General features: G+C 68.3%; 52 protein-coding genes (1 of these 52 running past the window's edge). 25 read left to right on the top strand and 27 right to left on the bottom strand.

Going from position 1 to position 56,410, the window contains the following annotated elements:
- The 3 genes in view from K0H49_RS29470 to K0H49_RS29460 are tightly spaced (at most 25 nt apart) and all read right to left on the bottom strand, a layout consistent with a single transcriptional unit that may run on beyond the window.
- Positions 1–305, bottom strand: the beginning of a protein-coding gene (locus K0H49_RS29470; protein WP_219220434.1) for an aspartate/glutamate racemase family protein. 424 nt of this gene lie to the left of the window's left edge; 305 of the gene's 729 nt are visible here — the first part of the coding sequence; the start codon lies at positions 303–305; its stop codon lies beyond the left edge, outside the window.
- A 25-nt stretch (positions 306–330) separates the two neighbouring features.
- The gene (locus tag K0H49_RS29465) at positions 331–1,236 is read right to left on the bottom strand and encodes a transporter substrate-binding domain-containing protein (protein ID WP_219220299.1); all 906 of its coding nucleotides are present in this window, start codon (positions 1,234–1,236) and stop codon (positions 331–333) included.
- Between the two features lie 23 nt (positions 1,237–1,259).
- Complete coding sequence (locus K0H49_RS29460) at positions 1,260–2,048, bottom strand: aldolase (RefSeq protein WP_219220431.1); 789 nt, start codon at positions 2,046–2,048, stop codon at positions 1,260–1,262.
- 164 nt (positions 2,049–2,212) lie between these two features.
- Here K0H49_RS29460 and K0H49_RS29455 point away from each other — a divergent pair, with 164 nt between their 5' ends.
- On the top strand, positions 2,213–3,109 hold the full coding sequence (locus tag K0H49_RS29455) for a LysR family transcriptional regulator (RefSeq protein WP_219220298.1): 897 nt from the start codon (positions 2,213–2,215) through the stop codon (positions 3,107–3,109).
- Between the two features lie 107 nt (positions 3,110–3,216).
- On the opposite strand, the gene K0H49_RS29450 is transcribed toward K0H49_RS29455, so the two are convergent.
- From K0H49_RS29450 to K0H49_RS29440, 3 genes are all read right to left on the bottom strand, one after another.
- Positions 3,217–3,600 (bottom strand): copper-binding protein, encoded by a 384-nt coding sequence (locus K0H49_RS29450; protein WP_257625279.1) that lies wholly within the window; start codon positions 3,598–3,600, stop codon positions 3,217–3,219.
- Between the two features lie 186 nt (positions 3,601–3,786).
- Positions 3,787–5,883 carry a copper-transporting P-type ATPase gene (locus K0H49_RS29445; RefSeq protein WP_307886099.1) on the bottom strand — a complete coding sequence of 699 codons (2,097 nt, stop codon included), beginning with the start codon at positions 5,881–5,883 and terminating at the stop codon, positions 3,787–3,789.
- A 258-nt stretch (positions 5,884–6,141) separates the two neighbouring features.
- Entirely contained in the window at positions 6,142–6,396 is a 255-nt protein-coding gene (locus K0H49_RS29440; protein ID WP_219220294.1) for a heavy-metal-associated domain-containing protein, read from the bottom strand.
- 623 nt (positions 6,397–7,019) lie between these two features.
- On the opposite strand from K0H49_RS29440, the gene K0H49_RS29435 reads away from it, so the two are divergent.
- A complete protein-coding gene (locus tag K0H49_RS29435; protein WP_219220292.1) occupies positions 7,020–8,183 on the top strand; it encodes a DUF4268 domain-containing protein in 1,164 nt (387 codons plus the stop codon).
- A gap of 323 nt (positions 8,184–8,506) precedes the next feature.
- Here K0H49_RS29435 and K0H49_RS29430 read toward each other — a convergent pair whose 3' ends face one another.
- The 10 genes from K0H49_RS29430 to K0H49_RS29385 all read right to left on the bottom strand — a co-directional run bounded on the left by K0H49_RS29430 (position 8,507) and on the right by K0H49_RS29385 (position 22,630).
- On the bottom strand, positions 8,507–9,223 hold the full coding sequence (locus K0H49_RS29430; protein ID WP_219220290.1) for an MgtC/SapB family protein: 717 nt from the start codon (positions 9,221–9,223) through the stop codon (positions 8,507–8,509).
- A 28-nt stretch (positions 9,224–9,251) separates the two neighbouring features.
- The gene (gene mgtA / locus K0H49_RS29425) at positions 9,252–12,014 is read right to left on the bottom strand and encodes a magnesium-translocating P-type ATPase (protein ID WP_219220288.1); all 2,763 of its coding nucleotides are present in this window, start codon (positions 12,012–12,014) and stop codon (positions 9,252–9,254) included.
- Between the two features lie 153 nt (positions 12,015–12,167).
- Positions 12,168–13,643, bottom strand: a complete 1,476-nt coding sequence (locus K0H49_RS29420) for an efflux transporter outer membrane subunit (protein ID WP_219220427.1) — start codon at positions 13,641–13,643, stop codon at positions 12,168–12,170.
- Positions 13,644–13,648: 5 nt separating this feature from the next.
- Positions 13,649–16,783, bottom strand: a complete 3,135-nt coding sequence (locus K0H49_RS29415) for an efflux RND transporter permease subunit (protein WP_219220286.1) — start codon at positions 16,781–16,783, stop codon at positions 13,649–13,651.
- On the bottom strand, positions 16,776–17,924 hold the full coding sequence (locus tag K0H49_RS29410) for an efflux RND transporter periplasmic adaptor subunit (protein ID WP_219220284.1): 1,149 nt from the start codon (positions 17,922–17,924) through the stop codon (positions 16,776–16,778). The genes K0H49_RS29415 and K0H49_RS29410 overlap by 8 nt, the downstream gene beginning before the upstream one ends.
- Before the next feature lie 50 nt (positions 17,925–17,974).
- Positions 17,975–18,310, bottom strand: coding sequence for a hypothetical protein (locus K0H49_RS29405; RefSeq protein WP_219220282.1), 336 nt, complete (start codon positions 18,308–18,310; stop codon positions 17,975–17,977).
- A 509-nt stretch (positions 18,311–18,819) separates the two neighbouring features.
- Positions 18,820–19,545, bottom strand: a complete 726-nt coding sequence (locus tag K0H49_RS29400) for a haloacid dehalogenase type II (protein WP_219220280.1) — start codon at positions 19,543–19,545, stop codon at positions 18,820–18,822.
- A gap of 8 nt (positions 19,546–19,553) precedes the next feature.
- Positions 19,554–20,189 (bottom strand): bifunctional 4-hydroxy-2-oxoglutarate aldolase/2-dehydro-3-deoxy-phosphogluconate aldolase, encoded by a 636-nt coding sequence (eda, locus tag K0H49_RS29395; RefSeq protein ID WP_219220278.1) that lies wholly within the window; start codon positions 20,187–20,189, stop codon positions 19,554–19,556.
- Between the two features lie 45 nt (positions 20,190–20,234).
- Positions 20,235–22,073 carry a phosphogluconate dehydratase gene (gene edd / locus K0H49_RS29390; protein WP_219220276.1) on the bottom strand — a complete coding sequence of 613 codons (1,839 nt, stop codon included), beginning with the start codon at positions 22,071–22,073 and terminating at the stop codon, positions 20,235–20,237.
- 35 nt (positions 22,074–22,108) lie between these two features.
- A complete protein-coding gene (locus K0H49_RS29385; RefSeq protein WP_219220274.1) occupies positions 22,109–22,630 on the bottom strand; it encodes a gluconokinase in 522 nt (173 codons plus the stop codon).
- Positions 22,631–22,860: 230 nt separating this feature from the next.
- On the opposite strand from K0H49_RS29385, the gene K0H49_RS29380 reads away from it, so the two are divergent.
- Positions 22,861–23,889 (top strand): LacI family DNA-binding transcriptional regulator, encoded by a 1,029-nt coding sequence (locus tag K0H49_RS29380; protein WP_219220272.1) that lies wholly within the window; start codon positions 22,861–22,863, stop codon positions 23,887–23,889.
- A 62-nt stretch (positions 23,890–23,951) separates the two neighbouring features.
- On the opposite strand, the gene K0H49_RS29375 is transcribed toward K0H49_RS29380, so the two are convergent.
- Positions 23,952–24,533, bottom strand: coding sequence for an OmpA family protein (locus tag K0H49_RS29375; RefSeq protein ID WP_219220271.1), 582 nt, complete (start codon positions 24,531–24,533; stop codon positions 23,952–23,954).
- A gap of 42 nt (positions 24,534–24,575) precedes the next feature.
- On the opposite strand from K0H49_RS29375, the gene K0H49_RS29370 reads away from it, so the two are divergent.
- Both K0H49_RS29370 and K0H49_RS29365 read left to right on the top strand, forming a co-directional pair.
- Entirely contained in the window at positions 24,576–25,358 is a 783-nt protein-coding gene (locus K0H49_RS29370; RefSeq protein WP_374122441.1) for a gamma-glutamylcyclotransferase, read from the top strand.
- Positions 25,355–25,888 carry a superoxide dismutase family protein gene (locus tag K0H49_RS29365; RefSeq protein WP_219220267.1) on the top strand — a complete coding sequence of 178 codons (534 nt, stop codon included), beginning with the start codon at positions 25,355–25,357 and terminating at the stop codon, positions 25,886–25,888. Before K0H49_RS29370 ends, K0H49_RS29365 begins: the two co-directional genes overlap by 4 nt.
- Here K0H49_RS29365 and K0H49_RS29360 read toward each other — a convergent pair.
- The gene (locus K0H49_RS29360; RefSeq protein WP_219220265.1) at positions 25,872–26,438 is read right to left on the bottom strand and encodes a nucleotidyltransferase family protein; all 567 of its coding nucleotides are present in this window, start codon (positions 26,436–26,438) and stop codon (positions 25,872–25,874) included. The genes K0H49_RS29365 and K0H49_RS29360 overlap by 17 nt on opposite strands.
- A gap of 33 nt (positions 26,439–26,471) precedes the next feature.
- Here K0H49_RS29360 and pdxH point away from each other — a divergent pair, with 33 nt between their 5' ends.
- The 11 genes from pdxH (at position 26,472) to K0H49_RS29305 (ending at position 39,793) form a co-directional block, all read left to right on the top strand.
- Positions 26,472–27,125, top strand: coding sequence for a pyridoxamine 5'-phosphate oxidase (gene pdxH / locus K0H49_RS29355; RefSeq protein ID WP_219220264.1), 654 nt, complete (start codon positions 26,472–26,474; stop codon positions 27,123–27,125).
- A 103-nt stretch (positions 27,126–27,228) separates the two neighbouring features.
- Positions 27,229–28,080 (top strand): archaetidylserine decarboxylase, encoded by an 852-nt coding sequence (gene asd / locus K0H49_RS29350; RefSeq protein WP_219220262.1) that lies wholly within the window; start codon positions 27,229–27,231, stop codon positions 28,078–28,080.
- Between the two features lie 132 nt (positions 28,081–28,212).
- A complete protein-coding gene (locus K0H49_RS29345; protein WP_219220260.1) occupies positions 28,213–28,581 on the top strand; it encodes a winged helix-turn-helix transcriptional regulator in 369 nt (122 codons plus the stop codon).
- 98 nt (positions 28,582–28,679) lie between these two features.
- Positions 28,680–29,036: an FKBP-type peptidyl-prolyl cis-trans isomerase gene (locus tag K0H49_RS29340; protein WP_219220259.1), complete on the top strand. Its 357-nt coding sequence runs from the start codon at positions 28,680–28,682 to the stop codon at positions 29,034–29,036.
- Positions 29,037–29,350: 314 nt separating this feature from the next.
- A complete protein-coding gene (grpE, locus tag K0H49_RS29335) occupies positions 29,351–29,902 on the top strand; it encodes a nucleotide exchange factor GrpE (RefSeq protein WP_257625278.1) in 552 nt (183 codons plus the stop codon).
- Between the two features lie 106 nt (positions 29,903–30,008).
- The gene (gene dnaK / locus K0H49_RS29330; protein ID WP_219220256.1) at positions 30,009–31,943 is read left to right on the top strand and encodes a molecular chaperone DnaK; all 1,935 of its coding nucleotides are present in this window, start codon (positions 30,009–30,011) and stop codon (positions 31,941–31,943) included.
- Between the two features lie 97 nt (positions 31,944–32,040).
- Positions 32,041–33,180: a molecular chaperone DnaJ gene (gene dnaJ / locus K0H49_RS29325; RefSeq protein ID WP_219220254.1), complete on the top strand. Its 1,140-nt coding sequence runs from the start codon at positions 32,041–32,043 to the stop codon at positions 33,178–33,180.
- 338 nt (positions 33,181–33,518) lie between these two features.
- Positions 33,519–35,441 carry a PrkA family serine protein kinase gene (locus K0H49_RS29320; protein WP_219220252.1) on the top strand — a complete coding sequence of 641 codons (1,923 nt, stop codon included), beginning with the start codon at positions 33,519–33,521 and terminating at the stop codon, positions 35,439–35,441.
- Between the two features lie 43 nt (positions 35,442–35,484).
- Entirely contained in the window at positions 35,485–36,777 is a 1,293-nt protein-coding gene (locus K0H49_RS29315; RefSeq protein ID WP_257625277.1) for a YeaH/YhbH family protein, read from the top strand.
- Positions 36,774–38,306 carry a SpoVR family protein gene (locus K0H49_RS29310; protein ID WP_219220250.1) on the top strand — a complete coding sequence of 511 codons (1,533 nt, stop codon included), beginning with the start codon at positions 36,774–36,776 and terminating at the stop codon, positions 38,304–38,306. The genes K0H49_RS29315 and K0H49_RS29310 overlap by 4 nt, the downstream gene beginning before the upstream one ends.
- A 17-nt stretch (positions 38,307–38,323) precedes the next feature.
- Positions 38,324–39,793, top strand: a complete 1,470-nt coding sequence (locus K0H49_RS29305; RefSeq protein WP_219220247.1) for a HipA domain-containing protein — start codon at positions 38,324–38,326, stop codon at positions 39,791–39,793.
- On the opposite strand, the gene K0H49_RS29300 is transcribed toward K0H49_RS29305, so the two are convergent.
- On the bottom strand, positions 39,790–40,422 hold the full coding sequence (locus tag K0H49_RS29300; protein ID WP_219220246.1) for a DNA-3-methyladenine glycosylase I: 633 nt from the start codon (positions 40,420–40,422) through the stop codon (positions 39,790–39,792). The genes K0H49_RS29305 and K0H49_RS29300 overlap by 4 nt on opposite strands.
- Positions 40,419–40,862: a type II 3-dehydroquinate dehydratase gene (gene aroQ, locus K0H49_RS29295; protein ID WP_219220244.1), complete on the bottom strand. Its 444-nt coding sequence runs from the start codon at positions 40,860–40,862 to the stop codon at positions 40,419–40,421. Before aroQ ends, K0H49_RS29300 begins: the two co-directional genes overlap by 4 nt.
- 92 nt (positions 40,863–40,954) lie before the next feature.
- Between aroQ and frmR the strand changes: the two genes are divergently transcribed.
- From frmR to K0H49_RS29265, 6 genes are all read left to right on the top strand, one after another.
- On the top strand, positions 40,955–41,230 hold the full coding sequence (frmR, locus tag K0H49_RS29290; protein ID WP_219220242.1) for a formaldehyde-responsive transcriptional repressor FrmR: 276 nt from the start codon (positions 40,955–40,957) through the stop codon (positions 41,228–41,230).
- Positions 41,231–41,267: 37 nt separating this feature from the next.
- Positions 41,268–42,377, top strand: a complete 1,110-nt coding sequence (locus tag K0H49_RS29285) for an S-(hydroxymethyl)glutathione dehydrogenase/class III alcohol dehydrogenase (protein ID WP_219220240.1) — start codon at positions 41,268–41,270, stop codon at positions 42,375–42,377.
- A gap of 10 nt (positions 42,378–42,387) precedes the next feature.
- Positions 42,388–43,245: an S-formylglutathione hydrolase gene (gene fghA / locus K0H49_RS29280; protein WP_219220238.1), complete on the top strand. Its 858-nt coding sequence runs from the start codon at positions 42,388–42,390 to the stop codon at positions 43,243–43,245.
- 5 nt (positions 43,246–43,250) lie between these two features.
- Entirely contained in the window at positions 43,251–43,634 is a 384-nt protein-coding gene (locus tag K0H49_RS29275; protein WP_219220237.1) for a TfoX/Sxy family protein, read from the top strand.
- The gene (locus K0H49_RS29270) at positions 43,631–44,263 is read left to right on the top strand and encodes a 3'-5' exonuclease (protein ID WP_219220235.1); all 633 of its coding nucleotides are present in this window, start codon (positions 43,631–43,633) and stop codon (positions 44,261–44,263) included. Before K0H49_RS29275 ends, K0H49_RS29270 begins: the two co-directional genes overlap by 4 nt.
- A gap of 78 nt (positions 44,264–44,341) precedes the next feature.
- On the top strand, positions 44,342–45,163 hold the full coding sequence (locus tag K0H49_RS29265; protein ID WP_219220233.1) for a plasmid replication/partition related protein: 822 nt from the start codon (positions 44,342–44,344) through the stop codon (positions 45,161–45,163).
- Positions 45,164–45,170: 7 nt separating this feature from the next.
- On the opposite strand, the gene K0H49_RS29260 is transcribed toward K0H49_RS29265, so the two are convergent.
- The 7 genes from K0H49_RS29260 to K0H49_RS29230 all read right to left on the bottom strand — a co-directional run bounded on the left by K0H49_RS29260 (position 45,171) and on the right by K0H49_RS29230 (position 52,572).
- Positions 45,171–45,593 (bottom strand): hotdog fold thioesterase, encoded by a 423-nt coding sequence (locus K0H49_RS29260; protein WP_219220231.1) that lies wholly within the window; start codon positions 45,591–45,593, stop codon positions 45,171–45,173.
- A gap of 71 nt (positions 45,594–45,664) precedes the next feature.
- Positions 45,665–46,108, bottom strand: a complete 444-nt coding sequence (locus tag K0H49_RS29255) for a MaoC family dehydratase (RefSeq protein WP_219220229.1) — start codon at positions 46,106–46,108, stop codon at positions 45,665–45,667.
- Complete coding sequence (locus tag K0H49_RS29250) at positions 46,105–46,899, bottom strand: enoyl-CoA hydratase/isomerase family protein (protein WP_219220422.1); 795 nt, start codon at positions 46,897–46,899, stop codon at positions 46,105–46,107. The genes K0H49_RS29255 and K0H49_RS29250 overlap by 4 nt, the downstream gene beginning before the upstream one ends.
- Before the next feature lie 50 nt (positions 46,900–46,949).
- Positions 46,950–48,224 carry a benzoyl-CoA 2,3-epoxidase subunit BoxA gene (boxA, locus tag K0H49_RS29245; RefSeq protein ID WP_219220227.1) on the bottom strand — a complete coding sequence of 425 codons (1,275 nt, stop codon included), beginning with the start codon at positions 48,222–48,224 and terminating at the stop codon, positions 46,950–46,952.
- 133 nt (positions 48,225–48,357) lie between these two features.
- On the bottom strand, positions 48,358–49,785 hold the full coding sequence (boxB, locus tag K0H49_RS29240; protein ID WP_219220224.1) for a benzoyl-CoA 2,3-epoxidase subunit BoxB: 1,428 nt from the start codon (positions 49,783–49,785) through the stop codon (positions 48,358–48,360).
- Between the two features lie 31 nt (positions 49,786–49,816).
- Complete coding sequence (gene boxC / locus K0H49_RS29235; RefSeq protein WP_219220223.1) at positions 49,817–51,499, bottom strand: 2,3-epoxybenzoyl-CoA dihydrolase; 1,683 nt, start codon at positions 51,497–51,499, stop codon at positions 49,817–49,819.
- A 140-nt stretch (positions 51,500–51,639) separates the two neighbouring features.
- Entirely contained in the window at positions 51,640–52,572 is a 933-nt protein-coding gene (locus K0H49_RS29230; protein WP_219220220.1) for a helix-turn-helix transcriptional regulator, read from the bottom strand.
- A gap of 180 nt (positions 52,573–52,752) precedes the next feature.
- Here K0H49_RS29230 and K0H49_RS29225 point away from each other — a divergent pair, with 180 nt between their 5' ends.
- The 3 genes from K0H49_RS29225 to K0H49_RS29215 form a co-directional block, all read left to right on the top strand.
- The gene (locus tag K0H49_RS29225) at positions 52,753–53,220 is read left to right on the top strand and encodes a 4-hydroxylaminobenzoate lyase (RefSeq protein WP_219220218.1); all 468 of its coding nucleotides are present in this window, start codon (positions 52,753–52,755) and stop codon (positions 53,218–53,220) included.
- A gap of 12 nt (positions 53,221–53,232) precedes the next feature.
- The gene (locus K0H49_RS29220) at positions 53,233–54,783 is read left to right on the top strand and encodes a 3,4-dehydroadipyl-CoA semialdehyde dehydrogenase (RefSeq protein ID WP_219220216.1); all 1,551 of its coding nucleotides are present in this window, start codon (positions 53,233–53,235) and stop codon (positions 54,781–54,783) included.
- Positions 54,784–54,839: 56 nt separating this feature from the next.
- On the top strand, positions 54,840–56,410 hold a 1,571-nt coding region (locus K0H49_RS29215; RefSeq protein WP_219220420.1), incomplete at its 3' end, for a benzoate-CoA ligase family protein.

Below are 56,410 nucleotides of genomic sequence, written 5' to 3'. Positions count from 1 at the left end.
TGCAACTGCGGATGCCAGGCATGCGCCGTGTTGCAGGCGATCGCCACGCTCACGACCTCGTGCCGCGCCAGCCCTTCGATGCCGCGCAGCATGCCTGCCAGCGGCGACGGGCCGTCGTCGAGCAGCGCTTCGGTGCGGTCCGGCACCGGCAGCTGCACCAGCCAGTGCTCCGGAAAGGCCTGGTCGAACACCGCGCTGCCGCCGGCCTGCAGCTCGCGCTTGCAGGCCGCGACGAAGAGGCGGATGAAGTCGGCGCCGGCGGCCGGCCCCATGCCGCCCAGGATGCCGACCTTGCGACTGCGCATCTGCGTGGAGGACACCTCGGCCGTCTCAGTAGTCCGCCGGATTGGGCGAATCCGTCGGCTTGGCGATCACCTTCAGCAGCGCCTCGCTCATCGGGAAGTTCAGGTTCACGCCGCGCGGCGGGATGGGCGACTGGAACCACTTGGCGTACAGCGCCTTGATCTCGCCGCTGGCATAGAGCTTCTCGATGGTCTTGTCGGCCACGGCCTTGAACGCCGGCTCGCCGCGCGGCAGCATGATCGCGTAGGGGTCACGGCTGAGCGTGTCGGTGCTCAGCGAGTAGTCGGCCGGATTGAGCGTGAAGGCGATCTGCCCAACCAGGTTGATGTCGTCCTCGAAGAAGGCCTCGGCCCGGCCCGAAGTGAAGGTCAGCATGCTGTCGGAGAAATCCTTGGCCTGGATCAGGTTCAGGTCGAGGTTCTCGGCCCGGTCGATGCGGCGGATGCGCGGCACGGTGTTCGAGCCCGTGGTCGCCACGATGGTCTTGCCCTTCAGATCCTTGAGCGTGTGCAGGTTGCTGGCCTTCAGCGCGACGAACTTGGCGCCCACCACGAAATAGGTGGTGCTGAAGCTGACCTGCGACTGCCGCTCGGGATTGTTGACCGTGGTGCCGCATTCCAGATCGATGGTGCCGTTCTGCATCAGCGGGATGCGGTTTTGCGAAGTCACCGGCTGACGGCGGATTTCCAGGTTCGGCCGGTCGACGATCTTCTTGATCTCATCGACGATCTTTCCGCAGATTTCCTGGCCATAGCCGATGGGCTCGCCCTTGCTGCCGAGATAGGAGAACGGCACCGACGATTCACGGTACGCGACCGTGATGAAATTGCGGTCCTGGATGGTTTTCAGGCGCCCCGTCAATTCGGCGGACTGCGCGCCCACGGAGGAAAGTGCCAATGCCGCCATGGCAATCGGAAGAATAGCGAATTTCATTTTCAGTCCAGGAAGCAACGGGTTCAAAGTGAATAATCGGGATCTGTCTTCTGCAGGCGCCGCTTGACGCTTTCCAGATGCTGAATGGCGCTCTCGCTGCCGCCGGAGCGCATCTGCGCATAGGTGGCCGCGGCCAGTTCGGGTGAAACCGGACGGAGCTTGCGGCCCGTCGATTCGGCCAGCACCTGGACCTGGCAGGCACGCTCCAGGTAGTACATGTCGTTCCATGCGTTCGCGATCGTCTCGCCCACCACCATCACGCCGTGGTTGCGCATGAACACCACGTCGGCATCGCCGATGGCACGGGCGATCCGGTCGCCCTCGCGTTCATCGAGCGCCAGGCCATTGAAGTCGTCCACCGCCGTGCGCCCGTAGAACTTCAGCGAAGTCTGGCCGGCCCACTGCAGCGGCTGCCCCTCGACCATGGCCAGGGAGGTCGCGTAGGGCATGTGCGTGTGGAAGGCGACCCGGGCGCGCGGCAGGTTCTTGTGGACGCGGGCGTGGATGTAGTAGGCGGTGATTTCCGGCGGCCGATCGCCCTGGACCACGTTGCCTTCGAAATCACAAATGATAAGATCCGAGGCCCGGATTTCATCGAATGCCAGGCCAAATGGATTGACGAGGAAATAGTCATCGAATCCCGGCACCACGGCCGAGAAATGATTGCAGATGCCTTCCTCCATTCCCAATCGGGCAGCCATCCGGAAACAGGCCGCCAATTCGATCCGGGCCAGCCTGACATCGGCGCCATCGAATATCCTGGGGTCTATCTTCTTCAGGGAATCCTGATTTCCTGCCAGCGAATGCGCCATATGCTCTTCTTCAATGCCAATTCTGAGGTGGAGATGACGAATTCGAACTGCGCCATCGAGAAGCGCAACTCGAACGTCTTTCATGAATCGAAGTCTGCGGGCAGGCGCAGGGAGCGTCAAATTAGAAATCGACTGAGTGCGATAAGCTTTTCTTATGGGGCCCCATGAAGCTCAAGCACATTGAAGTATTCAATGCCATCATGCTGTCCGGCAGCGTGAGCGCGGCGGCCCGGATATTGAACGTCACGCAACCCGCGGTCACGCAGACGCTCAAGCATGCCGAGCAGCAGCTGGGCTATGCGCTGTTCTTCCGGGAAAAGAACGGGCTGCGGCCCACGCCCGAGGCGCGGCATCTCTACCCGCGGTCGAAGAAGATCTTCGAGCAGGTCGATGAACTTCGGCGCCTGGCGCAGTCGCTGAAGACCGACGGGGCCTCGCAGTTCAGGGTGGGCATCGTGCCCTCGCTGTCCACCAAGTGCCTGTCGCTGGCGCTGAGCCTGTTCAAGGCCAGGCACCCGGAGGTCGCGGTGTCGATCAAGGTCCTGCATTCGGACGACATCCTGCGCGCGGTCGCGCTGCAGGAATGCGACCTGGGCATCGCCTATGGCGAGTTCGACTTTCCTTCGGTGGACGCAGAGGTCGTGGGCGTCGGGCACCTGGTCTGGGTCCAGAAGAAGGACGCGGGCACGACAGACGCGGACACATCGGACATCGCCATCGCCGACATCGCGGCCACCGACTTCATCGGCATCGACAAGGACGACCCGGTGGGCAAGGTGCTGCTGGGCCACCTGAGCGAAAGTGCGGTCTTCACGCAGACCCGGCTCTCGGCGCAGACCTACCAGTCAGCACTGCTGCTGACGCTCGACGGCTTCGGCCCCTGCATCGTCGACTCCTTCACCGCGCAGTTCGCGGACCCCGAGGCACTGGTGTTCAGGGACGTGTCACCGCGCATCCCCGTGGCCGTGTCGGCCATCTCGACGGCCGAGGGGCGGCAGCTCCAGGGCTTCGACGATTTCCTCGTCGCGTTCAGGACCTCGCTGGGGCAGGCAGAAAGCTGACAGGCGCGGCAAGTCGGGCTTGACCGGCCGCATGCGGTTTCACTTGGCCGGTATCGGAACGCAGCGATTCGGCGTAGCCGTCGGCGAGCTTGAGCGTCTTGGCCAGATCAGTCGCATGGCTGGAAACGTGCGCATGCGTCCACCATATGGATCGCCGTCACGACGTTCTCGCCCTCGACATGGCGAGAGCTGAACTTGACCGATGCGCCGTCGGGAATGTTGGCCAGCAGCGATGGGTCGATCACCCTGAAGGTCTGCGTCGTGAAGGGCAGCTTCGAACGCGGCATCAATTTCAGCCGCACATAGAACTTGCCGCCCGCCTCCTCGCGAAATGACGCGACGCGTGCACGCGTCAGCACGGTGGCGGCCGGCGCGCCGGAGGCTGCAGGCGCATCGGCGGCTTGTGCGGCGGCACGCCCCGTCGCCACGACGAAGAGGACGGCGACGGCGGTCAACGCGCTCGCCACGGCGGTGTGCGATCTGCTCCACATGGGCATCTCCTGATCGGTGTCTCGGATGCCGCTGCCTCCCCGTCCACAGCGGGCACGGATGGTGTCGGTTCTTCTTGCGCCGCATCCTGCCACAACCACGCCCGGAGCCCAGCCTTCGCGTCCAGCGCTGCCCTGCGCACCGCCTTCGTCCCGCCCCTGCCAGGAAGCGGCCGGCAAGCGCCGCGGTCAGTCCGTCAACTTGCTCGCACGCAGGCGCAGGGAGTTCACGATGACGCTCACCGACGAGAGCGCCATGGCGGCCGCGGCCACGACGGGCGACAGCAGGATGCCGAAGAAGGGATAGAGCACGCCGGCGGCGATGGGGATGCCGAGCGCGTTGTAGCCGAAGGCGAACCAGAGGTTCAGCCGGATGTTGCGCATCGTGGCCTGCGACAGCTGTCGCGCCCGGACGATGCCCATGAGGTCGCCATGCAGCAGCGTGACGCCCGCGCTTTCCATCGCCACATCGGTGCCGGTGCCCATGGCGATGCCGACGTCGGCGGCCGCGAGACCTGGCGCGTCGTTCACGCCGTCGCCTGCCATCGCGACGGTGCGGCCTTCGGCCTTGAAACGTTGCACCACGGCGGCCTTGTCCTCCGGCAGCACTTCGGCGATGACTTCGTCGATGCCCAGTTCACGGCCGACCGCCTGGGCCGTCGTCCTGCCATCGCCGGTCAGCATCACCACGCGGATGTTCTCCTTGCGCAGCGCGGCAATGGCCTGCGCGGTGCTGGCCTTGACCGGGTCCGCGATGCCGACGAAGCCCGCGAAGCGTCCGTCGATGCCGATGAAGATGACCGTGGCGGCCTTCGCGCTGACCTGTTCCGCCTCGGCGGCCATCGCGCCCACCTCGATGCCCTGCTCGGCCAGGAACTTCCCGCTGCCGCAAACAACCCGCGCACCGTCCACCACACCCAGCACGCCCTTGCCCACGGGTGAGTCGAAATCGGAGACCGGCAGCAGCGCGAGCTTGCGCTCCTGTGCATCCGCGACGATGGCCGCGGCCAGCGGGTGCTCGCTCGCGCGCTCGACGCTGGCGAGCTTCTGCAGCATCGGGTCGAGCTCGAAGCCCGCCACCGGCCGCACCGTGACCACCCTGGGGCGGCCTTCGGTCAAGGTGCCCGTCTTGTCCACCACCAGGGTGTCGACCTTCTCCATCTGCTCCAGCGCCTGCGCGTCGCGGATGAGCACCCCGCTCTGGGCGCCCCGCCCGACGCCCACCATGATGGACATCGGCGTCGCGAGGCCCAGCGCGCAGGGGCAGGCGATGATCAGCACCGCGACCGCGGAGATGAGGGCATGGGAGAAGGCCGGACTCGGCCCCCACACCAGCCACGCGACGAAGGTCAGTGCCGCCACACCGATCACCACCGGCACGAACCAGCCCGCCACCTGGTCGGCCATGCGCTGGATCGGCGCCCGGCTGCGCTGCGCGGCAGCGACCATGTGGACGATCTGCGACAGCAGCGTGTCGGCCCCCACCTTCTCCGCCCGCATGACGAAGCCACCCGTCTGGTTCATGGTCCCGGCCGTGAGCTTCGCGCCCGGCGCCTTGACCACCGGCATGGGCTCGCCCGTCACCATCGACTCGTCGACCGTCCCCTTCCCTTCGGTCAATTCGCCGTCCACCGGCACCTTCTCGCCGGGACGCACCCGCAGCCGCTCGCCGACCTGGATGGTTTCCAGCGCCACGCGCTCGTCGGTGCCGTCGGCCCGCACGCGGACGGCTTCCTTGGGCGCCAGGTCCAGCAGGGCCCGGATGGCACCCGAGGTCTTCTCCCGGGCCCGCAGTTCGAGCACCTGGCCCAGCAGCACCAGCACGGTGATGACCGCCGAGGCCTCGAAGTAGATCGGCACGGCGCCGTCCGGCGTCCGGAAAGCCGCGGGAAACAGCTGCGGCGCCACGGTGCCGACGATGCTGTAGAGCCAGGCGACACCGGTGCCCAGCGCGATGAGACTGAACATGTTCAGGCTGCGGTGCCTGAGCGACGCCAGGGCACGCACGAAGAAGGGCCAGCCCGCCCAGAGCACCACCGGCGTGGCGAGAACGAGCTGGCTCCAGTTCGACGCCTGCTGCCCGACCAGATGATGGATGTCGACGAGGTGCCCACCCATCTCGAGCACGAAGACCGGCAGCGTCAGCACCAGGCCGATCCAGAATCGTCGCGACATGTCGCGCAGCTCGGGGCTGCTGCCGGTGTCCGCCGTGGCCATGACCGGTTCGAGCGCCATGCCGCACAGCGGGCAACTGCCCGGGCCCGGCTGGCGGATCTGCGGATGCATGGGGCAGGTGTACTCGCCCGGCACTGCGGGGGAATGCCCCGGCGCCAGCGTCTCGGCGGCCTGACCGTCGCGGCCATGCTGGGCATGCGCAGCATGATCGCCATGCGCATGCGCGCCATGACCGTGTGCGCTGTGATCGTGTGGCGCGTGTTCGCCGGAATCGCGTGCGTGCTGCTTGTCCATGTCCGCCTTTCGCTGGAGTCGAAGGGCACCGGTCCCTGCCGATGCATTGAAGTTGCCGGCCGCTGCCGCCAGCCACTAACCGCCGCAGCAAGCCCCGCCGCTTCGGGCCGGGGCATCCTCCGCGCCCCAATCCACCGGCTGCGGGTCATAGCCCGCGGCGCGCACCGCCTCGATCAAGGCCGGCGCGTCGGCCACCGCGGAATCGATGTGCAGAAGGCGCGCGGCCAGATCGATCTTCACTGTCGCGCCCACGTCGATGGCGGCGATCGCCTGGCGCAGCGCGGAGGCGCAGTGGCCGCAGGTCATGTCCTTGACTTCGATGCTGATCATGTCGAGCTCCGGTTTCAATGTCGATGCCGGAAGTCTCAACCTTGACAGGATGAGAGAGTCAAGCCATGCAGCCGAACACCCTTCGGCGATGGATGGGTATCTGGGCTTGGCGCGGGCGCGCGATCCCGGCGGCTTCAGGGGCGAGAGCGCAGAGCGCGTGCGCGCGGCGCGCTCTGGTCCCGGTCAGTTATTCCTCGCCATCGGATTCTGAGACTGCCGCCTCGGTGACGTGCTGCCGTGGCAGGCCTTGCAAGGTTGGCGAAGTCTGATCCAGGCGGCCTGAGCATCGCCCACCGGCCAGGGCCGAAGCGTAAGGAAGTCTGAGACAACGAGCGCCGAAGGTGCTCCGCATTTTGTCGGCCTCTCTTTCGAGAGTTCGGTGCACTCGATCTGATCAGGTTCGACCCTCCGCTTTGGGGCGAGGCGGCCAGTCGTGGGAATTGACCGAGATGCAGCATTTGGAGCCGATCGTAGTCATCAAGCGCATTCTTGGTGCCCGCCATAAAGCCGACATTCGGGTCGGTCATCGGCGCCAACCTGAACAGCGGCTAGGGAATATCTGCCGGCAAATTGAAGCTCGCTGACGCTAGACTTCTCGGCAATCGTTGCAACGACAGGCTCCCATGTACCGCATTAACTCAACGTCCAACCGCATCGTCAAACTCAAAGAGGTCAGCTTCTCCGACCTGGGTTTCACCGAGCGGCACCACCTGCAAGAGTGGTTGGCCAATCAACCAGATGCGCTTGGCGAGGAGTTGCTGATCATCCAGAAAGAGTTTGACGGATTTGACGACACGCGAGAGCGCCTTGACCTTCTGGCCATCGATAAAAGCGGGAATCTGGTCATCATCGAGAACAAGCTCGACGACTCGGGACGTGACGTCGTCTGGCAGGCGCTGAAGTACGCCTCCTACTGTTCTACCTTGTCCAAATCCCAGATCGCGGAGATCTTCCAGAAACACCTGGACAAGTCGGGGCCGGGGCGCGATGCAAAAGCGCTCATCTGCGAATTCTTGGACCAAGAGGAGTTCGCCGAGGTGGTGCTCAATCCTGGCAATGACCAGCGGCTCATCATGGTGGCCGCGCAGTTTCGCAAGGAGGTGACTTCGACAGTCTTGTGGTTGCTCAAGCACCGGGTCTTCGTGAAGTGCTTTCGCGCCACGCCTTTCAAGGACGGCGTAGACCTGTTCTTGACAGTCGAACAGGTCATCCCGTTACCTGAAGCCGAAGAGCTCATGATTGGAATCTCTGAGAAAGAGACCGAAGAGCTTTCCTCCGAACGGGGTCAAGCCACCAGGCACCAGCTGCGCACAGACTTCTGGCACGCGACCCTTGAGGCGTTGACCAAGGCGAACATCGAGCTCTACAGCAACGTGAGCCCAAGTCGAGACCATTGGCTAAATGCAGGGTCTGGCATGGGGGGAGTTCACTACTCGATGATTTTCAATCGGGACGAGGCTCGTGTTGACTTCGCCCTGAGTACGCGCTCCAAGGAGGCGAACAAGGCACTTTTTGACTATCTGTATACCCGCCGCGAGCATGTGGAGGCCGCCTTCGGTAGCGAGTTGATCTGGCGGCGTATGGACGACAAGAAGGTCTCTCTCATCGAATGTGCGGCGCCCTTCGAGGGCCACAACCGGGAGACCTGGCAGGCGATGATTGACTGGCTGGTTGCTCACGTGCGCAAGATGGAGAAGACCTTCGAGAAGGAGGTCCCGGCACTCAGGACCGTCGCACGCACCCGCTTCTCGAAGGACGTTACTGCCGAAGAGAGCGTCTCCACCTGACTCGTCAAGGCTCTTTCTGGGATGTGGGGCGCATGGCCTATCGCTCCCGCGCGAAGCACGTACAAATCGACATATACCGAGAAGCACGAAAGTACGCTGCCTCCTTATATCGGTAGCGCGTAGATCTAGAGTCCGATCAACACAACTGCCGCTCTTGGCGGCGATAGCAGCCACCGAACGGGGGCTTGCAGCGGCAACACAGATTACCCGGCAGACCCGGTCGTCTCAGACTTCAATGCTGCGTCTCAGATTTTTTGCGCTGTCTCAGGCACTAGCAATGACAGTGAACATTTAGTCATCAGGTCACCAGGGCCTCGTGGCCCTCAGCCCTCCGCCCCCGCATTCCAAAACGCCTGCTGCACCCCCGGCAGACTTTCGAGCTGCGCCATCACGCGGTCGAGTTCCTCGGCCTGCACGGCCGTGGCGTAGAGCGTGGCCTCGATCTCCGCATCCACCTGGCCGAAGGGGTGCTGGTCGACGTCGCGCACCGGATAGCTGGCGGCCTCCAGCAACTCGAGCAGTTTCTCCCGCACCTCCGCCTGCACGCCGCGCGAGCAGATCACGTAGGCGACGTAGGTCGCTTCGCTGAACTCCTCCTGCACCGGGTTGCGGTTGATGCGGTTGACCACCGGCCGCAGCAAGGTGTTGCTGGCCAGCACGAACAGCGCGGCCAACAGGGCCTCGCCGATCAGGTCGGCGCCGGCGCAGGCGCCGACTGCGGCCGAGCCCCACAGGGTGGCGGCGGTGTTCAGGCCGGTGATGTTGGCGCCCTCCTTCATGATGGCGCCGGCGCCCAGGAAGCCGATGCCCGAGACCACGTAGGCCACCACGTGCACCGCGCCCTCGTGCCCGCCCAGCCGGTTCGCCATGTCCACGAACACCGCCGCGCCCACCGCCACCAGCGTGTTGGTGCGCAGGCCCGCGGTGCGCTGGCGCACCTGGCGCTCGAAACCGATCAGGCCGCCCAGCGCGAAGGCCGTCGAGAGGCTCACGAAGGTGTCGAGCATCGAGCTCAGGTTCAGGTTCTGCAGCGCTTGCATGGGGTGCGGGTCCTTCGCGTGAGGCGTCTCATTGCCAGCCGAAGCGCCGAATATAGAAGCGCTTCATGACGGTGGCGAGCACGCAGTAGCCCAACAGGATCGCGGCCAACCACGGGAAGTAGGCCAGCGGCAGCGGCTGCAGCCCGAAGTAGCCGGCGAGCGGGCTCATGGGCAGCGCGATGCCCGCGGCCATGATCGCCAGCGTCATGGCCATCAGCGCCGGCGCCGCGCGGCTCTCGATGAAGGGCAGCTTGGGCGTGCGGATCATGTGCACCACCAGGGTCTGCGTGAGCAGGCCCACCACGAACCAGCCGGTCTGGAACAGGGTCTGCTGCGCGGGCGTCTTCGCATCGAAGAAGTGCCACATCACACCGAAGGTCACCAGGTCGAAGACCGAGCTGATCGGCCCAAAGAAGACCATGAAGCGGCCGATGTCCGCGGGGTTCCAGCGCAGCGGCTTCTTCACCAGCTCCGGGTCGACGTTGTCGAAGGGAATGCCGGTCTGCGAGATGTCGTAGAGCAGGTTCTGCACCAGCAGCTGCAGCGGCAGCATCGGCAGGAAGGGCAGCCAGGCGCTGGCCACCAGTACCGAGAACACGTTACCGAAGTTCGAGCTGGCGGTCATGCGGATGTACTTGAGCATGTTGCAGAAGGTGTTGCGGCCTTCGATCACGCCCTGCTCCAGCACCATCAGGCTCTTCTCCAGCAGGATGATGTCGGCTGCCTCCTTGGCGATGTCCACCGCGCTGTCGACGCTGATGCCGATGTCGGCCGCCCGCAGCGCCGGCGCGTCGTTGATGCCGTCGCCCATGAAGCCGACCACGTGACCGTTGGCGCGCAGCGCGCGCACGATGCGCTCCTTGTGCAGCGGCGTGAGCCGGGCGAACACCTGGTGCGCTTCCACCGCCTGCGCCAGCGCCGCATCGCTCATGCGCTCGACCTGCGGGCCCAGCAGCACGGTGCCCACCGCCAGCCCCACCTGCTCGCACACACGGGCCGTGACCAGTTCGTTGTCGCCCGTCAGCACCTTGGCCTGCACGCCGTGCTCGGCCAGCATGCGCAGGGCCGGCGCGGCGGAGTCCTTGGGCGGATCGAGGAAGGCGATGTAGCCCACCAGCGTCAGCTCGGCCTCGTCGGCCACCGAATAGGCGACCTGCGTGGCCGGCAGCTCCTTCATCGCCACCGCGACCACGCGCAGGCCGTCGGCGTTGAGCTGCTGCGTGATCCGGCGCACGTGCGTCAGCAGGCGCGCGTCCATCGGCAGGTCCTCATGGCCCGCGCGGGTGGCGTTGCGCACCCGCGTGCAGACCGCCAGCATCTCCTCGACCGCGCCCTTGCAGATCAGTTCGTGATGGTCCTCGCGCTCCGACACCACCACCGACATGCGGCGGCGCTCGAAGTCGAAGGGCACCTCGTCGACCTTGCGGTAGTCCTCGGCCAGCTTGAGCTCGGTCTGCAGCTCGACATGCTCGAGCACCGCGCGGTCGAGCAGGTTCTTGAGCCCGGTCTGGTAGTGGCTGTTGAGGTAGGCGAACTTGAGCACCTCCTGCGACGCATGGCCGAAGGGGTCGGTGTGGCGCTCGAGCGCGATCTTGTCCTGCGTCAAGGTGCCGGTCTTGTCGGTGCACAGCACGTCCATCGCGCCGAAGTTCTGGATCGCGTCGAGCCGCTTGACGATCACCTTCTTGCGCGACAGCAGCACCGCGCCCTTGGCCAGCGTCGAGGTCACGACCATCGCCAGCATCTCGGGCACCAGCCCGACCGCGACCGCGAGCGCGAACAGGAAGGCCTCCATCCAATCGCCCTTGGTGAAGCCGTTGATCACCAGCACCAGCGGCACCATCACCAGCGCGAAGCGGATCAGCAGCCAGACCACGCTGTTGACGCCGGCCTCGAAGGCGGTCGGCGCGCGGTCGCTGCGGGTCACGCGCGTGGCCAGCGTGCCGAAGTAGGTGCCGTTGCCGGTCGCGACCACCAGCGCCGTGGCCGAGCCCGAGACCACGTTGGTGCCCATGAACACCAGGTTGCGCGCCTCGAGCACCGAGACGAAGCCGTTGCCGTCCTCGGCGAACTTCTCCACCGGCAGCGATTCGCCGGTCATCGCGGCCTGGGCCACGAACAGGTCCTTGGCGGTCATCAGCCGGCAGTCGGCCGGGATCATGTCGCCGGCCGACAGCACGATGTGGTCGCCGGGCACCAGGTCGCGGATGGGCACCTCCATCTGGCCGGCCGCGCGCCGGCCCTGCGGGCCGAAGCCGGACGGCCTGTCGCCGGCCCCGCGCCGGATCACGGTCGCGGTGTTGCTGACCATCGCCTTGAGCCGCGCCGACGCGCGGTTGGAGCGCCCTTCCTGCACGAAGCGGATCAGCGTGCTCAGCACCACCATCGTGCCGATCACCACCGTCGCCTTCATGTCGCCGGTGGCGTCGGACACCACCGCCAGCGCGGTCAGCAGCAGGTTGAACGGGTTCTTGTAGCAGAGCCACAGATGCCGCCACGGCGACAGCGCCTTCTCGTGCGCGACCTCGTTGGCACCGAAACGCTCGAGGCGTTCGGCCGCTTCGGCTGCGCTCAGCCCGTCCTCGTGCGAGCCGGCGCGCACCAGCACGCCGGGCAGGTCGTCGCTCGCGGCCCGGAGCATGTCGCGCGAGACCTGCTCCGGCACGCCCTGGGCGGCGCCGCGCCCGCCCACCGTGTGCGGCAGCGCCGCGCGGTTGAACAGCGCCGAGATGTGCCGCCGCTCGAGCACGCCGCCGAACCAGTTGCGGAAGACTTTTCCAATGATTTTCATGCCATGACTCCCTGGGCCTCCGCCGCGAAGGCGGGCCCGTGATGGCGCCGGGCGATAAAGGCGGCGCCGTGGTGCGATCGCAGGCCGACATCGGGGATGCCTGCCCGCGAGGGAAACAGCGCGAGGACCACCGGCCTCACGCCGCGCGTTGCGTCAGTGCGGCGTGTCCGCCGCGGCCACGTTCCACCAGCCGCCGCCCAGCGACTGGAACAGCGCCACCGCATCGGTGAAGCGGCTGGCCTGGGCCTGGATCAGCGTGCTCGCGGCCTGCTGATGGGTCTGCTGTGCCAGGATCAGCTCGGCCGCGCCGCCGGCGCCGAGCTCGCGCTGCCGCCGTGCGTAGCCCAGGCTCTTGCGCGATGCGGCTTCCGCGGCTGCGGCGGCGCGCAGGGTCTGCGCGTCGCTGACGATGGCCTGCAGCGTGTCGGCGGTGTTCTGGAACGCCGTCAGCACGGTGCTTCGGTACTGCGCCGCCGCCTGTTCGTAGCTGGCCTCGGCCGCGCGCTGCTGGTGCAGCAGCGTGCCGCCGTGGAAGATCGGCTGAGCCAGCCCGCCGCCGATGAACCAGAAGCCGGTGCCGCTGCCCAGCAGCTGCGACAAGGCCAGCGCCGAGCTGCCCACGTTGGCCGTGAGCGTGAGGCTGGGCAGCCGCGCCGCAGTGGCCACGCCGACCTGGGCACTGGCCGCGTGCAGCTGGGCCTGCGCCGCGCGGATGTCCGGGCGCTGCTCGACCAGGCGCGACGGCAGGCTCAGCGGCAGTTCCTGCGGCAGCACCAGCGAAGCCAGCTCGAAGCGCGGCGCCACGTCCTCGCTGGGCAGGCGTCCGCCCAGCACGGCCAGCAGGTGCCGCTGCTGCGCGAGCTGCTTCTCCAGCCCCGGCAGCACCGCCTCGGCCTGCGCCAGCGCCGACTCCTGCGCCGCCACCTCGATGCCGCCGAGCTGGCCGGCCGCATGCTGGCGGCGCGTGATGTCGAGCAGCTGCGTCGACAGCGCGATCAGGTCGCGCGTGGCCTGGCACTGCGCGCGCAGCGACGCCTCCTGGATCGCGGCATTGACGATGTTGGTCGTCAGCGTGATGTAGACGGCCTCGCGCTGGAAGCGCTGCACGTCGGCCTGCGCCGTCAGCGCCTCGACCTGCCGCCGGTTTGCGCCAAACACGTCGGGCACATAGCTGATGTTCAGCTGCGCGCTGTGCAGCGTGTAGAGCGAGGCGCCCGACTCGGCCGGGCTGGCCAGCGGGTTGGCCACGCGCTGGCGCGTCGGCGTGAACTGCAGGTCGAGCTTGGGCAGCGCCTCGCCGCGCTGCCCGGCCACGCCTTCCTGCGCCGCGCGCAGGGCCGCCTGCGCGGCCTGCAGGTCCGGGTTGGCGCGCAGGGCCGAGGCCACCAGCGCGTCGAGCGCGTCCGAGCCGAACACGCGCCACCATTGCGCGGGCACGTCCTGGCCTTCGACGAAACGCTGGGCCTCGCCCGCGATGCCCGGTGCGGAGGTCGTCTGCGCGGGCAGCGGCTCGGCGGTGTAGCCACGGGTCGCAGGCGCCTCGGGCTTCTGGAAATCCGGTCTGACGGCGCAGCCGCCGACAGCCAGCAGCAACGCGAGGGCCGCGGTGCCGGTGATTCGCTTCTTCATCGTCATCAGACTTCTCCCTGGGCCAGTTCGGGCATCCCGTCGATGCCGTCTTCGGCGCGGCTGTCGGCCGGTTGCCGGCGGGCCGCGCGCGCTTCGATCAGGTGGTAAAGCGCCGGCAGCAGCAGCAGCGTCAACGCCGTGGCCGTGATCAGGCCACCCACCACCACCGTGGCCAGCGGTCGCTGCACGTCGCTGCCCAGGCCCGTGGCCAGCATCGCCGGCGTGAGGCCGAAGGCGGCCACGGTGGCGGTCATCAGCACGGGCCGCATGCGGCTGGCCGCGCCTTCGAGCACCGCCTCGCGCAGCGGCTTGCCCTCCTCGCTGCGCAGCCGGTTGATCTGCGCGATCATCAGCACGCCGTTGAGTACCGCCACGCCGAACAGCGCGATGAAGCCGACCGCACTGGAGACGCTGAGCGTCATCCCGCGCAGGTGCAGCGCGGCCAGGCCACCCAGCATCGCCAGCGGCACCGCGGCCAGCACCAGCAGCGGCTGGCGCAGGTTGCGGAACTCGCCGAACAGCAGCATGAACATCAGGCCCAGCGTCATCGGCAGGATCACCAGCAGCCGCGCCTCGGCGCGCTGCAGGTTCTCGAACTGCCCGCCCCAGGCCAGCTGGATGCGCTGGGCGTCGAAGTGCACCTGCTGGTCGACCAGCGGCTGCGCCTCGGCCAGGAAGCTCGACAGGTCGCGGCCGCGCACGTTGAGCTTGACCACGATGTGGCGCCGCGCCATCTCGCGCACGATCACGCTCTCGCCCGAGACCGTGCTGATGTGGGCCACTTCCGACAGCGGCACCTTGGCGCCGTTGGGCGTGGTGAGCATCAGGTTGCCGATCGCGTCGGGACTCGAGCGCGCGGCCGTCGGGAAGCGCACCGTCATGTCGTAGCTCTTCTCGCCCACGTAGAGCCGGCCCACGGGCGAGCCGCCGATGCCGGTGGAGATCAGGTCGGCCACGTCGGCGGCGTTGAGGCCGTAGCGCGCGGCCGCAGCGCGGTCGAGCTCGATCTTGAGGTTGGGCAGCGGCGGCTCCACGTCGAGCGCCACGTCGGCCGCGCCGGGCACGCCCTCCAGCGTGTGGGCCACCTGCTGCGCGACGCCGCGCACCTCGGCCAGGTCGTTGCCGAAGACCTTGACCGTGAGGTCGCTGTGCGCGCCCGACAGCTTGTCCTGCACGCCATCGATCATGGGCTGCATGAAGCCGACGGTCACGCCGGGCATCTGCGCGTAGCGCTCGCCCAGCTTGGCGATCAGCGCCTGCTTGTTCATGCCCGACTTCCACTCCTTGTAGGGATGCAGGCCGACGCTGGACTCGATGTGCGAAGGTGTGAAGTAGTCGGTGCCGTCGTCGTTGCGCCCGGTCTGGGTCACCATGTAGCTGACCTCGGGGAATTCCAGCGTCGCGCGGCGCAGTTCGCTGGCCATCTCCGAGGCCTTGTCCAGCGTGATGCCCGGCGGCAGCGTCACCTGCAGCCACAACGATCCCTCGTCGAGGTACGGCAGGAAGTCGCGCCCGATGGTGCCGCCCAGCACGCCGAGCCCGGCCACGGCCGCCAGGCACACGAGCAGCACCCAGCGGGTCTTGCCGACCGCGCGCTCGAGGAAGCGGCGGTAGGCCCGGCCCAGCGCCTCGAGCGGCCGGTTGTGGAAGATGCGCCGCGGCTTGCGGAAGGCCAGCCAGGCCAGGCCCGGGATCAGCGTCAGCGAGACCACCAGCGCACCGCACAGCGCCGCGCCGACCGCATAGGCCATGGGCGAGAACAGCTTGTATTCGATGCGCTGGAAGGCGAACAGCGGCAGGTAGGCCGCGATGATCACGCCCATGCCGAAGAACAGCGGGCGCGCCACCTTGAGCGTGGCGGTGATCGCATCGCGCGCCGTGAGCATGCGGCCCTCCTCCTCCTCGCGCCGGCGCAGGATGCCCTCGACCAGCACCACCGCGCCGTCGACCAGGATGCCGAAGTCGATCGCGCCCAGCGACAGCAGGTTGGCCGGCACCTTGAAGTGGTGCATGAAGATGAAGGCCATCAGCAGCGACAGCGGGATGGTCAGCGCCACGATCACCGCCGCGCGCGGACTGCCCAGGAACAGCAGCAGCACCACGCTCACCAGCACCATGCCCTCGGTCAGCGTCCCGCCCACGGTGTGCAGCGTGGCCTCGATCAGCGAGGTGCGGTCCAGGTAGGCCACCACCTTGACGTCCTTGGGCAGCAGGCTCTCGTTGAGCTCGCGCACCGCCTCGTGCACGCCGGCCAGCGCCACCGACGGGTTGAAGTCCTTGAGCAGCAGCGTGATGCCTTCGATGGTGTCGAGGTTGTCGTCCTTGCCCAGGATGCCGCGGCGCTCGACGTTGCCGTAGACCAGCTTGCCCAGGTCCTTGACCAGCACCGGCACGCCGTTCTTCGACTTGACCACCACGTTGCCCATGTCGTCGAGCGAACGCAGCAGGCCCACGCCGCGCACCACGTAGCTCTGTTCGCCGCGGTCGACCACGCTGCCGCCGCCGTTGGCGTTGTTGGCGGTCAGCGCATCCTTCACCTGCTGCAGCGTGAGGCCGTACTCGGTCAGCCGCTCGGGTTCGAGCTCGAGCGTGAACTGCGTCGTGAGGCCGCCGAAGTTGGTGACGTCGACCACCCCGGGCACCTTCTTCAGGCGCGGGATCACGGTCCAGAACTGCAGCTCCGACAGCTCGCGCAGGCTGCGCGTTTTCGACTCCAGCGTGTAGCGGTAGATCTCGCCCGTGGGCGAGGTGTAGGCGTCCAGCCCCGGCGTGGCGCCGTAGGGCAGCGTGACGCTGTTCATGCGTTCCTGCAGCCGCTGGCGGGCGAAGTAGCCATCGGTGCCGTCCTCGAACACGACGGTGATCAGCGACAGCGCGAACAGGCTGCGCGAGCGCAGCACGTGCATGCCCGGCGTGCCCAGCAGCGCGCGTTCCAGCGGGATGGTGATCTGCTGCTCGACCTCCTCGGCGCCCAGGCCCGGCACCTGCGTCACGATCTGCGAGGTGACGTCGGCGATGTCGGGAAAGGCCTCGACCGGCAGCTGCTTCCAGCTCCAGACGCCGTAGAGCGCCACGAAGACGAACAGCAGCCAGACGATGCCGCGGCGCTGGAAGCAGGTAGTGACGATGCGCTCAATCATTGAGCAGCACTCCGTCCTTGACCACGACGCGCTCGCCGGCCGAAAGGCCCGCCAGCACTTCGACGCCGTTGCCCGGCACGCTGGCGCCGACGCTGACCACGCGCGACTCGAAATGGAAGGGCGTCTTCTCGACGAACACCCGCGTGTAGAGGCCGCTCTGCAGCACGGCCGAGGCCGGCACCACCAGGGTCGGGCGGCTCACGCCCGCGAAGCTCACGCGCGCGAACATGCCGGGCTTGATGCGGCCGTCGCGGTTGTCGATGGCAACCCGGACCTTGACCGTGCGGGTCTCGGTGTCGAGCAGGTCGCCCACGTACTTCACCTGGCCCTCGACCGGCTGGTCGGCATAGGCGTTGAGCGTGATGCGCGCCTTCTGGCCCGGGAACACCTGCGCCATCTCCTTCTCCGGCACGCTGGCCGAGAGCCAGACCGTCGACAGGTCGGCCACCGTCATGATCGGCGCCGTGATGTCGTTCCAGTAGCCGCCCTGCGCACCGGCCATGTCGACCACGCGGCCGGCGATGGGCGAACGCAGCACGTATTCGCGGTGCGAGCTGGCATCGGCGACCACGCCCAGCTGGGCCAGCCGGCCGGCGCTGGCGCGCGCATCGTTCTCGGCCGCGGCCAGCGCGAGCTGCGCGGCCTCGTAGTCCTTGCGCGCCGAGATGTCGCCGTCGAACAGCGCCTTCTGCCGCTCGAACTCGCGCCGGGCCTGCAGCAGGGCCGACTGGGCCTTGGCATGCTCGTTGTAGACCGTTCCGAGGTCCGACGAGTCGAGGGTGAACAGCGCGTCGCCGGCCTTGACCGCGTCGCCCAGCGTGCGGTGCAGCTTGACGATGCGCCCGGCCAGGGGCGGTGTCACCTTCACCAGCTTCTCGGGCAGCGCCTCGATCACGCCCGGCGCGTCGATGCCCTGGGCCAGCGCCTGCTGCCGGACGGCATCGACCTGCAGGCTGTGGCGCAGCGGCGAGGCCTCGGGCACGATCAGCAGGTGGCCTTCATGCTGCAGGCCGTGCGCCGGCGCCGCATGGCTTTCGGCCGCGGCGGCACCGGGCAGCAGTTTCTTGACATCGCAGGCCGTGAGCAGCGTGCTGCCGGCGCAGACGATGGCGACGGCGATCACGAGACGGGCTTTTTTCATCGGATTTCTCCTGGGGGATCGGGGACGGGTGAAGGGGGTCGGGCCGCAGCTCAGGCCTGCAGCCGGCCGACCAGAAGGGCGAATGGCGACAGGCGCGGCATGACCGCCGGCGCATGCGCGGTGTCGTGCACGATGCCGCCGGCGGCCGCGAGCCGGGCCCGCGCATCGCGCGGCAGGTGCCGCAGCACGCCGGCGCGTTCGGTGACGGAGAGCATGGACAGCGCATCGGCGATGACGCGCGTCGAGAGGTCGGCCAGCGCCAGCGCACAGGCCTGCTGGCCATGGACGGCAAGCAGCTCGCACAGCACGGCGCTGCGGTGCGAGGCGATGGCGGCACGCAGCGCGCGCTGCAGTGCGTCGTGGAAACGAGGGGTACGAAACAGCATGAGGATCTCCTTCGGCCACGCGGCCGCGGAGGCGTCCTCACGCGTTCAGGTGCGTGCGGGCCTCCGGACCGGCGCCGGATATGCAAAGTTCATGGGACGGGGTGCGAATGCAGTCGGCGCGCGGCGGCGCCGCTCAGGGTCGGGATCCATGGCGGCCTCCTGCGGTGTGGATGCCCGGCACGGCACGCCGGCGCGCGAAGGCGACGGCTGCGGGTTCGGTGTTGGCAGTGTTCATATCTCACCTTGTCGACGCGCCGAACAGGCCGCCGCAGGCGAGCGTGAGGGTTCAGGCTCGACCGGACGGTCTCAACGGCACACGCTTCGACGACTGTCGCTGGGCATGGTTGAAAGATCCTTTGGGGTCGTCGAGACTCGTTTGTTCGTCTCGATGACGAAGCGAATTTTGCCTGCCGTTACAAGGGAAAACCAGGAGCTCGGGGGATGTGATTGCGCGCCCGATGTATCGCCGGGCTATACCAAGGTATAGCCCGGCGACGGGCCCCGCCGGCTCAGCAGCCCAGCAGGTCGGCCAGCGCGCCGATGTCGCGCGCGTGCAGCGTGTTGTCGGGTTGCGGCGAGACGTCCTTGGACTGGCCCGGGCCGAACTCGTGCGGACGTTCGATGTAGCCGGTGCGCAGGCCGCAGGCACGCGCGGCCGCCAGGTCGTCGTGGTGCGCGGCCGCAAGCATGACCTGGCCGGGCGTGGTGTCGAACACCGCGGCCACGCCGAGGTAGGTGCGCGGGTCGGGCTTGTAGGCCTTGAAGACCTCGGCCGACAGCACGCAGTCCCAGGGCAGGCCGGCGTTCTTGGCCATCTCGGTGAGCAGGCCGATGTTGCCGTTGGACAGGCTGCAGATGATGTATTTCGACTTGAGCCGGGTCAGGCCCGCCACCGCGTCGGGCCAGGCCGGCAAGCGGTGCCAGGCGCAGTTGAGCTCGCGCTTCTGCGCCGCGTCGAGGTGCGTGATGCTGAAGTCGCGCAGCACCGTCTCGAGGATGCTGCGGTGCAGTTCGTCGAGCAATGTGAAGCCGCCCTCGCCTTCGGCGATGCGCTGCATCACGCCGCGCATCGCAGGCTGGTAGCCGGCGCGCCAGGCCAGCGCGAAGGCGCTGCCGTCGACGCCCGGGACCATGCGCTCGGCCTCGGCCGCGATGCCGCCGTGCCAGTCGACCACCGTGCCGAAGACATCGAAGGCGATGACCTTGAGCTCGGCCGCTTCGGGCTTCTGCAGCATGGCGGACCTCAGCGTTGCAGTTGCGAGGCTTCGCGCGCGAGTTGCTCGATGCGCGCCCAGTCGCCGGCCAGGATGGCGTCGTTCGGCACGATCCACGAACCGCCCACGCAGGCCACGTTCGACAGCGCCAGGAACTCGGCCGCATTGCCCGCATGGATGCCGCCGGTGGGGCAGAAGGTCACGTCGCCGAAGGGTCCTTGCCAGGCCTTGAGCATCGGCAGGCCACCGGCCTGCATCGCAGGGAAGAACTTGAGCTGCTGGTAGCCGTCTTCCTGCGCCGTCATGATCTCGCTGCCGGTGGCCACGCCGGGCAGCAGCGGCAGGCCGAGGTCGTGGCAGGCCTTGCCGACCGCGCGGGTGTAGCCCGGGCTCACGCCGAATTTCGCGCCCGCCAGCGCCGAGGCCTGCGCATCGGCCGCGCTGCGGATGGTGCCGGCGCCGGCCACGGCTTCGGGCACTTCCTTCGCGATGGCTTCGATGCACTGCAGCGCCTGCGGCGTGCGCAGCGTGACTTCGAGCATGCGGATGCCGCCGGCCACCAGCGCGCGCGCCAGCGGCACGGCATGGGCCACGTCGTGCAGCACGATCACCGGGATCACCGGGGCGTCGCGCATCACGTCGAGGGCGGTGAGTTTTTCGTTCATGTCAGGGTTCCACTGTTGCTGTGTTCTGGAGATTCAGGGTGCCGCTCAAAGCCACGAGCAGGCGCCCTCTTCGGCTGTCAATGCGTTGCGGCGCATGCCCGCAAACAATTCGCGGCCCAGGCCGCGGCCGTCGGCCAGGCGCTGCGCCTCGGGCATCTTGACGGTTTCCCGCTGCGCCCATTCGTCCTCGGGCACCAGCACGGCCAGCGTGCCGGCCACGCCGTCGAGGCGGATCACATCGCCGTCGCGCACCTTGGCCAGCGGGCCGCCGGCCGCGGCTTCGGGCGAGACGTGGATGGCCGCAGGCACTTTGCCCGAAGCGCCGCTCATGCGGCCGTCGGTGACCAGGGCCACACGGAAGCCCTTGCCCTGCAGCACCGACAGCGGCGGCGTGAGCTTGTGCAGTTCGGGCATGCCGTTGGCCTGCGGGCCCTGCCAGCGCACCACGCAGACCACGTCGCGGTCGAGCTCGCCGGCGGTGAAGGCCTGCTGCAGCGCGGCCTGCGAATCGAACACGCGCGCCGGCGCTTCGACCACATGGCGGTCGTCGGGCACCGAGGACACCTTGATCACGCTGCGCCCGAGGTTGCCCTTGAGCAGCTTGAGGCCGCCGGTGGGGCTGAAGGGCGCCGACACCGGCCGGGCCACCGCGTCGTTCTTCGACGGCGCGGCCGCATGCCAGTGCAGCACGCCTTCGGCCGAGGGCTCGCCGGTCATGGTCGGGATGTTGGCGAATTCGGCGATGCCGCCCGCGCGCACGGTCAGCACGTCGGCGTGCATCAGGCCGGCACCGACGAGTTCGCCGATCACGTAGCCCGGGCCGCCCGCGTCCTGGAAGGCATTGACGTCGGCGCTGCCGTTGGGATAGACCCGGGTGAGCAGCGGCACCACGTCGGAGAGCTCGGAAAAATCGTTCCAGTCGATCAGGATGCCGGCCGAGCGCGCCACCGCGACCCAGTGGATCAGGTGGTTGGTCGAGCCGCCCGTGGCCAGCAGCGCGGCCATCGCGTTGACGATGGCGCGCTCGTCGACCAGGCGGCCGATCGGCGGGCACTGGAAGGCGGCCGTCGAAGCCTGGCCGAGCACCGTACGCACCGCTTCGCGCGTGAGCGCCTCGCGCATCGCGTTGCCGGGCTGGATGAAGGCCGTGCCGGGCACGTGCAGGCCCATGGCCTCGAGCAGCATCTGGTTGCTGTTGGCCGTGCCGTAGAAGGTGCAGGTGCCGGGCGCGTGGTAGGCCGCCATCTCGGCGTCCATCAGGCCCTGGCGGCCGACCAGGCCCTGCGCGGCCTTCTCGCGCACCTTGGCCTTGTCGTTGTTCGACAGGCCCGAGGGCATCGGGCCGGCCGGCACGAACACGGTCGGCAGGTGGCCGAAGTGCAGCGCGCCGATCAGCAGGCCGGGCACGATCTTGTCGCACACGCCGAGCATCAGCGCGGCGTCGAACATGTCGTGCGTGAGCGCGATCGCCGTGCCCATCGCGATCGTGTCGCGGCTGAACAGGCTGAGCTCCATGCCCGGCGTGCCCTGGGTCACGCCGTCGCACATGGCCGGCACGCCACCCGCGACCTGCGCGGTGGCACCGAGGCGGCGCGCCTCGTGCTTGATGATGTCCGGGTAGCCCTGGTACGGCGCGTGGGCCGAGAGCATGTCGTTGTAGGCGGTGACGATGCCGATGTTGGGCCGGCGCTCGGCCACGATGCGCAACTTGTCGTTGGCGGGCACGCCGGCCACGGCATGCGCCACGTTGGCGCAGCCCATGCGGTCGGAGCCGCGGTCGCGCTGCCCGTAGGCTTCGATCTGTTCGAGGTAGGCGGCGCGGGTGGGCGCGCTGCGTTCGCGGATGCGTCGGGTGACGGCTTGGACGGTGTCGTGGAGTGGCATGCTGGGGCTGTGGATGCGCCGGCTGGCTGGGGCCTTCATGGTAAACCCCGGACCGTGCGCGACGCAGGTGATGAAGAGGAAGGCACTGCGGCCCAGGCGACGACGGCGTCGACCAGTTCGGCCACGGGCCGCGTGGCGTCCAGCACCAGCACCCCCGGCTCGCCCGCGGGCGATTCGAGCGTGGCGAACTGGTTTGCCACCAGTGCCGGCGAGAAGAAGTGGCCGGCGCGTGCCTGCACCCGCGCCAGCGCCTCGTCGTAGCCGAGGGACAGGAACACGAAGCCCAGGCGCGGCACCGCCAGGCGCAGCCGGTCGCGGTAGCGCCGGCGCAGCGCGGAACAGGTGAGCACCTGGCCGGCGCCGTCGCCGGACGATGCCAACAGCCCGGCCAGCCGGTCGAGCCACCCCGCGCGGTCGGCATCGGTCAGTGGCGTCCCCGCGCGCATCTTGGCGACGCTCTCGGGCGCGTGGTACGCGTCGCCCTCCTGCAACGCCCAGCCCAGCGCCTCGGCGCAGGCCGCGCCGACGCTGGACTTGCCGCAGCCGGAGACGCCCATGACGACGGTCGCCTGGGGTTTAAAGTGTGAGATAGCGCTGTCCATCGGGGGACGAAAAAAACCCTGCGAAGGGCCCGTTGCCATGGCGGCCATGGTCTTTCTGCACATTTTCCCTGGCGGGAACAGGCTGAGCGTACCCGATCCGGATGTCGGAATGCCCGCTTTGACCCTTTGGAGGATAGCGCTATCCTAACGAACAATTGGACGATTCCCCGAACTCCCCCCTCCCCTTGACCGACGCGACCCGCCGCCCTCGCCGCTCCAGTGGCCGCATCACCCTCGACGACGTGGCACGCGCCGCGGTCGTCAGCCCGATCACCGTCTCGCGCGCGCTGCGCGGCGAGCGCAGTGTCGACCCGGCCCTGACCCTGCGCGTGCGCGAAGCGGCCGAGCGCCTGGGCTATGTGCCCGATCCCGCCGCCCGTGCGCTGGCCTCGCAGCGCAGCAGCCAGGTGCTGGTGCTGGTGCCGATGTTGTCGAACACGCTGTTCGTGGACCTGCTCGAAGCCGTGCACCGCACACTGTTCCCCGAGGGCTACCAGCCCTTCATCGGCGTGACGCACTACGACAGCGCCGAAGAAGAGTTGCTGCTGCGCACCTACCTGCCCCACCGACCCGCGGGCCTGCTGGTGACCGGCTTCGACCGCAGCGAGACGGCGCGCCAGCTGATCGCCCACAGCGGCGTGCCCTGCGTGCACCTGATGGAGACCAGCACCGCGCCCGGCGTGGCCTGCGTGGGCTTCTCGCAGGTGGATGCAGGCGCGGAAGTCACGCGCCATCTGCTGGAGCGCGGGCACCGGCACATCGCCTTCTGCGGCGCCCAGCTCGACCCGCGCGTGATGCAGCGCGCCGAGGGCTACCGCCGCTGCCTGCGCGAAGCCGGCCTCTACGACGCGCGGCTCGAAATGCTGAGCCCGGAGCGCTCGTCGATCGCGCTGGGCGCGCGCCTGTTCGAGGAGATGCTGCAGCGCATGCCCGACATCGATGCCATCTTCTTCTGCAACGACGACATCGCGCAGGGCGGGCTGCTGGCCGCCAATCGCCTGCAGGTGCCGGTGCCCGGGCGCGTCGCCATGGCCGGCTTCAACGACCTGGCCGGCAGCGACCAGATGGTGCCGCCGCTGACCACCATGCGCACGCCGCGCAGCGAGGTCGGCCGGGCCGGCGCCGAGATGCTGCTGGGCCTGATGCGCGGCACGCTGCCGCAGCCCGGCTGCGTCGAACTGGCCTATGAGCTCGTGGTGCGCGGCAGCACCTGAGCCAGCGAACGCCCAAGAAAAAGCCCGGGCTGGCCGGGCTTCTTCAGGGAGGCTGAGGAGGATCAGTCCAGCAGCTTGACCTCGACGCGGCGCGCCTCGGCGTTGTCGCCCGAGCCGGTGCCGACCACGGGCTTCTGCAGCTCGACCTTGTCGGCGGGAACGCCCAGGCCCACCAGCACGTCGCGCACGGTCTGCGCGCGCAGCTTGGCCAGCTCTTCGTTGATCTTGGCGTCGCCGGTGGTGTCGTGGAAGCCCGAGATCGCCGCCTTGCGGCCGCCTTCGATGCCCTTGATCACCACAGCCAGTGCCTCGGCCGCGCCCGGGGCGAGGTCGGCGCTGCCGGTGGCGAAGTAGAAGTTCACCACGCCGCCCACCACCTGGATGCTCGCGCCTTCGGGAATGACGACGGTCACGGTCTCGGTGGTCACGGTGCTGCCGGGCGCCGGCACCGGTGCCGGGGCTTCGGCCGGCTCGACCTGGGTCACGGGCAGGCCGCTGTCCTGCGCGGTGGGCGGCGTCGCGCCACCCATGCCGTAATTGAAGACCGACACCCCCACGACGGTGAAGACCACCAGCGCAATCAAGGCAAAAAGGAAACCGAGGGCGAAGCGCTGCTGGCTGTCGTCGTCGCTGCTGGATGACATGCGATGTTCTCCGAAGGAAAGAGGCCGGTAAATAATAGGTTCGTGATCCATGACCCTGAAATTGTAGGTGCCCCGGCGCCGCCGTCCCCGTCCGCCGGCGACACCGGCCTGCCGGGCCTCGACCCGGCGCTCAAACCGGTGCGCGATCCGCGGCCGATGCTCGAGCACACCATCGCGCAATGGGGCGGCCAGCAGGACCTCTGGCTGTTCGGCTACGGCTCGCTGATCTGGCGCCCCGACTTCGACTTCACCGAGCGCCGCCCGGCGCGGGTGCATGGCTGGCACCGGGCACTCAAGATGTGGAGCCGGGTCAACCGCGGCTCGCTGCAGAACCCGGGCCTGGTGTTCGGGCTGTTGTCGGGCGGCAGTTGCCGCGGCGTGGTGTTCCGCGTGCCGGCCGCGATCGGGCTCGAGACGCTGGGCCAGCTCTGGCTGCGCGAGATGCCCACCGGCGTCTACGACCCGCGCTGGCTGGACTGCATCACGCCCGACGGACCGGTGCGCGCGCTGGCCTTCACGCTGTCGCGGCGCAGCCCCAACTTCACCGGCGAACTCAGCGAGGAACGCTACCGGCAGATCTTCCGCAGCGCCACGGGCCGCTACGGCAGCTCGCTGGACTACGCGCGCCAGACGCTGCTCGAACTGCGGCGCCATGCGATCCATGACCGGGCCCTGGCCCGCTTGTTGCTGCTGGCAGAGGCCGAACTGTCGGCGCGGACCGATGGCGGTCCGCCGCCGACTCCGCTATACAGGAGCTCAGCGCCTGACGCCTCGCCCGACACCGCGCCCGCGGCCGTCCCTCACACTTCCCAGGAGAAACCATGACCTTCCGCCTCATTTCCGCCACCCTTGCCGGGCTGGCCCTCGTCGGCCTCGCAGGCTGCGCCACCATGGGCGGCTCGGGCGCCGTCGCCGAACTCGCCCCCACCGCGGCGATCTCGCCCAACCCGACCATCGGCAAGGTGACCTTCACCCCGCTCGACCACGGCCTGCGCGTGGCCGGCGAGGTGCGCGGCCTGGCGCCCAACAGCGAGCACGGCTTCCATATCCACGAAAAAGGCGACTGCGGCGACAACGGCAATGCCTCGGGCGGCCACTTCAATCCGGCCGGCGGCATCCACGGCAAGTTCGCCGCTCCGGGCAGCCATGCGGGCGAACTGCCGAGCCTGATGGCCGACGCCAGCGGCGTGGCGCGCTTCCGTGTCGACGACCATTCGATCTCGCTGACCGACGGCGCCGCCAACAACGTGCTGGGTCGCGCGCTGGTGGTGCACCGCGACCGCGACGACTTCACGACACAGCCGGCCGGCAATTCCGGCCCGCGCATCGCCTGCGCGGTCATCTCGAAGGGTTGAGTTCCCGCCAGAGCGCCTCGGCCGCCGCGAGGTCGGCCAGGGTGTCGACGTCGGTCACGATGCCGACGTCGTCGAGCGCGAGTTCGCGCACCTCCCCGCGCGCGCGCAGCGCCTGAAGTACGGGCGCCGCGCCCACTTCCCCCGTGCGCTGCAGCAGCGCCTCGCGCGAGGCAGCGCCAAAAGCCACCGGGTGCCCGCGCCGGCCCGCATGGCTGGGCTGCACGGCGGGCGCGCCCTGCGCCAGCGCCTCGGCCACGCGCCGCAGCGTGGCAGGCCGCACCAGCGGCAGGTCGGCCGGCAGGATCAGCCAGCCGCTCGCATCGGCTGTGGCGCGCACCGCCGCCGCGATCGAATCGCCCATGCCCGGATGGCCGGCGTCTTCCAGATGCCAGGGCAGCCCGCTCGCGCGCACTGCGGTCAGCGTGTGCTCCAGCAACGGCCGTCCGCCGAGCAGCGCCGCCAGCTTGTGCACCGTGCCGCCCGAGGCACGAAAGCGGTCGCCGCGGCCGGAGGCCAGCACGATCACGGTGGGCAAGGCGATGGCGTTCATGCGCGAAGTATCCCGCGCGTCGACAATCGCGTCATGACCTCTCCCAACGATTCCCTCGCCGCGCTGCGCAAGAGCTACGAGCGCGCCGAACTCGACGAAGTCCGCAGCGCGGCCGACCCGCTGCAGCAATTCGAGCGCTGGCTCGGCGAAGCCATCGAGGCCCAGGTGCCCGAGCCCAACGCCATGACGCTGGCCACCGTTGGCAGCGACCTGCGGCCCTCGACCCGCATCGTGCTGATCAAGGGCTACGACGCGCGTGGCATCGTCTGGTTCACCAATTACCAGAGCCGCAAGGGCCAGGAGCTGGGCGGCAACCCCTACGCCGCGCTGCAGTTCCACTGGGTCGAGCTCGAGCGCGTGGTGCGCATCGAGGGCCGGGTGGCAAAGGTCGACGATGCCGAGAGCGACGCCTATTTCGCCAGCCGCCCGCTCGATTCGCGCCTGGGCGCCTGGGCCAGCCCGCAGAGCGAGGTGATCAGCGGCCGCGACGTGCTGGTGAAGAACGCGGCCCTGGCCGCCGCCCGGCACCTGCTGTCGCCGCCGCGCCCGCCGCACTGGGGCGGCTACCGGCTGGTGCCCGAGCGCTGGGAGTTCTGGCAGGGCCGCAAGAGCCGGCTGCACGACCGGCTGCGCTACCGGCACGACGAAGCCGGCGGCGAGTGGCTGCGCGAACGGCTGGCACCCTGAGGCCGGCCGGTCGCCACACGAGCCCCGGGCAATCGATAGGCGCGCCGGGCCGCAAGCTTCCTAGAATGCCCGGTCCTGCCGCTTCTGCTTCTGCCCGCCCCACGTGTCCGATCGCCTCTCCGTCCTCCCCCAATACGTCCTGCCCAAGCAGGCCCTGACTTCCTTCGCCGGCTGGGTCGCCGGCAAGGAGCGCGGCGCCGTCACGACCTGGATCATCCGGCGCTTCGTCGCCAAGTACGACGTGAACATGGCCGAGGCGCTCGACAGCGACATCGCCAGCTACGCGAGCTTCAACGACTTCTTCACGCGCGCGCTCAAGCCGGGCGCGCGGCCGATCGCCCCCGCCGACCTGGTGTCGCCGGTGGACGGCGCGATCAGCCAGTTCGGCCCGGTCGCCGACGGCCAGCTGTTCCAGGCCAAGGGCCACCACTGCACGGCCACCGCGCTGGTCGGTGGCGACGCGGCGCTGGCCGCGCAGTTTGCGCACGGCAGCTTCGCCACGCTCTACCTGAGCCCGCGCGACTACCACCGCATCCACATGCCCTGCGAAGGCCGGCTGCGCCGCATGATCTACGTGCCGGGCGACCTGTTCTCGGTCAACCCGACCACCGCGCGCGGCGTGCCGGGGCTGTTCGCCCGCAACGAGCGCACGGTGTGCGTGTTCGACGGCCCGCACGGCCCCTTCGTGCTGGTGCTGGTGGGCGCGACCATCGTCGGCAGCATGGCGACCGTCTGGCATGGCGTGATCAACCCGCCGCGCGGCGGCGAGGTGCGCGAATGGCGTTACGACGATACGCAGATCGTGCTGCGCCAGGGCGAGGAAATGGGCCGTTTCCTGCTGGGCTCGACGGTGGTGATGCTGTTTCCCTCGCGCGATCTGGCCTTCAACCCCGCGTGGGCGCCGGGCGGCCCGGTGCGGCTGGGCGAAGTCATGGCGCAACACCCCCAGCCCTGAGCCCGATGCGCGCAAACCCGCACTGCGCGTCGCGATTCAGCTACCAAAGCAGTAGCAGAACCGCTTCTGCGCTATAGTCGCCGGCCCCTTCGCGCCGCCGACATTGCCGCCCCTTTTTCGTCCACGACACCGATGAGCTCCAAGGAAAACGCTGCCGTCAACCAGCTGCTCGCGCTGCTGGAAGCCCGTTATGCCTTGCGCGTGCTCTGGGCGCTGCGGGACGGCCACGCGCAGACCTTCCGCCTGCTGCAGGACAGCGTGGGCGGCATCACGCCCAACACGCTCAACACCCGCATCAAGGAATTGCGCGAAGCCGGCGTGGTGATCCACGGCGGCGACGGCTACAGCCTGACGCTCAGCGGCCAGGACCTGCTGCGGCGGCTGTCGGACCTGCAGGCCTTTGCCGCCAAATGGCAGGCGGGCCAGGCCAAGAAGGCCGCCTCCGCGGCGGTGGCCGAGGCTGCGCCGACGCCGCCCGCCACGCCTTTCCCCTCTCTTTGAGCATCGCCGCGCAGCGACGGCATCCCGTCCTGCGGGCAGAGACACGCTCGATCGTTAAACTCCCCGCCTTTCCTCCAACCCCTTTTCATCCTCAAGGAATGCCCATGCCCACCACCCCCTCCGGCCTGCAATACGAAGACACCGTCGTCGGCGAAGGCGCCGAAGCCAAGGCCGGCCAGCACGTGCACGTGCACTACACCGGCTGGCTCTACAACGACGGCGTGCAGGGCGCCAAGTTCGATTCGAGCCGCGACCGTGGCGATCCGTTCGCGTTCTCGCTGGGCGCCGGCCAGGTCATCAAGGGCTGGGACGAAGGCGTGGCCGGCATGAAGATCGGTGGCCAGCGCACGCTGATCATCCCCGCGGCCCTGGGCTACGGTGCCCGTGGCGCCGGCGGCGTGATCCCGCCGAACGCGACGCTGAAGTTCGACGTCGAGCTGCTCGACGCGCATTGAGCTCCCCCCCGAGGGGCTTGGCGCACTTCGTGTCGCCGGCGCCCTTCCCCCCTCCGGGGGCACCACCAGCGGCCCGGCAGAGCCGGTTCCGCGGTGGTCCTGGTGTTCTGCGGGCTCGCGGCACTTCGCGCCGCCTCGCCTGGCGGGAGACACTGGGTGGCAATCAGGGAATTCAGTGTTTCCTGCCAGCGGCTTGATGAAGCCGCATTTTTTTGTCTTGAAAAACCCTTCCGACGACCCCAATTGGCTCGGAATCGTTTCTTTCACGACCGTTTCAACGGTTTTTGAGCATGTCGAATCCACAAAACTCCGAAATGAACCCGCAAACGCTGCAAGGCGAACCCAGCCCCGAAGAACTCGAAGCGGCGCAATTCGCCAACGAGGCCGATGCGCAGGGCGCGCTGGTCGCGGCCCAGGCCGAGCTGGCGACGCTGAAGGCGAAGAATGCGGAGCTGGCCGACCAGTACCTGCGCGCGCAGGCCGACGTGCAGAACGCACGCCGCCGCGCCGACGAGGAAATCACCAAGGCCCGCAAGTTCGCGGTCGAGGCCTTCGCCGAGAGCCTGCTGCCGGTCACCGACAGCCTCGAAGCCGGCCTGGCGATCCAGGACGTGACCCCCGAGCAGATCCGCGAAGGCGCCGAAGCCACGCTGCGCCAGCTCAAGAGCGCGCTGGAACGCCACAAGGTCATCGAGATCGCGCCGGCCGCCGGCACCAAGTTCGATCCGCACCAGCACCAGGCCATCTCCGTCGTGCCGACGCAGGGCCAGGAACCCAACACCATCGTGGGCGTGCTGCAGAAGGGCTACACCATCGCCGAGCGCGTGCTGCGCCCCGCGCTGGTCACCGTCAGCTCGGCGGGCTGATCGGCCCCGGAAAACCCAAGGAAAACCCCGCTTCATCCCTTGAATCGCGCCGGGTAATCCACACGTTCACAACAACTCAATTTCTCAGCATTCAGGAGCAATCATCATGGGCAGAATCATCGGTATCGACCTTGGCACCACCAACTCGTGCGTCTCGATCATGGAGGGCAACACGACCCGCGTGATCGAGAACTCGGAAGGTGCACGCACCACGCCATCGATCGTCGCCTACCAGGAAGACGGCGAAGTGCTGGTCGGTGCCGCGGCCAAGCGCCAGGCCGTGACGAACCCGCGCAACACGATCTACGCTGTCAAGCGCCTGATCGGCCGCAAGTTCGAAGAGAAGGAAGTGCAGAAGGACATCGACCTGATGCCCTACACCATCTCCAAGGCCGACAACGGCGACGCCTGGGTCGAAGTACGCGGCAAGAAGCTCGCGCCCCAGCAGGTCAGCGCCGAGATCCTGCGCAAGATGAAGAAGACCGCCGAGGACTACCTGGGCGAGCCGGTGACCGAGGCCGTGATCACGGTGCCCGCGTACTTCAACGACAGCCAGCGCCAGGCCACCAAGGACGCCGGCCGCATCGCGGGCCTGGACGTCAAGCGCATCATCAACGAACCCACCGCCGCAGCCCTGGCCTTCGGCCTGGACAAGCAGGACAAGGCCGACCGCAAGATCGCCGTGTATGACCTGGGCGGCGGTACCTTCGACGTGTCGATCATCGAGATCGCGGACGTCGACGGCGAGAAGCAGTTCGAAGTGCTGTCGACCAACGGCGACACCTTCCTGGGCGGCGAAGACTTCGACCAGCGCATCATCGACTACATCATTTCCGAGTTCAAGAAGGAACAGGGCGTCGACCTGGGCAAGGACGTGCTGGCCCTGCAGCGCCTCAAGGAAGCCGCCGAAAAGGCCAAGATCGAGCTGTCGAACGGCGCTGCCACCGACATCAACCTGCCCTACGTGACGGCCGATGCCTCGGGTCCGAAGCACCTGAACATCAAGCTCAGCCGCGCCAAGCTCGAAAGCCTGGTCGAAGAGCTGGTCGAGCGCACCATCGCGCCCTGCCGCACCGCCATCAAGGATGCCGGCGTGAGCGTGTCGGACATCAACGACGTGATCCTGGTCGGCGGCATGACCCGCATGCCCAAGGTGCAGGAGAAGGTCAAGGAATTCTTCGGCAAGGAACCGCGCAAGGACGTGAACCCCGACGAGGCCGTGGCCGTCGGCGCCGCCATCCAGGGCCAGGTGCTCTCGGGCGACCGCAAGGACGTGCTGCTGCTCGACGTGACCCCGCTGTCGCTGGGCATCGAGACCATGGGCGGCGTGATGACCAAGATGATCGTGAAGAACACGACCATCCCGACCAAGTTCGCGCAGACCTTCTCGACCGCCGAGGACAACCAGCCGGCCGTGACCATCAAGGTGTTCCAGGGCGAACGCGAGATCGCCTCGGGCAACAAGGCGCTGGGCGAGTTCAACCTCGAAGGCATCCCCCCGGCCGCACGCGGCACGCCGCAGATCGAGGTGAGCTTCGACATCGACGCCAACGGCATCCTGCACGTGGGCGCCAAGGACAAGGGCACCGGCAAGGAAAACAAGATCACTATCAAGGCGAACTCGGGCCTGTCGGAAGACGAGATCCAGAAGATGGTCAAGGACGCCGAACTCAACGCGGCCGACGACAAGAAGAAGGTCGAAGTCGCGCAGGCCCGCAACCAGGGCGAAGCCATGGTGCACAGCGTGAAGAAGTCGCTGGCCGAGCACGGCGAGACCCTGGACGCCGGCGAGAAGGAAAAGATCGAGGCGGCCATCAAGGACGTCGAGGAAGCCCTGAAGACCGACGACAAGGCGGCCATCGAGGACAAGACCAACACGCTGATGAGCGCGAGCCAGAAGCTGGGCGAGAAGATGTACGCCGACGCGCAGGCAGCCGCCGGTGCGGCCGGTGGTGCAGCAGGCGGCCCTGAAGCGGCAGCCAGCGCCCCGGCGGACGACAACGTGGTCGACGCCGAGGTCAAGGAAGTCAAGAAGGGCTGATCCCGCAGCGCTTCCCGAGGCTGGATCACCCTCGAACGGGTGATCCAGCCTTTTCCGTTTTCAGCTACCGCCCCCGACGACCCGCACGACCCGCACCATGGCCACCAAACGCGACTACTACGAAACCCTCGGCGTTCCCAAGAACGCGAGCGAGGATGAAATCAAGAAGGCTTATCGCAAGCAGGCGATGAAGCACCATCCCGACCGCAACCAGGGCGACGCGTCCAAGGATGCGGAAGCCAAGTTCAAGGACGCCAAGGAAGCGTACGAGATGCTGTCGGACCCGCAGAAGCGGGCCGCCTACGACCAGTACGGCCATGCGGGCGTCGACCCCAACATGCGCGGCGGCCCGGGCGCGGAAGGCTTCGGCGGCTTCGCGGAGGCCTTCGGCGACATATTCGGCGACGTGTTCGGCGGCGCGCGCGGCGGCCGCCAGGGCAGCGGCCGGCAGGTCTTCCGCGGCGGCGACCTGAGCTACGCGATGGAGATCACGCTGGAAGAGGCGGCCGACGGCAAGGACGCGCAGATCCGCATCCCCAGCTGGGACGATTGCGCAACCTGCAGCGGCACGGGCGCCAAGCCCGGCACCAAGCCCATCACCTGCACCACCTGCCACGGCGCGGGCGCGGTGCAGATGCGCCAGGGCTTCTTCAGCGTACAGCAGACCTGCCCTCAGTGCCACGGCACGGGCAAGATCATTCCCGAGCCGTGCACCACCTGCCACGGCCAGGGCAAGATCAAGAACAACAAGACGCTGGAAGTGAAGATCCCGGCCGGCATCGACGACGGCATGCGCATCCGCAGCACCGGCAACGGCGAGCCCGGCACCAACGGCGGCCCGCCGGGCGACCTCTACATCGAGATCCGGCTCAAGAAGCACGAGCTGTTCGAACGCGACGGCGACGACCTGCACTGCGTGGTGCCGGTGGCCATGACGACGGCCGCGCTGGGCGGCGAGATCAACGTGCCGACGCTCAAGGGCGCGGCCGCGATCGACATCCCCGAAGGCACGCAGAGCGGCAAGCAGTTCCGGCTGCGCGGCAAGGGCATCAAGGGCGTGCGCGGCAGCTACCCGGGCGACCTGTACTGCCATGTGCGCGTCGAGACGCCGGTCAAGCTCACCGAACACCAGCGCAAGCTGGTCAAGGAGCTCGACGAGTCGCTCAAGAAGGGCGGCAACAAGCACAGCCCGACCGACAAGGGCTGGTTCGACAAGGCCAAGGAATTCTTCAGCTGATCGCGTTCGGCTCCACGACATCGAAAGGGCGACCCACGGGCCGCCCTTTTTTTGCCGGTTCTTTCGATAGATCCAAAACAAAGATCGACGCGTATGTCCACGCATGGGCCTGTCGAATCGTTCATGCTTGAGTAGGAACTTTGAAGACGCCGACCGTTCTGAATGAATATGGCGCTCGCAAATGCGTTCTTTGCTTTATGCTGATTCAACAACAGCGGAGATAGGGAGTTTTTTGCAGGGCATGCAGCCCAGCGCCAAGCACCTGAGGCGAGTGTTGGGTTGTGTGGGCTGCTGCAGGTCCGGGGCTTCGGCCTCATTGACTCGATGGAGGTGTGTCCATGGATGTGATCAGCAACTTTGCCGCCCGCTACGACCGCACGCGAGAAGAAGTTCTTTCGCTGCAGGAGTACCTCGATCTTTGCAAGCGCGAGCCGGTGGCCTACGCCACCGCCGCCGAGCGCATGCTCCAGGCCATCGGCGCGCCCGAGCTCGTCGACACGCGCAACGACCCCAGGCTCTCGCGCATCTTCGCCAACAAGGTGATCAAGCTCTACCCGGCGTTCAAGGAGTTCTACGGCATGGAGGACGCCATCGAACAGGTGGTGTCCTACTTCCGCCACGCCGCGCAGGGCCTCGAAGAAAAGAAGCAGATCCTCTATCTGCTGGGCCCGGTGGGTGGCGGCAAGAGCTCCATCGCCGAACGGCTCAAGCAACTGATGGAGCAGGTGCCCTTCTACGCGATCAAGGGATCGCCGGTGAACGAATCGCCGCTGGGCCTGTTCGATCCGGCCGAGGACGGAGAAATCCTCGAAAAGGAATTCGGCATTCCGCGCCGCTACCTGCAGCGCATTCTTTCGCCCTGGGCCGTCAAGCGGCTCGAGGAATACGGCGGCGACATCCGCAAGTTCCAGGTGGTCAAGCGCTACCCGTCGGTGCTGCGCCAGATCGCGGTGGCCAAGACCGAACCCGGCGACGAGAACAACCAGGACATCTCCTCGCTGGTCGGCAAGATCGACATCCGCAAGCTCGAGACCTACGCCCAGGACGATCCCGACGCGTACTCCTACTCGGGTGGCCTGTGCCTCGCGAACCAGGGCCTGCTGGAGTTCGTCGAGATGTTCAAGGCGCCGATCAAGGTGCTGCATCCGCTGCTGACCGCCACGCAGGAGAGCAACTTCAAGGGCACCGAGGGCTTCGGCGCCATCCCCTTCGACGGCATCGTGCTGGCGCACAGCAACGAGAGCGAATGGAAGGCCTTCCGCAACAACAAGAACAACGAGGCCTTCCTCGACCGCATCTACATCGTCAAGGTGCCCTACTGCCTGCGCGTCTCCGAAGAGATCAAGATCTACGAGAAGCTGGTGCGCACCTCCTCGCTGGCCGCCGCACCCTGCGCACCCGGCACCTTGCGCATGATGGCGCAGTTCTCGGTGCTCACGCGGCTCAAGGAGCCGGAGAACTCGAGCATCTTCAGCAAGTCGCTGGTCTACGACGGCGACAGCCTCAAGGACACCGACCCGAAGGCCAAGTCGCTGCAGGAATACCGCGACTACGCGGGCGTCGACGAGGGCATGAGCGGCGTGTCGACGCGCTTCGCCTTCAAGATCATCTCCAAGGTCTTCAACTTCGACAGCAGCGAGGTCGCGGCCAATCCGGTGCACCTGATGTACGTGCTCGAGCAGCAGATCGAGCGCGAGCAGTTCCCGCCGGAGACCGAGCAGAAGTACCTGGCCTACATCAAGGAGCACCTGGCCGCGCGCTACGCCGAGTTCATCGGCAAGGAGATCCAGACCGCCTACCTCGAGAGCTACAGCGAGTACGGCCAGAACATCTTCGACCGCTACGTGACCTACGCCGACTACTGGATCCAGGACCAGGAGTACCGCGACGTCGACACCGGCGAGGTCTTCGACCGGGTCTCGCTCAACGGCGAACTCGAGAAGATCGAGAAGCCCGCGGGCATCTCGAACCCCAAGGACTTCCGCAACGAGATCGTCAACTTCGTGCTGCGCGCGCGGGCCGGCAATGCGGGCCGCAATCCGGCCTGGACCAGCTACGAGAAGCTGCGCACGGTGATCGAGAAGAAGATGTTCTCCAACACCGAGGAGCTGCTGCCAGTCATCAGCTTCAACGCCAAGAGCAGCGCCGACGAACAGAAGAAGCACCAGGACTTCGTCGCGCGCATGGTCGAGAAGGGCTATACGTCCAAGCAGGTGCGCCTGCTGTGCGAGTGGTACCTGCGCGTCCGCAAGAGTTCCTGAGTTCCTCGTCCCACGCTGCGCTCCGGCGCGGAGGTTTGACACCTTGGCCATGCTGCAACAGATCATCGATCGGCGGTTGTCCGGCAAGAACAAGTCGATCGGCAATCGCGAGCGCTTTCTCCGGCGCTACCGGGGCCAGATCCGCGACGCGGTGCGGCGCGCGATCAGTGGCCGCAACATCCGCGACCTCGAGCGCGGCGAGGACATCACGCTGCCCAAGCGCGATGTGTCCGAGCCGGTGTTCGGGCACGGGGCCGGCGGCAACCGCGAGCACGTGCACCCGGGCAACCAGGAGTACCTCAAGGGCGACCGCATCGCGCGGCCGCCGGGCGGGAGCGGCGGGGGCACGGGCCAGGGCGAAGCCGGCGACGGCGGCGAAGGCGAGGACGATTTCGTCTTCAGCCTGACGCGCGAGGAGTTCATGCAGGTCTTCTTCGAGGACCTCGCCCTGCCCCACCTGGTGCGCACGCAGCTCACCGAGGTGCCCGAGTGGAAAAGCCACCGCGCCGGCTTCAAGAGCGACGGCAACCCGAGCAGCCTGCACGTGGTGCGCTCGATGCGCGGCGCGCTGGCACGCCGCATCGCGCTCGGCGGCGAGAGCCGCATCGAACTGCACCGCATGGAAGCCGAGCTGCTGCGGCTCAAGCTCGAACCGGGGTCGGAACTGCCGTCGGCGCTCGAACGCATCCGCGCACTCGAGGAAGCGATCGCCGAACTGCGCCGCACCGCCAAGCACGTGCCCTACATCGACCCCATCGACCTGCGCTACCGCAACCGGGTACGCGTGCCGGTGCCCAGCGCCAAGGCCGTGATGTTCTGCCTGATGGACGTCTCGGGCTCGATGGACGAGGCGCGCAAGGACATGTCCAAGCGCTTCTTCATGCTGCTTTACCTGTTCCTCACGCGGCATTACGAGAAGATCGACCTGGTCTTCCTGCGGCACCACACGCAGGCGCAGGAAGTCAGCGAGGAAGAATTCTTCCACGCCACCGAGACCGGCGGCACCGTGGTGTCGAGCGTGCTGGTGCTGATGGACGAGATCATCAAGTCGCGCTATTCCAGCGCCGAGTGGAACATCTACGGCGCCCAGGCCAGCGACGGCGACAACTGGCACCAGGACAGCGGACGCTGCCGCCAGCTGCTAGACGAATCGATCCTGCCGATGTCGCGCTACTACGCCTACGTGCAGGTGGCCGATGCCGAGCAGAACCTCTGGCAGGAGTACGCGCAGCTGGTGGGCATCCGCCCCAACTTCGCGATGCGCAAGGTGGCGAGCGCGCAGGACATCTACCCGGTGTTCCGCGACCTGTTCAAGAAGGAAGGAGTGCCCGCATGACCGAGCTTCTGCACCCGCTGGGCGCCAAGGCCGTGCTGCCCAGCCCCTCCGACTGGACCTTCGAGCTGATCGAGACCTACCACCAGGAGATCCGGCGCACCGCCGAGTCCTTCAAGCTCGACACCTACCCGATCCAGCTGGAGATCATCACGGCCGAGCAGATGATGGACGCCTACGCCAGCGTCGGCATGCCGGTGATCTACCGCCACTGGTCCTACGGCAAGCAGTTCATCGCCACCGAGAAGAACTACCGCCGCGGCCACATGGGGCTGGCCTACGAGATCGTGATCAACTCCGACCCCTGCATCGCGTACCTCATGGAAGAGAACACCATGGCGATGCAGGCGCTGGTGATCGCCCATGCGGCCTACGGCCACAACAGCTTCTTCAAGGGCAACTACCTGTTCCGGATGTGGACCGATGCGTCGTCGATTATCGACTACCTGGTCTATGCGCGGAACTACATCACCGAGTGCGAGGAGCGCCACGGCATCGACGCGGTGGAGGAGCTGCTCGACTCCTGCCATGCGCTGATGAACTACGGCGTCGACCGCTACCGCCGGCCGCAGAAGCGCTCGCTGGCGCAAGAGATCAGCCAGCGCGCGGAACGCGAGCACCACCTGCAGCAGCAGGTCAACGACCTCTGGCGCACCCTGCCGCGACGCGCCGAGACCGCGACCGACGTCGACGCCGCGCGCCGCTTCCCGGCCGAGCCGCAGGAGAACCTGCTGTACTTCATCGAGAAGAACGCCGCGCTGCTCGAGCCCTGGCAGCGCGAGGTGGTGCGCATCGTGCGCAAGGTCGCGCAGTACTTCTATCCGCAGCGCCAGACGCAGGTGATGAACGAGGGCTGGGCCACCTTCTGGCACTACACGCTGCTCAACACCATGTATGACAAGGGCCAGCTCGCCGACGGCTTCATGATCGAGTGGCTGCGCTCCCACACCAGCGTGGTCTACCAGCCGCCCGTGGGCCATCGCGCCTACAGCGGCATCAATCCCTATGCGCTGGGCTTCGCGATGTTCACCGAGCTGCGCCGCATCTGCGAGAAGCCGACCGAGGAGGACCGGCGCTGGTTCCCCGACTACGCCGGCACCGACTGGGTCACGACGCTCGACCATGCGATGCGCAACTACAAGGACGAGAGCTTCGTCGGCCAGTTCCTGAGCCCCAAGACCATGCGCGACTTCCGGCTGTTCGCGGTGCGCGACCACGCGGCCGAGTCCGAGCTCGAGATCTCGGCGATCCACGACGACAGCGGCTACCAGGCGCTGCGCGAATCGCTTTCGCGCCAGTACGACATCGGCAGCCGCGAACCCGACATCCAGGTCTGGAACGTCGACCTGCGCGGCGACCGCTCGCTCACGCTGCGCCATGTGCAGCGCAACGGCCTGCCGCTGCACGAAGGTACGCCGGAAGTACTCAAGCACGTGGCGCGGCTCTGGGGCTTCGACGTGCGGCTGGAAAGCGTGGATGCGCAGGGGCGCGTCACGCTGCGCGAAACGGCGGCGGCGACGCGCAGCCGCTAGGCGGGCACGACACCGGCTTGACCCGGCACGCGGTCATTCCGCGTGCAACGAATGGTTCCTGTAAAATCCAGCGAACTATTCATGGGCTATTCATTTCGACCATGGCAACGGGCCCGGGCACCACAGACAACGCGCGGCGCTATCAGGCACTGGAACGCCTTCTGCGCCATGAAGCGCGTTCGGCCCAAGCCCTGACCGCGGCCCTCGACATCAGCCAGCCGACGCTCTCCCGAACTATTCAGGCGCATCCGGACACGCTGAGCGCCTTTCGGATCACCGGCGACCGCACCCCACGGTACGGCCTGCTGCGCCAGCTGCCGGGCGGCCTAAGTGCACGGCAGAACATCTACCGGATCTCGGATCAGGGGACGATGGCGCCTTTCGCGACGGTCGAGTTCCTCGGCGGCGGCGCCACGCTGGAGCGCCGCTCGACACGGACCACCTTGTATGGCGGGCTCCCGCCGTACATGGCATTCGCGTCGCCTTCGGGCTTCCTGGGCCGCCAGGTGGCGCGCGCCGCAGCCTCGGACCTGCAGTTCCCGGACAGCCTGAAGGACTGGAGCGATGACCACCGCGTGGCCTACCTGTTCACGCGCGGACTGAACCTGCCCGGCAACCTGGTCTACGGCGACGCCGGCCTGCAACGGGAGATGGACTTTCGCGAGCTGGCGCCCACGCGATCGGCGGACAAGCCTGCGCACTTCGTCGCCATGGCGAACCAGCTCAAAGATGCGGCCTACGGGTCAAGCGCTGGCGGAGAACAGCCGAAGTTCCTCGGCCTCGTTCAAGACCTGGGCCATGTGATCGTGAAGTTCGCCCGGCAGGGCAGTCGCATGGCCGCCCTGCTGCCGCTCGAGGACCTGGCGCTGCGCTCGCTCGCGGCCGTCGGCGTGCCGGCGGCGCGCAGCCGCTTGTCCATGGCAGGCGCCTACGTGTTCCTGGAAGTCCAGCGCTTCGACCGCCAGGGGCGCCATGGCCGCATCGGCATGCTGTCGTGCGGCGCGATCGACGACGAGTTCTTCGGCGCGCGCGACACCTGGTCGGAGTTCGCGGCGCGATGCGTGCAGGCCCGCTACCTGCCGGCCAGCGGCGCGCGGCACATCGACGTCATGGCGGCCTTCAGCGAACTCATCGGCAATGGCGACCGCCACTTCGACAACATCTCCTTCCTGCTGCGCGAGGACGGCGGCTACGCCAGCGTGGCGCCGGCCTACGACATCCTCCCGATGCGCTACGCACCCATCGGTGGCGGCGTGGATCCCGACCTGCTTCCGATCACGCCGCGGCTCGGCACCATCGGCGCCAAGCCCGAGGTGTGGTCCTCCGCGCTCGATGCGGCCCGGCGGTTCTGGACGGCGGTGCAGCAGGGCCGGGTGGAAGCGCCCGTTTCCAGGTCCTTCCGTGCCTTGGCCGCCAGGAACCTCGCCGCGGCCGAAGCCTTCGTCGTGCCCCTGCTGCCGCCGTCGGCGACCCACCGGCGCAGCTAGGGCCGCTTCAGTTCGCGCCGCGCCTGCAGCGCCTTCGCCCGCGCGCCGCAACCCTCGATGTGGTCGTTGACCAGGCCCATGGCCTGCATGAAGGCGTAGACGGTGGTGGGGCCGACGAAGCTCCAGCCGCGTTTCTTCAGATCCTTGGACATCGCGATCGATTCGGCCGAGGTGGTGAAGCTGCGCAGCGCCGCCAAGGTCATCTTCTTCGGCCGCGTCGACAGCTCTGGCTCATAGCCCCAGGCATAGGCGGCCAGCGAGCCGAATTCCTCGCGCAGTTCGAGCACGCGGCGCGCGTTGTTCAGCGTCGACTCGATCTTGCCGCGGTGCCGCACGATGCCCGCATTGGTCAGCAGGCGCGCCACGTCGGCCTCGCCGAAGCGCACCAGCTGCTCAGCCTCAAAGTTGGCGAACGCCTGGCGGAAGTTTTCGCGCTTGTTGAGGATCGTGAGCCAGCTCAGGCCGGCCTGGAAGCCCTCGAGGCACAGCTTCTCGAACAGGCGCCGGTCGTCGGTGACCGGGAAGCCCCACTCGTTGTCGTGGTAGTGCCGGTAGGCCGGCGTGGCTTCGCACCAGCGGCAGCGCGGCGCGCCCTCGTCGTCGGCGAACAGCCCTTCGGCCAGCGTCATAGCTGGGTCAGCGCCTCGATCGCCAGCGCATAGCCCTTGACGCCCAGCCCGACGATGATGCCGCGTGCCGCCGGCGAGATGAACGAATGGTGGCGGAAGGCCTCGCGCGCATGCACGTTGGAGATGTGCAGTTCGATCACCGGCACGCTGGCGCCCTTGATGGCATCGTGCAGCGCGACCGAGGTGTGGGTGTAGGCGCCCGCATTGAGCACCACACCGAGCATGCGCCCCGCCGCCACTTCGCGTCCGGCCTCGTGCAGCCAGTCGACCAGCGCACCTTCGTGGTTGGTCTGGCGGCATTCGATGGCCACGCCCAGCTTCGCGCCGGCCTCGGCGCACAGGCGCTCGACATCGGGCAGCGTGTCGTGGCCGTACTGCGCGGGCTCGCGGGTGCCGAGCAGGTTGAGGTTGGGGCCGTTGAGAACGAGGATGGTCTTCATCTGGAAAGTCTGGCTGCTGGGACCCGGCATCTTAGGCCAGGGTCGATGCCGATCGTCACGAACGATACTCCCCGGGGGTATACACTCCAGCCATGCCCCATTCGCCCGACGAGAAGAAAAAGGCCCTGCTGCGCGTGCGTCGCATCCGCGGCCAGGCCGATGCGCTCGAACGGGCGCTGGAAGCCGGCGCCGAATGCGGCAGCGTGCTGCAGCAGCTCGCGGCGATCCGTGGTGCCGTCAACGGGCTGATGTCCGAGGTGCTCGAATCGCACATCCGCGAGGAGTTCGGTTCGGCCGCCGACACCGACCCGCGCCATGCGCAGCGGGTGCAGGACATGACCACGCTGGTGCGCACCTACCTGCGCTGAGCACCTATCCCCTCTCATTCTTCAGGAGTTCCTTCCCATGAAATCCCGCGCCGCCGTCGCCTTCGCTGCCGGACAGCCCCTCCAGATCGTCGAGATCGACGTCGCCCCGCCGCAGAAGGGCGAGGTGCTGGTGAAGATCACCCACACCGGCATCTGCCACACCGACGCCTTCACGCTCAGCGGCGACGATCCCGAGGGCCTGTTCCCCGCGGTGCTGGGCCATGAAGGCGCGGGCATCGTGGTCGAGGTCGGCGAAGGCGTGACCAGCGTCAAGCCCGGCGACCATGTGATCCCGCTCTACACCGCCGAATGCGGCGAGTGCCTGTTCTGCAAGAGCGGCAAGACCAACCTCTGCGTGGCCGTGCGCGCCACGCAGGGCAAGGGCGTGATGCCCGACGGCACCACCCGCTTCAGCTACAACGGCCAGCCGATCTACCACTACATGGGCTGCTCGACCTTCAGCGAATACACGGTGGTGGCCGAGGTCTCGCTGGCCAAGATCAACCCCGACGCCAACCCCGAGCAGGTCTGCCTGCTGGGCTGCGGCGTGACCACCGGCCTGGGCGCGGTGAAGAACACCGCCAAGGTGCAGGAAGGCGACTCGGTCGCGGTGTTCGGCCTGGGCGGCATCGGCCTGGCGGTGATCCAGGGCGCCAAGCTGGCCAAGGCCGGGCGCATCATCGCCATCGACACCAACCCCTCGAAGTTCGACCTGGCCCGCACCTTCGGCGCCACCGACTGCGTGAACCCCAAGGACCACGACAAGCCGATCCAGCAGGTGATCGTCGAGATGACGACCTGGGGCGTCGACCATTCCTTCGAGTGCATCGGCAACGTCAACGTGATGCGCGCCGCGCTCGAGTGCGCGCACCGCGGCTGGGGCCAGTCGGTGATCATCGGCGTGGCCGGCGCGGGCCAGGAGATCTCCACCCGCCCGTTCCAGCTGGTGACCGGCCGGCGCTGGCTGGGCACGGCCTTCGGCGGCGTCAAGGGCCGCTCGCAGCTGCCGGGCATGGTCGAGGACGCGATGAAGGGCGACATCCAGCTCGCGCCCTTCGTCACCCACACCATGCCGCTGTCGGGCATCAACGAGGCCTTCGACCTGATGCACGAAGGCAAGTCGATCCGCTCGGTGGTCCACTACTGATCGGCGCGCGATGAGCGACACCCTGAAGACCCTGTCCGAGCACGCCTGCTTCGGCGGCACGCAGCGCTTCCACGAACATGCCTCGCGCGAGATCGGCCTGCCGATGCGCTTCTCGGTCTTCCTGCCGCCGCAGGCCGCCGACGGCCCGGTGCCGGCGCTGGTCTACCTCGCGGGCCTGACCTGCAACGAGGAGACCTTCATGGTCAAGGCCGGCGCGCAGCGGCTCGCGGCCGAGCTGGGCTTGGCCCTGGTCGCGCCTGACACCAGCCCGCGCGGCGCCAACGCGCCGGGCGAGGCCGAGGCCTGGGACTTCGGTGTCGGCGCCGGCTTCTACCTCGACGCCACGCAGGCCCCCTGGGCCACGCACTGGCGCATGGAGAGCTACCTGATCGGCGAACTGCTGCCCCTGCTGGGCGCGCAGTGCGGCATCGACCTGCAGCGCGTCGGCCTGTCCGGCCACTCGATGGGCGGCCATGGCGCGCTCACGCTGGCGCTGCGCCACCCGGGGCTGTTCAAGTCGCTCTCGGCCTTCGCGCCGATCTGCGCGCCCACGCGCTGCCCCTGGGGCGAGAAGGCCTTCGCCGGCTACCTCGGCGCGGACCGTTCGGCCTGGCTCGAACACGATGCCACGGTGCTGATGGACAACCAGCCGGTCGCGCCCTACCCCGCGGGCATCCTGATCGACCAGGGCCTGGCCGACAAATTCCTGGCCGAGCAGCTGCACCCGCAGCTGTTCGAGGCCGCCTGCGAACACATCGGCCAGCCGCTCACGCTGCGCCGCCACGCGGGCTACGACCACGGCTACTACTTCATCCAGAGCTTCATGGCCGACCACCTGCGGCACCACGCCGCGCAGCTCGCGCGCTGAGCGGCATGGCCTCCGCCGCCTTCGTCGACAGCCTGCACGAGATCTTCCAGGGCCTGGGCCGCATCCAGACGCGCCGCATGTTCGGCGGCCACGGCGTGTTCCACGACGGGCGCATGATCGCGCTGGTGCTGGGCGACGTGCTCTACCTCAAGGCCGACGACCAGAGCGCCCCGCATTTCGATGCGCTGCAGCTGCCACACTTCAGCTACCTGCGGCAGGGCAAGCCGGCCCGGCTGTCGTACCGCGAGGCCCCGGCCGACCTGTTCGACGACGCCGAACTCGCCACCCTGTGGGGCCGCCGGGCCTGGGAGGCGGCGCTGCGCGCCGGCGCGCCCAAACCCGCCAAACCCCGCAAGGCCCCTGCGAAGAAGACAAAGAAAGCACCATGAACACCGCCCCGCCGCCCCTGCCCACACGCGACGAGATCGCCTTGCTCGAACCCTTAGCCGGCCTCGAGATGCGCGACATCGAGGTGGTCGCGACCGCGCTGCAGGCCGAACAGGCGCTCGCCGCGCTGGGCGCGCTGCGGGTGGTGGGATTCGACACGGAATCGAAGCCGACCTTTCTCAAGAACGAGGTCTCGACCGGCCCGCACACGGTGCAGTTCGCCTCGCTCGACCGGGCCTGGGTGTTCCAGCTGCACGACCCGGTCTGCCGCGCGGCCGCGGCCAGCCTGCTGGCCTCGAGCGCGCTGACCAAGGTCGGCTTCGGCCTGGCCGGCGACCGCACCCAGATCCGCCACACGCTGGGCATCGACCCGCAGGCCGTGGTCGACCTCGACACCGTGTTCAAGCGCCGCGGCTACCGCAACTCGGTGGGCGTGAAGACCGCGGTGGCGCTGGTGTTCGGCCAGCGCTTCATCAAGTCGCGCAAGCAGACCACCTCCAACTGGGCGGCCCGGCATCTGAGCGAAGGCCAGGTGTGCTACGCCGCCAACGACGCCTATGCCGCGATGCGCGTGATGGACGCGCTGGGCCTTGAAGCGAGCCGGCTCACGCCGATGCCGCTGTCGAGCTGAAGACCCGGCCCGGGCGATGGGCGCGGCGGCCCTCTCTACAATGCCGGCCCTTCTGCTCATTTCCCGGATCCCGTGCCCATGGACATCGTCGTCAACGAAGAACTCAAAGCCTATATCGACCCGCTGACGCCGGAGGAATACGAAGCGCTCGAACGCAGCATGCTGGCCGAGGGCTGCCGCGACGCCCTGGTGCTCTGGGGCGACGTGCTGGTCGACGGCCACAACCGCTACGGCATCTGCCAGAAGCACGACCTGCCCTTCCAGACAGTGCAGAACCCGCGCTTTCGCACCATCGAGGACGTGCACCTCTGGATGATCGACCAGCACCTGGGCCGCCGCAGCGTCTCGGACTTCCAGCGCGGCGTGCTGGCGCTGCGCAAGCGCGAGATCGTGGCCGAGCGCCGCGCCCGCGCGGCTGCGCCGAGCGTGCCCACCGGCAACGAAGCCGATGAAGGCCCGCCCTTCGACGTCGACGACACGCCGCCGCCCGCGCCACTGGACAGCCGCGAATCCATCGCCAAGGCCGCGCGCCTGAGCAGCAGCCAGGTGGTGATGATCGAGAAGATCCAGAAGCAGGCCGCGCCCGAAGTGGTGGCCGCGCTCAAGTCCGGCACGATCACGCTCAATGCGGCGGCCGCCGTGTCCAGCCTGCCGGCCGAAGAGCAGACCGCCGCAGCCAACGGCGGCAAGGACGAGCTCAAGCAGGCCGCCAAGCGCGTGCGCGAAGCCAACAAGCGCAAGCCGCGCGAGGACGCGGCCTCGGCAGACGCGGGCGAAGGCGCCGCAGAAAGCCACGGCGATGCCGGCGACGAACTGACGACGCTGCGCGCCCGCGTGGCCGAACTCACGCGCGAGAACGAGGCGCTGCGCCGCGAGATCGCGCTGCTGCAGTCGAACTGAGGTTGGTCTAACGCGGGCCGAGCACGGCCATCACGATCTGCGAGGTGCAGACCAGATCGCCCTCGTCGTCCTTGATCTCGATGGTCCAGGCCTGGGCCCCGTCCTCGTTCTGCAGCGGCCGGGTCACACCGGTGATCCAGCCCTTCGACGGCCGCTTGAAGTGGTGGGCGTTGATGCTCAGGCCCACCGCGCGCCGGTCGTCCGGTGTCGCGTAGTGCGCGCCGCAAGAACCCAGCGTCTCGGCCAGCACCACGGCCACGCCGGAATCCAGCGTGCCATGCTGGGTCATCGTGCGCGCATCCACGGGCGCCCGCGCACGGATGAAATCGTCGCCCACTTCGAGGAACTCGATGCCCAGCCGCTCGACCGCGGTGTGGTCATGGCTGCCATTGAGCAGCGCCAGCGTCACGTCCTTCTGCCAAATTCGCATGGCCTGTCTCCGTTGTAGGTCTGCCGCCATCGGTCAGTCCGTGGCCGAACGAACATAGCACGCACCGACGCTCAACGCGCCTCGCGCAGCTGGAACAGGCTGGTCGCCTGCAGGTCGAGCACGCAGAGTTTGCGCTGGTTGAACAGCTGCCACTGCCAGTCGAGGATGCCCAGCGACGGCCGCCGTTCCGACACGCGCACGCTGACCACTTCCGCGCGCAGGCGCAGCACGTCGCCGGCGCGCACAGGCTGCGGCCACTTCACGTACTGCAGGCCCGGCGAGGCGAAGGATTCGGAACCGGCCAGCGCGGCCTCCACGACGAGCCGCATGGCGATGGCGCAGGTGTGCCAGCCGCTCGCGATCAGGCCGCCGAAGGGCCCGCCGTCCGCGGCGGCCGCGTCGGTGTGGAACCACTGCGGATCGTAGGCACGGGCGAACTGCAGCAGCTCGGCTTCGCTCAGTTCGTAGGGCCCGGCCTCGATGACCTGCCCCAGATGGAAGTCGGCGAACTTCACGGCGCGGCGCCGAAGCGCGGCGCGCGGCGCTCGTTCAATGCCGCAAGGCCTTCGCGCGCATCGCTGCCGGCGAAGCCGATCATCTCCAGCGCCAGCGAATGCTCGAAGGCCGGCCAGGCCGCGCGCAGCCAGTGGTTGAGCGTGCGCTTGGTGAAAGCCAGCGCCGAGGGGCTGCCGGCCGCCAGTTCCAGTGCGATCTGGCGCGCCCGCGCCTGCAGCTCGTCGTCGGGCACCGAGAGGCTGACCAGCCCGATGCGCTCGGCCTCCTCGCCGCTCAGCGGCGCGCAGGTCAGCAGGTGGTACTTGGCCTTGGCCATGCCGCACAGCAGCGGCCAGACGATGGCCGCATGGTCGCCGGCCGCGACGCCGATCTTGGTGTGGCCGTCGATGATCTTGGCGCTGCGTGCCGCCACCGAGACGTCGGCCAACAGGGCCAGCGCGGCGCCCGCGCCCACGGCCGCGCCGTGGATGGCCGAGACGATGGGCAGGTCGCAGTCGACCATGCCCTGCACGATCTGCCGGGCCTCGCGCATCACGCGCATGCGCTCGGCTTCGCTGCCCAGCATCTGCGCGACCAGTTCGACATGGCCCCCCGCACAGAAGCCCTTGCCCTCGCTGCGCACCAGCACGCTGCGCACCCCGGGCTCGACCGCCAGGCGCGGCCAGATCGCGCCCAGCGCCGCGTGGCCGCGCACGCCGGTGGTCGGCATCGCGCCCGGCGCGCCGAGCACGATTTCGGCCACGCCGTCGTCGCCCAGGTCGACGCGGAAGTCGTCGGTGTCCACCTGCATCGTTCGACTGTCTGTCACTGGCAAATCCTTTCTTTTTTCTTCGGCCGCGTTCAGTAGGTCTCGAGGTGCAGCCGCCCCTCTTTCTTGAGCGCGGCCGCCAGCGGCTCCCAGGGCAGGCCGGCCTCCTCGGCCACGTCGCGGAGTGCCAGCACCACGCCCTCTTCCATGCTCTTGAGCCCGCACACGTAGATGTGGGTATGGCCATCGCGCAGCAGCGGCAACAGATCGGCGGCACGCTGGCGCAGCAGGTCCTGCACATAGCAGCGCGGCTGGTCGGGCAGGCGCGAGAAGGCCAGGTTGATGTCGATGAAGTCCTTGGGCAGGCTCTGCAACGGCCCGAAGTACGGCAGCTCCTGCTGCGTGCGCGCGCCGAAGAACAGCATCAGCTTGCCGCCCTCGAACTTGCCGCTCTTGCGCAGGCGGCGGCGCCATTCGGTCATGGCGCGCATGGGCGCACTGCCGGTGCCGGTGCAGATCATCACGATGTGCGACTTCGGATGGTTGGGCATCAGGAAGGTCGAGCCGAAGGGCCCGACCACCGTCACCGTGTCGCCCACCTTGAGATCGCAGACGTAGTTCGAGGCGATGCCGCGCACCGCGTTGCCCTGGTGGTCCTCGACCACGCGCTTGACCGTCAGCGAGAGGTTGTTGTAGCCGGGCCGCTCGCCGTTGCGCGCGCTGGCGACCGAGTACTGGCGCGGATGGTGGGCCTTGCCCAGCGCGTCGGTGCCCGGCGGCACGATGCCGATCGACTGGCCCTCGAGCACCGGGAAGGGCAGCGCGCCGAAGTCGAGCACGATGTGGTGCGTCTCGCTCTCGAAGCCGGCCTCGGTGCAGTTGAAGTTGCCGGTCACGGTCGCGCTCACCGGCTTCTTGGGCGCATAGAGGTTGGTGTACGCATGCGCGGCCGACCAGGGCGGCGTGGTGGCGCCGTAGCTCGCGGAGTTGAAGACCGTCTCGCCAGTGGCCGATGCGGCCGGCGCCTCGGCCACCACCGGTTCGGCCACGGCCTCGGCTGCTTCCACGCCCGCTGCCGCCAGTTCGTCGGCGCTCAGTTCGGGCGGCAGTTCTTCCCAGCTCAGCTGCTCCTCGATCGAGTAGGCCCGCACCACGGGCATGGTGCGCCAGTTGTCGATCGAGCCCGTGGGGCACGGCGAGATGCAGGCCATGCAGCCGTTGCACACATCGGCGCGCACGACGTAGTTGTTGTCGTCGTGCGTGATCGCGTTCACCGGGCAGGTGGCTTCGCAGGTATTGCAGCGGATGCAGATCTCGGGGTCGATCAGGTGCTGCCTGATCACGCCCGCTTCAACGGCCATGTCCATGTTGTTTCTCCTAGAGCCCTCCCCTTCGGGGGGGGAAGGTCGGGTGAGGGTCGCGGCGCTTGTCGTGGTCGCGCCGTCGAGCCCCCATCCCTGCCTTCCCCCAGCGGGGGAAGGAGCAATACCCCAATACAGATCAACCGAAACGCACGTACTCGAAATCCACCGGCTGGCGGTTGATGCCCATCACCGGCGGCGCGATCCAGCCGGCGAACTTGCCGGGTTCGATCACGCGGCCCATCAGCGAGGCGACGAAGGCGAAGTCCTCGGGCGTGGGCAGCCACTCGCTCTTGCGCGCGGCCCATTCCACGTCGCCCACCACACGGCCGTCGGGCGACATCTTGATGCCGGCCAGCGCGCCGATCTGGCGGTTGAAGGCCTTGTGCGGCACCGTCAGGCGCGTCGGGATGCCGGCCTTCTCGAGCACCTTGTTCCAGCGGCCCACGCCGGCCACCGAGTCCTTGATGAAGTCGTCGCGCAGCACCTCGTTGAGCGCGTTGAGCATCGGCACGTCCTTCTCGAGCAACTGGCCCTCCTTGACCTCGAGCACCTTGTAGGTCTGGCCCTTGAGCACATGGTCGTCGGTCCGCTTGCCTTCTTCGTAGCGGCCCTTGAGGCCCGAGCTGTAGAAGATCGCGGCGTTGCTCGACTGGTCGGCGCCGAACAGGTCGATGGTCACGCTGTAGTGGAAGTTCAGGTAGCGCTGGATCGTGCCCAGGTCGATGCAGCCCGCGGCGCGCACCTTCTGCGGGTCGTCGGTCTTGAGTTCGTTCATCACGGCCGCGGTGCGCGCCAGCACGCGCGACACGCCGCTCTCGCCCACGAACATGTGGTGCGCTTCCTCGGTCAGCATGAACTTGGTGGTGCGGGCCAGCGGGTCGAAGGCGCTCTCGGCCAGCGCCGACAGCTGGAACTTGCCGTCGCGGTCGGTGAAGTAGGTGAACATGAAGAAGGCCAGCCAGTCGGGCGTCTTCTCGTTGAAGGCGCCCAGGATGCGCGGGTTGTCCACGTCGCCCGAGGTGCGCTGCAGCAGCGCCTCGGCTTCCTCGCGGCCGTCGCGGCCGAAGTGCTTGTGCAGCAGGTAGACCATGGCCCACAGGTGGCGGCCCTCTTCCACGTTGATCTGGTAGAGGTTGCGCAGGTCGTACATGCTGGGCGCGGTCAGGCCCAGGTGACGCTGCTGCTCGACCGAGGCGGGCTCGGTGTCGCCCTGCGTCACGATGATGCGGCGCAGGTTGGCGCGGTGCTCGCCGGGCACGTCCTGCCAGGCCTTCTCGCCCTTGTGGTCGCCGAAGTGGATCTCGCGGTTGGCGTCGCCCGGGTTCAGGAAGATGCCCCAGCGGTAGTCGCGCATCTTCACGTGACCGAACTGGGCCCAGCCTTGCGGGTCGACGCTGACGGCGGTGCGCAGGTAGACGTCGTAGCCGGTCGAACCATCGGGGCCGACGTCGTCCCACCAGTTGACGAAGTTGGGCTGCCAGCCTTCGAGCGCGCGCTGCAGCGTGCGGTCTTCGCTGAGGTTGACGTTGTTCGGGATCTTGTCGCTGTAGTTGACGGTGCTCATGAGGATTTCCTGGTGAGTTCTGGACAAAGGGTCAGACGCGGTTCATGTCGAAGCCGGCTTTTTCGCCGGTGCCGTAGACCTTCAGCGCCCCCTTGGCGCCGACCGCGTTGGGCCGGTTGAAGATCCAGTTCTGCCAGGCGGTGAGCCGGCCGAAGATGCGGGTGTTCATGTTTTCCTTGCTGGCGAAGCGCAGGTTGGCTTCGAGCCCGGTCAGGGCATCGGGCGACATGGCCGCGCGTTCCTCGATCGCCATGCGCAGCTCGTCTTCCCAGTCGATGTCGTCAGGTGCGGCCGTGACCAGGCCCAGCTTCAGCGCCTCGTCGGCATCGAGTGCACGGCCGGCGGCGCCGCGTGCGGTCTCGAGCGGCGCGCTCTCTTCGTAGAAGCGGCGCTGCAGCCGGCTCTGGTCGTTGACCATCGGGAAGAAGCCGAAGTTGAATTCGTCGAGCGTGAGCCGGGGCGCACGCTCGGCATCGTCGGGCAGCGCCAGCATGTAGGTGCGATCGGCCGCGAAGGCGATCTCGGCCAGCGTGCCCGCAAAGCAGGAACCCGGCTCGACCAGCGCGAACAGCGAGCGCGAGGACACGTCCAGCCGTGCCAGCGTGCGGCGCAGCGCACCGAGGGTCTCGCGCACCAGCCAGTGGTCCTGGTGGGCCAGCATGGTCGCGTCGCTCGCGAGCACGGCCTGTGCATCGCCCTGGGTCTTGAGCAGCCAGGTGCCGATGTCGGCTTCGTTGGTGCGCAGGTTGAGGATCGCGTCGTCGAGCTGGCGGCACATGGCGAGTGGCCACCAGTCGGCACCCGCGGCCTCGATGGCCGCGATGGCCGCGATGTCACCGGGTTGCGGGCCCGAGGGCGCCTGCACCGTCAGCGTCGCGGTGCGGCGGGCACGATCGATGTCGACGCTCACGTGTGCATAGCGCAGGCTGTCGGGCGTTTCTTCACGTTCGACGCGCGTCAGCTTCACGCCCTGTGCACCCTTGTCCGCGCGTCGACCGCCCTCGCCCAGCTTGGCGGCGCGCTCCTGCACCATGGCGCCGAACTGCGCGGGCTTGGCGATCGCGTCGACCAGGCGCCAGTCCACCGCGCGCTGGCCGCGCACGCCTTCGACGCTGGTGCAGAAGATGTCGGCCAGGTCGTGGCGCACATGGCGCTTGTCGGTCACGCGGGTCAGGCCGCCGGTGCCGGGCAGCACGCCCAACAGCGGCACTTCGGGCAGCGAGACGGCCGAGGAGCGGTCGTCGACCAGCACGATCTCGTCGCAGGCCAGGGCCAGCTCGTAGCCGCCGCCCGCGCAGGCGCCGTTGACGGCGGCCAGGAACTTCAGGCCCGAGTGCTTCGACGAATCCTCGATGCCGTTGCGCGTCTCGTTGGTGAACTTGCAGAAGTTCACCTTCCAGGCGTGGCTCGAGACGCCCAGCATGAAGATGTTGGCGCCCGAACAGAAGATCCGGTCCTTGCCGCTGGTCACGATCACCGAGCGCACCTGCGGGTGCTCGAAGCGCACGCGGTTGAGCGCGTCGTTGAGCTCGATGTCGACCCCCAGGTCGTAGCTGTTGAGCTTGAGCTTGTAGCCCGGACGAATGCCGCCGTCTTCGGCGATGTCCAGCGTGAGTTGCGCGACCTCGTCCTGCACCGAGAGCTTCCAGTGCCGGTACTGGGCGGGTTCGGTGCGGTAGTCGACGCGGGGGGCGGTGTCAGGGGTGGGGGTCATGCGGGTCTCCGTGAAACGAAAAAACAAGAAACATAATGCATTTCTCGATCGCCTGACATGCATCATCATGCATGCAAACATGCAAGTCAATGCCTGTTGCGTTTTTCTTCAATTTCACGGAGGCGCCGCCGGCGCCAGGCTCAGGAGGCGGCGGCGATGGCGGCGCGCACGCTGCCGCGCAGGGCCTTGAAGCTCTGCTCCAGCGTCTGGCCGCTGGTGTCGATCTGCAGGTCGGCTTTCGAATAGAAGGCAGCGCGGCCGTCGAGGATGCGGTGCAGGTCGTCCATCGCTTCCTTGCTGGCGGCGATCGGGCGGGTGTCGCCCTGCGCCACCACGCGGCCCATGTGCTCCTCGGGCGCGGCGCGCAGCCACACCGTGGTGCAGTGCGACAGCAGCTCGTTGAAGGTGGCCGGGTCCGACACGATGCCGCCCGGCGTGGCGATCACCACCTCGCTGTGGATTTGCACCACCTCCTCGAGGGCGCGCCGCTCGTAGCGCCGGTAGGCGCTGGTGCCGTAGAGGTCGTGGATCTCGCGCACGCTGCAGCCGGCCAGGGTCTCGATCTCGCGGCTCAGCTCGATGAAGGGCACGTCGAGGTCCTGCGCGAGCAGCGGCCCGAGCGTGGACTTGCCCGCGCCGCGCAGCCCGATCAGCGCGATGCGCCGGTGCCGCGCCGCATCGCCGCGGCCGCTGCCCAGCAGTTCGCCCAGCGCCAGGCGCGCGCGCCGCAGGTCGGCCTCGCTGCGGTGCTCGAGCAGCTCGCGGATCAGGAGCCACTCGGGCGAGCTGGTGGTGACGTCGCCGACCAGCTCGGCCAGCGAGCAATGCAGCGCCGTCGCCACCTGCTGCAGCACCAGGATCGACGCGTTTCCGGTGCCGTATTCCAGGTTGGCCAGGTGCCGCTCCGACACCTCGGCCGACAGCGCCACCGCCTTGCGCGTGAGCCCGCGCTGCGCGCGCAGGTTGCGCACCCGGTCGCCCAGCGCGGCCAGCAAGGGATTGCGCGCCGCCTCCGCACCCGTCGGCTCGGCGGACTCCGCCGCCATTCCCCCCGCCTGCACTTCCTCAGTCATGGAACTCCTCAATTCAGTCACGTGATTTTGCGCGCTCAGGGTAAACGCCATACATGCATTATGTTGCTTGACAACATGCATCATGGTGCCTATTGTTCGATGACACGCAAGATACTGCACGCAGCCCAAAGCTGCAACCGCACTTCACCTGCAAGAACGTTCGCCCCACGACCGAAGACCATGTCCAAAGAAAACTTCCACCAGCTGGTGGCCGACCTTACAGCGCAGATCGCGGGCCGCCCGCTCGACGACACGCTCGACCAGTGGCTCAACGCCACGCACGGCGCGGGCAGCCCCACTTTCGCGGCGCTGAAGAACGCCTGCCTCGAAGGCGTGGCCGAGGGTTGGCTGTGCGAGCGCGAAGGCGGCGGCATCCGCTACGGCCGCCCCTTCAAGCCCGAAGACGCGCTGCACCGCTTCTCGGTCGACGTGGTCGACATGACCGACCTCGCGGGCCCGCACCACACGCATCCCAACGGCGAGATCGACCTGATCATGCCGCTCGAGGGCGACGCCACCTTCGACGGCCGCCCGGCCGGCTGGTGCGTGTACCCACCGGGCAGCGCCCACCACCCGACCGTCGCCCAGGGCCGCGCCCTGGTGCTCTATCTGCTGCCCGAAGGCCAGATCCAATTCACGCGCCACTGAGGCCACGCTCCCATGACCGAACTTCTCGCCAACCACGTCGCCGGCCGCTGGCAACACGGCACCGGCACCGGCACGCCGCTCTTCGACCCCGTGCTCGGCACCGAACTGGCCCGCGTCGACGCGACCGGGCTGGACCTGCCCGCGGCCTTCCGCTTCGCCCGCGACACCGGCGGCGCCGGCCTGCGTGCCCTCACCTACCGGCAGCGCGCGGCCCTGCTCGGCGCGGTGGTCAAGGTGCTGCAGACGCACCGCGACGCCTACTACGAGATCGCCACCGCCAATTCGGGCACTGTCAAGAACGACTCCGCGGTCGACATCGACGGCGCGATCTTCACGCTCGGCCAGTACGCCAAGTGGGGCGATGCGCTGGGCGACGTGCAGGTGCTGCGTGACGGCGACGCGGTCAAGCTCGGCAAGGAGCCGGTCTTCCTGGCGCAGCACCTGCAGGTGCCGACGCAGGGCGTCGCGCTGCTCATCAACGCCTTCAACTTCCCGGCCTGGGGCCTGTGGGAGAAGGCCGCGCCCGCGCTGCTCTCGGGCGTGCCGGTGATCGTCAAGCCCGGCACCGCCACCGCCTGGCTCACGCAGCGCATGGTGCGCGACGTGGTCGATGCGGGCGTGCTGCCGGCCGGCGCGCTGTCGGTGATCTGCGGCAGCTCCAACGGGCTGATGGATGCGCTGGAACCCTTCGACGTCGTGTCCTTCACCGGCTCGGCCGAGACCGGCGCGCTGATCCGATCGCACGCGGCCGTCGCGCAGCGCTCGGTGCGCGCCAACATCGAGGCCGACAGCCTGAACTCCGCCCTGCTGATGCCCGACGCGGCGCCGGGCAGCGAGGCCTTCAACCTGCTGGTGCGCGAAGTGGTGCGCGAAATGACGGTCAAGAGCGGGCAGAAATGCACCGCGATCCGCCGCGTCCTGGTGCCGGCGGCCGTCTACGACGCCGCGGCCGAAGCCATCGGCGCCAAGCTGCGCGCCATCACCGTGGGCAACCCGCGCAACGAGGGCGTGCGCATGGGCTCGCTGGTGAGCCGCGCGCAGCTGCAGTCGGTGCGCGAAGGCCTGGCCACGCTGCGCCAGCAGGCCGATCTGCTGCACGACGGCAGCCAGCAGCCGCTGGTCGATGCCGACCCCGCGGTCGCCGCCTGCATCGGCCCGGTGCTGCTGGGCGCGAAGGATGCCGACGCGGCGCCCCTGGTGCACGACGTCGAGGTCTTCGGCCCGGTCGCCACGCTGCTGCCCTACCGCGACACCGCGCATGCGATCGCGCTGGCGCACCGCGGCCAGGGCTCGCTCGTGACCTCGCTGCACGGCAGCGACGACGCCGCGCTGGCCCGCACGGCGGTGCGTGTGGCCGCGAGCCATGGTCGGGTGCACGTGGTCACGCCCGAGGTGGCGCAGACCCACACCGGCCACGGCAACGTGATGCCCATGTCGCTGCACGGCGGCCCGGGCCGCGCGGGCGGCGGCGCCGAACTCGGCGGGCTGCGCGCGCTGGATTTCTACCACCGCCGCAGCGCGGTGCAGGCCAGCCCCGCGGTGCTGGCCGCGCTCGGCCTGTAGCCGGCACACGGGCCCGAACGGAACGCGCCGGCACACACGGCTTCAGGAGACACACGATGAACCCGCCCACCGACTTCAACTTCGCCGAGCACCTGTTCGCGCTCAACCGCGGCCGCGCGCAGAAGCTGGCCTACATCGACGACCGCGGCACGCTCGACTACGGCCGGCTCGAGGACCGCGCCCGCCGGCTGGCCAGCGCGCTGCTTGCCGCCGGCCTGCAGCGCGAGGACCGCGTGCTGCTGCTGCAGCTCGACAGCAGCGACTGGCCGGTGAACTTCCTCGGCGCGCTCTACGCGGGCCTGGTGCCGGTGGCGGTCAACACGTTGCTGACGGCCGACGACTACGCCTACATGCTCGCGCACAGCGGCTCGAAGGCCGCGCTGGTCTCGGGCGCGCTGCTGCCCGTGCTGCAGGACGCGATGGGCCGCGCGCCCCATGCGCTGGCACAGCTGCTCGTCACGCAGCCGACCGCCGCGCTGCCGCCGGACGGGCTCGACCTCGAGGCGCAGATCGCGGCCCATGCACCGATGGCCGCGCCCGCGCCGACGCGGGCCCAGGACCACGCCTTCTGGCTGTACTCCTCGGGCTCGACCGGCCGGCCCAAGGGCACGGTGCACACCCACGGCAACCCGTGGTGGACGGCCGAGCTCTACGGCAAGCCGGTGCTGGGCCTGACCGAGGACGACGTCTGCTTCTCCGCCGCCAAACTCTACTTCGCCTACGGGCTGGGCAACGGCCTGACCTTCCCGCTGTCGGTCGGCGCCACGGTGGTGCTGATGGCCGAACGGCCCACGCCCGACGCCACCTTCCGGCGCTGGACCGGCGAAGCGCAGGCCGCGCACGGCACGCCCGTCAAGCCCACCGTCTTCTTCGGCGCGCCGACCGGCTTCGCGGGCATGCTCGCATCGGCCTCCAAGCCCGCGCGCGAAGCGGTCGCGCTGCGCATGTGCTCGTCGGCGGGCGAGGCGCTGCCGGGCGAGATCGCCGAGCGCTTCAAGGCGCACTACGGCTGCGAGATCATCGACGGCATCGGCTCGACCGAGATGCTGCACATCTTCATCTCCAACCGGCCGGGCGACATCCGCTACGGCACCACCGGCCGCCCGGTCGAGGGCTACCGGATCGAGCTGCGCGGCGAGGACGGCCGGCCCGTGCCCGACGGCGAGGTCGGCGACCTCTACATCCAGGGCCCGAGCAGCGCGCTGATGTACTGGGGCAACCCCGAAAAAAGCGCCGCCACCTTCCGCGACGGCTGGACCCAGAGCGGTGACAAGTACTCGCGCGACGCCGACGGCTACTACACCTATGCCGGACGCAGCGACGACATGCTCAAGGTCAGCGGCATCTACGTCTCGCCCTTCGAGGTCGAGGCCACGCTGATGCGGCACCCGGCCGTGCTCGAGGCCGCGGTGATCGGCAAGCAGGACAGCGACGGCCTGACCAAGACCAAGGCCTTCGTGGTGCTGAAGAGCGGCAGCGCGGCCACGGAGGAAGAACTCAAGGCCTTCGTGAAGCAGCACCTGGCGGCCTACAAGTACCCGCGCTTCATCGAGTTCGTCGACGAACTGCCGAAGACGGCGACGGGAAAGATCCAGCGCTTCAGGTTGCGCGAGCAGGAGCAGCAGGC

Origin of the sequence: Variovorax boronicumulans, from assembly GCF_019352895.1 — a bacterium.
In the GTDB taxonomy this organism is placed as follows: Bacteria; Pseudomonadota; Gammaproteobacteria; order Burkholderiales; family Burkholderiaceae_C; genus Variovorax; species Variovorax boronicumulans_A.
Note: the sequence above shows the minus strand (reverse complement) of the source record. Positions and strands in the feature narration are given on the sequence as shown.

Excerpts from the sequence above, each read along its gene's own strand:
- K0H49_RS29250 (WP_219220422.1), bottom strand. The coding sequence starts at position 46,899 with ATGCAGGTGGACACCGACGACTTCCGCGTCGACCTGGGCGACGACGGC.
- K0H49_RS29270 (WP_219220235.1), top strand. The coding sequence starts at position 43,631 with ATGAACACCGCCCCGCCGCCCCTGCCCACACGCGACGAGATCGCCTTG.
- K0H49_RS29430 (WP_219220290.1), bottom strand. The coding sequence starts at position 9,223 with ATGCAAGCGCTGCAGAACCTGAACCTGAGCTCGATGCTCGACACCTTC.
- frmR (WP_219220242.1), top strand. The coding sequence starts at position 40,955 with ATGCCCCATTCGCCCGACGAGAAGAAAAAGGCCCTGCTGCGCGTGCGT.
- K0H49_RS29410 (WP_219220284.1), bottom strand. The coding sequence starts at position 17,924 with ATGAAAAAAGCCCGTCTCGTGATCGCCGTCGCCATCGTCTGCGCCGGC.
- pdxH (WP_219220264.1), top strand. The coding sequence starts at position 26,472 with ATGACCTCTCCCAACGATTCCCTCGCCGCGCTGCGCAAGAGCTACGAG.
- boxB (WP_219220224.1), bottom strand. The coding sequence starts at position 49,785 with ATGAGCACCGTCAACTACAGCGACAAGATCCCGAACAACGTCAACCTC.
- K0H49_RS29420 (WP_219220427.1), bottom strand. The coding sequence starts at position 13,643 with ATGAAGAAGCGAATCACCGGCACCGCGGCCCTCGCGTTGCTGCTGGCT.
- K0H49_RS29440 (WP_219220294.1), bottom strand. The coding sequence starts at position 6,396 with ATGATCAGCATCGAAGTCAAGGACATGACCTGCGGCCACTGCGCCTCC.
- K0H49_RS29445 (WP_307886099.1), bottom strand. The coding sequence starts at position 5,883 with ATGCATCCGCAGATCCGCCAGCCGGGCCCGGGCAGTTGCCCGCTGTGC.
- dnaJ (WP_219220254.1), top strand. The coding sequence starts at position 32,041 with ATGGCCACCAAACGCGACTACTACGAAACCCTCGGCGTTCCCAAGAAC.
- K0H49_RS29265 (WP_219220233.1), top strand. The coding sequence starts at position 44,342 with ATGGACATCGTCGTCAACGAAGAACTCAAAGCCTATATCGACCCGCTG.
- K0H49_RS29415 (WP_219220286.1), bottom strand. The coding sequence starts at position 16,783 with ATGATTGAGCGCATCGTCACTACCTGCTTCCAGCGCCGCGGCATCGTC.
- K0H49_RS29275 (WP_219220237.1), top strand. The coding sequence starts at position 43,251 with ATGGCCTCCGCCGCCTTCGTCGACAGCCTGCACGAGATCTTCCAGGGC.
- K0H49_RS29345 (WP_219220260.1), top strand. The coding sequence starts at position 28,213 with ATGAGCTCCAAGGAAAACGCTGCCGTCAACCAGCTGCTCGCGCTGCTG.
- boxC (WP_219220223.1), bottom strand. The coding sequence starts at position 51,499 with ATGACCCCCACCCCTGACACCGCCCCCCGCGTCGACTACCGCACCGAA.
- K0H49_RS29360 (WP_219220265.1), bottom strand. The coding sequence starts at position 26,438 with ATGAACGCCATCGCCTTGCCCACCGTGATCGTGCTGGCCTCCGGCCGC.
- K0H49_RS29465 (WP_219220299.1), bottom strand. The coding sequence starts at position 1,236 with ATGAAATTCGCTATTCTTCCGATTGCCATGGCGGCATTGGCACTTTCC.
- dnaK (WP_219220256.1), top strand. The coding sequence starts at position 30,009 with ATGGGCAGAATCATCGGTATCGACCTTGGCACCACCAACTCGTGCGTC.
- boxA (WP_219220227.1), bottom strand. The coding sequence starts at position 48,224 with ATGGACATGGCCGTTGAAGCGGGCGTGATCAGGCAGCACCTGATCGAC.
- K0H49_RS29385 (WP_219220274.1), bottom strand. The coding sequence starts at position 22,630 with ATGGGCGTCTCCGGCTGCGGCAAGTCCAGCGTCGGCGCGGCCTGCGCC.
- edd (WP_219220276.1), bottom strand. The coding sequence starts at position 22,073 with ATGCCACTCCACGACACCGTCCAAGCCGTCACCCGACGCATCCGCGAA.
- K0H49_RS29450 (WP_257625279.1), bottom strand. The coding sequence starts at position 3,600 with ATGTGGAGCAGATCGCACACCGCCGTGGCGAGCGCGTTGACCGCCGTC.
- eda (WP_219220278.1), bottom strand. The coding sequence starts at position 20,189 with ATGAACGAAAAACTCACCGCCCTCGACGTGATGCGCGACGCCCCGGTG.
- K0H49_RS29400 (WP_219220280.1), bottom strand. The coding sequence starts at position 19,545 with ATGCTGCAGAAGCCCGAAGCGGCCGAGCTCAAGGTCATCGCCTTCGAT.
- K0H49_RS29365 (WP_219220267.1), top strand. The coding sequence starts at position 25,355 with ATGACCTTCCGCCTCATTTCCGCCACCCTTGCCGGGCTGGCCCTCGTC.
- mgtA (WP_219220288.1), bottom strand. The coding sequence starts at position 12,014 with ATGAAAATCATTGGAAAAGTCTTCCGCAACTGGTTCGGCGGCGTGCTC.
- K0H49_RS29340 (WP_219220259.1), top strand. The coding sequence starts at position 28,680 with ATGCCCATGCCCACCACCCCCTCCGGCCTGCAATACGAAGACACCGTC.
- K0H49_RS29435 (WP_219220292.1), top strand. The coding sequence starts at position 7,020 with ATGTACCGCATTAACTCAACGTCCAACCGCATCGTCAAACTCAAAGAG.
- K0H49_RS29460 (WP_219220431.1), bottom strand. The coding sequence starts at position 2,048 with ATGGCGCATTCGCTGGCAGGAAATCAGGATTCCCTGAAGAAGATAGAC.
- K0H49_RS29375 (WP_219220271.1), bottom strand. The coding sequence starts at position 24,533 with ATGTCATCCAGCAGCGACGACGACAGCCAGCAGCGCTTCGCCCTCGGT.
- K0H49_RS29230 (WP_219220220.1), bottom strand. The coding sequence starts at position 52,572 with ATGACTGAGGAAGTGCAGGCGGGGGGAATGGCGGCGGAGTCCGCCGAG.
- grpE (WP_257625278.1), top strand. The coding sequence starts at position 29,351 with ATGAACCCGCAAACGCTGCAAGGCGAACCCAGCCCCGAAGAACTCGAA.
- K0H49_RS29220 (WP_219220216.1), top strand. The coding sequence starts at position 53,233 with ATGACCGAACTTCTCGCCAACCACGTCGCCGGCCGCTGGCAACACGGC.
- K0H49_RS29455 (WP_219220298.1), top strand. The coding sequence starts at position 2,213 with ATGAAGCTCAAGCACATTGAAGTATTCAATGCCATCATGCTGTCCGGC.
- K0H49_RS29310 (WP_219220250.1), top strand. The coding sequence starts at position 36,774 with ATGACCGAGCTTCTGCACCCGCTGGGCGCCAAGGCCGTGCTGCCCAGC.
- K0H49_RS29320 (WP_219220252.1), top strand. The coding sequence starts at position 33,519 with ATGGATGTGATCAGCAACTTTGCCGCCCGCTACGACCGCACGCGAGAA.
- K0H49_RS29260 (WP_219220231.1), bottom strand. The coding sequence starts at position 45,593 with ATGCGAATTTGGCAGAAGGACGTGACGCTGGCGCTGCTCAATGGCAGC.
- fghA (WP_219220238.1), top strand. The coding sequence starts at position 42,388 with ATGAGCGACACCCTGAAGACCCTGTCCGAGCACGCCTGCTTCGGCGGC.
- aroQ (WP_219220244.1), bottom strand. The coding sequence starts at position 40,862 with ATGAAGACCATCCTCGTTCTCAACGGCCCCAACCTCAACCTGCTCGGC.
- K0H49_RS29285 (WP_219220240.1), top strand. The coding sequence starts at position 41,268 with ATGAAATCCCGCGCCGCCGTCGCCTTCGCTGCCGGACAGCCCCTCCAG.
- K0H49_RS29225 (WP_219220218.1), top strand. The coding sequence starts at position 52,753 with ATGTCCAAAGAAAACTTCCACCAGCTGGTGGCCGACCTTACAGCGCAG.
- K0H49_RS29405 (WP_219220282.1), bottom strand. The coding sequence starts at position 18,310 with ATGCTGTTTCGTACCCCTCGTTTCCACGACGCACTGCAGCGCGCGCTG.
- K0H49_RS29300 (WP_219220246.1), bottom strand. The coding sequence starts at position 40,422 with ATGACGCTGGCCGAAGGGCTGTTCGCCGACGACGAGGGCGCGCCGCGC.